Annotated in this window: 50 protein-coding genes and 1 riboswitch (1 of these 51 cut by a window edge); of the genes, 14 read left to right on the top strand and 36 right to left on the bottom strand. The window is 38.3% G+C overall.

The window, feature by feature from the left end; genetic code table 11:
* From V7122_RS10905 to V7122_RS10855, 11 genes are all read right to left on the bottom strand, one after another.
* On the bottom strand, positions 1-782 hold the 5' portion of the coding sequence (locus V7122_RS10905) for a biotin-dependent carboxyltransferase family protein (RefSeq protein ID WP_335526729.1). Its footprint begins 79 nt before the window's first position; only the first 782 of its 861 coding nucleotides appear in the window; its start codon is at positions 780-782; the stop codon falls past the left edge of the window.
* Complete coding sequence (locus V7122_RS10900; RefSeq protein ID WP_335526727.1) at positions 779-1543, bottom strand: LamB/YcsF family protein; 765 nt, start codon at positions 1541-1543, stop codon at positions 779-781. The genes V7122_RS10905 and V7122_RS10900 overlap by 4 nt, the downstream gene beginning before the upstream one ends.
* 146 nt (positions 1544-1689) lie before the next feature.
* The gene (gene pxpB, locus V7122_RS10895) at positions 1690-2433 is read right to left on the bottom strand and encodes a 5-oxoprolinase subunit PxpB (RefSeq protein ID WP_335526725.1); all 744 of its coding nucleotides are present in this window, start codon (positions 2431-2433) and stop codon (positions 1690-1692) included.
* Complete coding sequence (locus tag V7122_RS10890) at positions 2426-3037, bottom strand: pyroglutamyl-peptidase I (RefSeq protein ID WP_335345176.1); 612 nt, start codon at positions 3035-3037, stop codon at positions 2426-2428. The genes pxpB and V7122_RS10890 overlap by 8 nt, the downstream gene beginning before the upstream one ends.
* Before the next feature lie 17 nt (positions 3038-3054).
* Positions 3055-6027 (bottom strand): M14 family metallopeptidase, encoded by a 2973-nt coding sequence (locus V7122_RS10885; protein WP_335526723.1) that lies wholly within the window; start codon positions 6025-6027, stop codon positions 3055-3057.
* Between the two features lie 10 nt (positions 6028-6037).
* Positions 6038-6949, bottom strand: coding sequence for an ABC transporter permease (locus V7122_RS10880; protein ID WP_335353244.1), 912 nt, complete (start codon positions 6947-6949; stop codon positions 6038-6040).
* A complete protein-coding gene (nikB, locus tag V7122_RS10875; protein ID WP_335345179.1) occupies positions 6946-7881 on the bottom strand; it encodes a nickel ABC transporter permease in 936 nt (311 codons plus the stop codon). The genes V7122_RS10880 and nikB overlap by 4 nt, the downstream gene beginning before the upstream one ends.
* Positions 7882-8013: 132 nt before the next feature.
* On the bottom strand, positions 8014-9594 hold the full coding sequence (locus V7122_RS10870; RefSeq protein WP_335526721.1) for an ABC transporter substrate-binding protein: 1581 nt from the start codon (positions 9592-9594) through the stop codon (positions 8014-8016).
* Between the two features lie 17 nt (positions 9595-9611).
* On the bottom strand, positions 9612-10421 hold the full coding sequence (locus V7122_RS10865; RefSeq protein ID WP_335526719.1) for an IclR family transcriptional regulator: 810 nt from the start codon (positions 10419-10421) through the stop codon (positions 9612-9614).
* Positions 10414-11439 (bottom strand): ABC transporter ATP-binding protein, encoded by a 1026-nt coding sequence (locus V7122_RS10860; RefSeq protein ID WP_335353240.1) that lies wholly within the window; start codon positions 11437-11439, stop codon positions 10414-10416. The genes V7122_RS10865 and V7122_RS10860 overlap by 8 nt, the downstream gene beginning before the upstream one ends.
* The gene (locus V7122_RS10855) at positions 11436-12428 is read right to left on the bottom strand and encodes an ABC transporter ATP-binding protein (RefSeq protein ID WP_335526717.1); all 993 of its coding nucleotides are present in this window, start codon (positions 12426-12428) and stop codon (positions 11436-11438) included. The genes V7122_RS10860 and V7122_RS10855 overlap by 4 nt, the downstream gene beginning before the upstream one ends.
* Positions 12429-12920: 492 nt before the next feature.
* A riboswitch (SAM riboswitch) is annotated at positions 12921-13027 on the top strand.
* A 137-nt stretch (positions 13028-13164) separates the two neighbouring features.
* On the opposite strand from V7122_RS10855, the gene V7122_RS10850 reads away from it, so the two are divergent.
* Complete coding sequence (locus V7122_RS10850) at positions 13165-14370, top strand: homoserine dehydrogenase (protein WP_335526715.1); 1206 nt, start codon at positions 13165-13167, stop codon at positions 14368-14370.
* Between the two features lie 200 nt (positions 14371-14570).
* Here the strand turns inward: V7122_RS10850 and V7122_RS10845 are convergent, their stop codons facing one another.
* A complete protein-coding gene (locus V7122_RS10845; RefSeq protein WP_335526713.1) occupies positions 14571-16421 on the bottom strand; it encodes a helix-turn-helix domain-containing protein in 1851 nt (616 codons plus the stop codon).
* 263 nt (positions 16422-16684) lie between these two features.
* Here V7122_RS10845 and V7122_RS10840 point away from each other — a divergent pair, with 263 nt between their 5' ends.
* The 3 genes from V7122_RS10840 to V7122_RS10830 all read left to right on the top strand — a co-directional run bounded on the left by V7122_RS10840 (position 16685) and on the right by V7122_RS10830 (position 19626).
* Entirely contained in the window at positions 16685-17869 is a 1185-nt protein-coding gene (locus V7122_RS10840) for a M20 family metallopeptidase (protein WP_335526711.1), read from the top strand.
* A gap of 78 nt (positions 17870-17947) precedes the next feature.
* Complete coding sequence (locus V7122_RS10835; protein ID WP_335345187.1) at positions 17948-18148, top strand: DUF3311 domain-containing protein; 201 nt, start codon at positions 17948-17950, stop codon at positions 18146-18148.
* Positions 18145-19626, top strand: coding sequence for a sodium:solute symporter family protein (locus tag V7122_RS10830; protein ID WP_335526710.1), 1482 nt, complete (start codon positions 18145-18147; stop codon positions 19624-19626). Before V7122_RS10835 ends, V7122_RS10830 begins: the two co-directional genes overlap by 4 nt.
* A gap of 543 nt (positions 19627-20169) precedes the next feature.
* Here the strand turns inward: V7122_RS10830 and V7122_RS10825 are convergent.
* The 8 genes from V7122_RS10825 to V7122_RS10790 form a co-directional block, all read right to left on the bottom strand.
* Entirely contained in the window at positions 20170-22164 is a 1995-nt protein-coding gene (locus V7122_RS10825) for a methyl-accepting chemotaxis protein (RefSeq protein WP_335526709.1), read from the bottom strand.
* Between the two features lie 248 nt (positions 22165-22412).
* Positions 22413-22559, bottom strand: a complete 147-nt coding sequence (locus V7122_RS10820) for a hypothetical protein (RefSeq protein WP_335526707.1) — start codon at positions 22557-22559, stop codon at positions 22413-22415.
* A gap of 90 nt (positions 22560-22649) precedes the next feature.
* Positions 22650-23918: a hypothetical protein gene (locus tag V7122_RS10815; RefSeq protein ID WP_335526705.1), complete on the bottom strand. Its 1269-nt coding sequence runs from the start codon at positions 23916-23918 to the stop codon at positions 22650-22652.
* Positions 23919-24427: 509 nt separating this feature from the next.
* Positions 24428-25213: an SDR family oxidoreductase gene (locus tag V7122_RS10810; protein ID WP_335526703.1), complete on the bottom strand. Its 786-nt coding sequence runs from the start codon at positions 25211-25213 to the stop codon at positions 24428-24430.
* A 108-nt stretch (positions 25214-25321) separates the two neighbouring features.
* The gene (locus tag V7122_RS10805; RefSeq protein ID WP_335526702.1) at positions 25322-25606 is read right to left on the bottom strand and encodes a hypothetical protein; all 285 of its coding nucleotides are present in this window, start codon (positions 25604-25606) and stop codon (positions 25322-25324) included.
* 32 nt (positions 25607-25638) lie between these two features.
* Positions 25639-26058 (bottom strand): hypothetical protein, encoded by a 420-nt coding sequence (locus V7122_RS10800; RefSeq protein WP_335526701.1) that lies wholly within the window; start codon positions 26056-26058, stop codon positions 25639-25641.
* 460 nt (positions 26059-26518) lie between these two features.
* Entirely contained in the window at positions 26519-27646 is a 1128-nt protein-coding gene (locus V7122_RS10795) for a S1C family serine protease (protein WP_335526699.1), read from the bottom strand.
* Positions 27647-27659: 13 nt separating this feature from the next.
* Positions 27660-28931, bottom strand: a complete 1272-nt coding sequence (locus V7122_RS10790) for an FxLYD domain-containing protein (RefSeq protein WP_335526698.1) — start codon at positions 28929-28931, stop codon at positions 27660-27662.
* Between the two features lie 586 nt (positions 28932-29517).
* Between V7122_RS10790 and V7122_RS10785 the strand changes: the two genes are divergently transcribed.
* Complete coding sequence (locus V7122_RS10785) at positions 29518-30579, top strand: NUDIX hydrolase (RefSeq protein ID WP_335526696.1); 1062 nt, start codon at positions 29518-29520, stop codon at positions 30577-30579.
* A gap of 697 nt (positions 30580-31276) precedes the next feature.
* The gene (locus tag V7122_RS10780; protein ID WP_335526694.1) at positions 31277-32026 is read left to right on the top strand and encodes a CBS domain-containing protein; all 750 of its coding nucleotides are present in this window, start codon (positions 31277-31279) and stop codon (positions 32024-32026) included.
* A gap of 115 nt (positions 32027-32141) precedes the next feature.
* Here the strand turns inward: V7122_RS10780 and V7122_RS10775 are convergent, their stop codons facing one another.
* The gene (locus tag V7122_RS10775; protein WP_335526692.1) at positions 32142-32834 is read right to left on the bottom strand and encodes an SDR family oxidoreductase; all 693 of its coding nucleotides are present in this window, start codon (positions 32832-32834) and stop codon (positions 32142-32144) included.
* A 374-nt stretch (positions 32835-33208) separates the two neighbouring features.
* Between V7122_RS10775 and V7122_RS10770 the strand changes: the two genes are divergently transcribed.
* From V7122_RS10770 to V7122_RS10755, 4 genes are all read left to right on the top strand, one after another.
* The gene (locus tag V7122_RS10770; protein WP_335526690.1) at positions 33209-33670 is read left to right on the top strand and encodes a hypothetical protein; all 462 of its coding nucleotides are present in this window, start codon (positions 33209-33211) and stop codon (positions 33668-33670) included.
* Positions 33671-33924: 254 nt separating this feature from the next.
* Entirely contained in the window at positions 33925-34587 is a 663-nt protein-coding gene (gene pgmB, locus V7122_RS10765) for a beta-phosphoglucomutase (protein ID WP_335526688.1), read from the top strand.
* Between the two features lie 4 nt (positions 34588-34591).
* Positions 34592-35335, top strand: coding sequence for a hypothetical protein (locus V7122_RS10760; RefSeq protein WP_335526687.1), 744 nt, complete (start codon positions 34592-34594; stop codon positions 35333-35335).
* Positions 35336-35362: 27 nt separating this feature from the next.
* Complete coding sequence (locus V7122_RS10755; RefSeq protein ID WP_335526686.1) at positions 35363-36346, top strand: BadF/BadG/BcrA/BcrD ATPase family protein; 984 nt, start codon at positions 35363-35365, stop codon at positions 36344-36346.
* A gap of 92 nt (positions 36347-36438) precedes the next feature.
* On the opposite strand, the gene V7122_RS10750 is transcribed toward V7122_RS10755, so the two are convergent.
* The 13 genes from V7122_RS10750 to V7122_RS10695 form a co-directional block, all read right to left on the bottom strand.
* Complete coding sequence (locus tag V7122_RS10750) at positions 36439-36579, bottom strand: VanZ family protein (RefSeq protein ID WP_335526740.1); 141 nt, start codon at positions 36577-36579, stop codon at positions 36439-36441.
* A 65-nt stretch (positions 36580-36644) separates the two neighbouring features.
* Complete coding sequence (locus V7122_RS10745; protein ID WP_335526685.1) at positions 36645-37571, bottom strand: acetamidase/formamidase family protein; 927 nt, start codon at positions 37569-37571, stop codon at positions 36645-36647.
* A gap of 24 nt (positions 37572-37595) precedes the next feature.
* Positions 37596-38294, bottom strand: coding sequence for an ABC transporter ATP-binding protein (locus tag V7122_RS10740; protein ID WP_335526739.1), 699 nt, complete (start codon positions 38292-38294; stop codon positions 37596-37598).
* A 33-nt stretch (positions 38295-38327) separates the two neighbouring features.
* Positions 38328-39071, bottom strand: a complete 744-nt coding sequence (locus tag V7122_RS10735; RefSeq protein ID WP_335526683.1) for an ABC transporter ATP-binding protein — start codon at positions 39069-39071, stop codon at positions 38328-38330.
* Positions 39052-40104 carry an ABC transporter permease subunit gene (locus tag V7122_RS10730; RefSeq protein WP_335526681.1) on the bottom strand — a complete coding sequence of 351 codons (1053 nt, stop codon included), beginning with the start codon at positions 40102-40104 and terminating at the stop codon, positions 39052-39054. Before V7122_RS10730 ends, V7122_RS10735 begins: the two co-directional genes overlap by 20 nt.
* Position 40105: 1 nt before the next feature.
* Positions 40106-40975, bottom strand: a complete 870-nt coding sequence (locus V7122_RS10725; protein WP_335526679.1) for an ABC transporter permease subunit — start codon at positions 40973-40975, stop codon at positions 40106-40108.
* Between the two features lie 126 nt (positions 40976-41101).
* Positions 41102-42364 carry an urea ABC transporter substrate-binding protein gene (locus tag V7122_RS10720; protein WP_335526677.1) on the bottom strand — a complete coding sequence of 421 codons (1263 nt, stop codon included), beginning with the start codon at positions 42362-42364 and terminating at the stop codon, positions 41102-41104.
* A 265-nt stretch (positions 42365-42629) separates the two neighbouring features.
* The gene (locus V7122_RS10715; protein WP_335526675.1) at positions 42630-43355 is read right to left on the bottom strand and encodes a FadR/GntR family transcriptional regulator; all 726 of its coding nucleotides are present in this window, start codon (positions 43353-43355) and stop codon (positions 42630-42632) included.
* Positions 43355-43531: a hypothetical protein gene (locus V7122_RS25745; protein ID WP_438824781.1), complete on the bottom strand. Its 177-nt coding sequence runs from the start codon at positions 43529-43531 to the stop codon at positions 43355-43357. The genes V7122_RS10715 and V7122_RS25745 overlap by 1 nt, the downstream gene beginning before the upstream one ends.
* 28 nt (positions 43532-43559) lie before the next feature.
* The gene (locus tag V7122_RS10710; protein WP_335526738.1) at positions 43560-45041 is read right to left on the bottom strand and encodes a purine-cytosine permease family protein; all 1482 of its coding nucleotides are present in this window, start codon (positions 45039-45041) and stop codon (positions 43560-43562) included.
* A 257-nt stretch (positions 45042-45298) separates the two neighbouring features.
* A complete protein-coding gene (locus V7122_RS10705; protein ID WP_438824780.1) occupies positions 45299-45898 on the bottom strand; it encodes an ankyrin repeat domain-containing protein in 600 nt (199 codons plus the stop codon).
* 196 nt (positions 45899-46094) lie between these two features.
* Positions 46095-46967 carry a D-amino-acid transaminase gene (gene dat, locus V7122_RS10700; RefSeq protein ID WP_335526670.1) on the bottom strand — a complete coding sequence of 291 codons (873 nt, stop codon included), beginning with the start codon at positions 46965-46967 and terminating at the stop codon, positions 46095-46097.
* A 72-nt stretch (positions 46968-47039) separates the two neighbouring features.
* A complete protein-coding gene (locus V7122_RS10695; protein WP_335526669.1) occupies positions 47040-47873 on the bottom strand; it encodes a M55 family metallopeptidase in 834 nt (277 codons plus the stop codon).
* Between the two features lie 688 nt (positions 47874-48561).
* On the opposite strand from V7122_RS10695, the gene V7122_RS10690 reads away from it, so the two are divergent.
* The 4 genes from V7122_RS10690 to V7122_RS10675 all read left to right on the top strand — a co-directional run bounded on the left by V7122_RS10690 (position 48562) and on the right by V7122_RS10675 (position 54156).
* On the top strand, positions 48562-50112 hold the full coding sequence (locus tag V7122_RS10690) for a PucR family transcriptional regulator (protein WP_335526668.1): 1551 nt from the start codon (positions 48562-48564) through the stop codon (positions 50110-50112).
* A 181-nt stretch (positions 50113-50293) separates the two neighbouring features.
* Complete coding sequence (locus V7122_RS10685; RefSeq protein WP_335526666.1) at positions 50294-51520, top strand: metal-dependent hydrolase family protein; 1227 nt, start codon at positions 50294-50296, stop codon at positions 51518-51520.
* A gap of 151 nt (positions 51521-51671) precedes the next feature.
* Positions 51672-52991, top strand: a complete 1320-nt coding sequence (locus V7122_RS10680) for an MFS transporter (protein ID WP_335526665.1) — start codon at positions 51672-51674, stop codon at positions 52989-52991.
* A 28-nt stretch (positions 52992-53019) separates the two neighbouring features.
* Complete coding sequence (locus V7122_RS10675) at positions 53020-54156, top strand: M24 family metallopeptidase (RefSeq protein ID WP_335526663.1); 1137 nt, start codon at positions 53020-53022, stop codon at positions 54154-54156.
* A gap of 836 nt (positions 54157-54992) precedes the next feature.
* Here V7122_RS10675 and V7122_RS10670 read toward each other — a convergent pair.
* Together V7122_RS10670 and V7122_RS25740 are read right to left on the bottom strand one after the other, a co-directional pair.
* Positions 54993-55505, bottom strand: coding sequence for a DUF2269 family protein (locus tag V7122_RS10670; RefSeq protein WP_335526661.1), 513 nt, complete (start codon positions 55503-55505; stop codon positions 54993-54995).
* A 623-nt stretch (positions 55506-56128) separates the two neighbouring features.
* Complete coding sequence (locus tag V7122_RS25740; RefSeq protein WP_438824779.1) at positions 56129-57190, bottom strand: SGNH/GDSL hydrolase family protein; 1062 nt, start codon at positions 57188-57190, stop codon at positions 56129-56131.
* Between the last annotated feature and the right edge of the window lie 481 nt (positions 57191-57671).

Below are 57671 nucleotides of genomic sequence, written 5' to 3'. Positions count from 1 at the left end.
CCAATGGTTGAATAGCCGCCAATAGTTTGGGCGTCTGCCATTAATATGATCGGCTGACCGTTATTAGGGACTTGAATGGTGCCAAATTGTGTAGCTTCAGAAAGAATGTCACTTCCATTAATAAATGTAAGTGAAGGACCTTCAAGGAGATACCCCATCCTATCCCCGCTCTTCATTTGGTATGCTGACTGTAAAAATTCATTTAAGCTTTCCAGACTGAATCGATCTAGATGCGGGCTCGGCCAAACTTTTACAGTCAGTTCTTCAGAATAAGCGGGAATATATCTTGGCCGGAGACCTCTATTGAACTTTCTGCTTTTTACCACCTTGGCATATACAATCATTTCCTTTTTTAGCTGTGAGCCCAGCTGACCTTTTGGATATGCCGATGTACTGCCCAATAGTTCTTCAGCATAAAGTCCGTCTTCTGGAATGAGATAAGCGATCGTTCCGCTGATCGGTTTTGTCAGCTTCAGAATCTGCCCTTTATATACATTAAAGGATTTCCAGAGAGGTGCTGACATACCGTCAAGCATGGCCCCTAAATCTGCACCGGTAATCACCACTCTATGATCAGACAATACCTCCAATTCCATTCCGCCTAAAAAAACCTCGAGTGCTGGGGCATTTTCATGATTACCCAGAATATAGTTTCCCATATGATAAGCATGGAAATCCATCGCCCCAGAAACAGGCACACCGAAACGCTGGTAACCAGTTCGGCCCTTATCTTGAATGGAACCATAAACCCCTGCTTTCTTCACTTTAAATAGTGGAATCATATCTCTTTCCCTATCGCTTCAACAAGGACTCCAGCTTTTTCTAAGGCTTTTCGAATAAGCATGGTATGATGGGCAACATGATCACCATCGCCATGAAGGCAAATCGTATTCGCTTTCATAGGCAGCCATTGGCCTGATTGGGTTTTTACCCGCTCGTTAAATATGATTTCCTTTACTTGCTCGAAGATGTCATCGAACGATTTCAGAACTGCATTTGGCAGAAGCCTTGAACACAAACGCCCATCATCCGAGTATAGCCGATCTGCGAATGCTTCTGAAGCCGTTTTCAAGCCAACCTTTTGACCTGCTTTTATTAATTCACTATTAGTTAATCCGAACAAGTACACATCAGCCGAAGAATCGTAAACAGCTTCAGCGACAGCCTCTGCAACTGCAGGATTGTCCGCTGCTGCATTATAAAGGGCACCATGAGGCTTCACATGCTGAAGAGGAACACCATAAATATCACAAAAAATACGAAGTGCGCCAATTTGGTAAACTACACAATTGTAGATTTCACGCGCAGTCATCTGCAATGCTCTGCGCCCAAACCCTTGAAGATCTGGATATCCTGGATGAGCACCAATCCCAACTCCATGCTCCTTCGCTCTTTTCACAGTCTCTTCCATGACATTAAAATCACCAGCGTGAAAACCACAGGCAATATTTGCAGATGTTATATGACGGAAGAGCTCTTGGTCTTCACCAATCTTAAAAGTTCCAAAACTTTCTCCGACATCAGCATTTAAATCTATGTGCATAACGGCACCTCCTTATTGTTAAAAAATTTTATCTGTCAGCCGTTAATGAATAAATGATGAAACAAATTTAAGTCATTTCCTGATAATTAACCAATATTTCGGCATGAAACTTTACCCATGCTAAATCTTTTCCATGAACTGTTCCGTTAATCTGCGACAAAACTTTTTATCTCTTCTGGATCCTCTTCCAATCGCTTCTTGATCTTGTCATACTCCGCCATTGAAATGGGCAAAAATTCAAGCTGATCGCCAGCCTGAATAAAAAACGGCTCCGAACGGTCAGGTAAATACAGATCAAGCGGTGTTCTCCCGATTATATTCCACCCACCAGGAGATTCTAACGGATAGATCCCCGTCTGATTATTTCCTATGCCTACTGTCCCTTTTGAAACCTTCGCACGGGGAGTATCCAGCCTTGGCGTTGCTAATTTTTCATTCAATCCGCCTAAATAGGGAAAACCGGGTAAAAAACCAATCATATAAACGGTATATGTTTGATGAGCATGCAGGTAGATAATTTCTTCCTTACTTAATTGCGTGTGTTTCATTACTCTTTCTATATCTAAACTAAACTCGTCATCATAGCATACCGGAATATGCAGATTTCTTATTTTATTCTCCGTTTCCTCTACACTGCAAAGCTCCCATTTCGTTAGCAGACGTTTTATATCATTGTTGGGATTTTTCATTTCCTTTTTATAATAAACGGTAACCGCGTGATAGCTTGGGACTACCTCTTCGATCAATGACCCTGAATCTCGTTCAACAGTCATACAAAATTTTCGTACCTTCTGAAAGGTCTCACTATCAATATTTTGGCCGAAGCAAAACCGAATGCTGTTCTCTCCAGTTACCATTGCTTCGGGAATATATTTTTGCAGATTACTCATTTTCAGATAACACTTGAATACAAGTGAGAATGGCCTTTTTTAAATCTTCGTGGGACCAGCTTGGAATCTTTCCGTGCTGGATTGCCAGCTCATGGGATGCAGGTATATGAATAAAACCGGAAGGCATTTGACGTTTATTCAAGCTCGCAAAGTGCAGGCTTTGATACATTACATGATTACAAAGATATGTCCCAGCCGTATTAGAGACTTCTGCTGGAAGCCCTTCCTCTATCAGGCGATTCACCATCTTCCGTATAGGAAGGGTTGTCATGTAGCCGTCTGCTCCTTCCTCCTGTATGACTTCATCTACTGGGATATTGCCGCTATTATCTGGCTCGCCGTCATTCACATTAATGGCAATACGTTCGGGTGTTATTTTATAGCGCCCTCCTGCTAATCCTAAAGAAATGACTGCGTCCGGCTGAATTTTCTCTAAATGGGCTAAAAGCTGCTTTCCGGAGTTTTTGAAGTCAACTGTCAAAACCTCGCTATGAATCTTGTAATTTCCAACCTCTTTTTCATGCAATTCTTCAACAATACGCATTGTTGGGTTAATAGAAAATTTTAAAAACGGTTCAAATCCAGTGAGTAATAATGTTTTCATAGAAAAACTCCCTCTCATTATGAAAGTCGAAGTGGGCGTCTCCGTGCTAATCCAAGCCCGTTCTTGTTATGGCGTTCCACATCAATCTCTGCCTTTTGAAGAGCCTCCAAAATGGCTAAGTCAAATAAAATATGTGCTTCAATACAGCTTTCGAGAACCTCACCATACACAGTTTCATCCGCAGCTTCAGAGATAACCTCAGCTGCAATCCACTCAGGGTATCTTGTAATTCCGATTGTTGAATAGCTTGGGGCAACATCCGACTGCCGATAAAAATGAATACCAGGAACCTCTTCGATTGGAAAAACTTTTGGCAGCCATTGGTTGCCGTACTTTTTAAAGCGTTCCTTCCAGTACTGATTTTCCTCTTCAATCTTTGTACCTTTGATCCAATGGCTAATTCGATTAGCAATCACATCTAAATTTACTTCATGCGTTGGCCGGAATTCTCCTTTTGATAATCTTCCAATTCCGTATATTTTCGCACTTGGCAGAAAATATGAGACAGGAAAGCGCGGCGGGCTATTATAACCCGCAAAAGGCTGGACCCATTCATGTGAAGGGATGCCATGATCATCAATGATGATATCCGGGGCCCATCTTCGCAAAATCTCTGGATATATATTTGCCTCTCCAAATACAGTTTCATGGAAACGAACGAGAGAATATTCCAAGCCCACTGCATTATATCTTGCTGCATGGTGCTTCCATTCCGGGTGCTCTTCCGTAAGTTTTAGCATTAATTCGTGCCCATCAGGATTTGCAAGAGGAAGAATAACAATGTTCATATCCTTTAATAAATGATCAAAATGCCCGTCGGCCCGTTCTAATAATTTTAATACAGCAGGCGTACTCGAAACCTCGTTGGCATGGTGACCAGCCTCAATAAAAATGGTTTTCTTAAATAGAGACATTTTCAAAGGAGAATAAAACTCTTCACCTGCATCAAGGAAACATTCAAAAACAGGAATTGGATGACCACGGTAAGAATGGTCGGGATACAAAATCCGATACTGACGCTGATGGCTGATCCAATCTTGCACATCCTTATGAATATGCTGTGAAGGAAATTCAAAAGCTTCTACTGGACGTGTTATTTCCTCATGCCCATTTGTCATGATAGCCTTAAAAAGATGTCCTTCACGATTAAACTGAATAGATGTCGTTGTCCATTGCTCTATTTGTTTATCTTCCCAGCTATAGACTCGAATTAGCGCCTTAGGCTTCTCTCTATACGTTACATGCATGAACGGGTGAACTCCGCCGGGAGCGTCAAATGACTTCCCTTCAAGCTCTAGTCCCATATGGGCAAAGTAGTCCAGTGTATTAAAATAAAGATCCTCATGCAATGCTTCAAGGGAGGATACACGTTCTTCATCAATGGATAATTTTCTTTCTTCCTCACTCATCCATACGTCTATTTCTATACGGTCAAATAGTGGGCGGTTATGCCCTTGGCCTGGACGATAACTAGAAACCTCACGCCTAAGACTAGGCAGCACTTCGAGCATATAGAAACGATAAAAGCGTTCCCTGTCGGATTGAACAATATGTTCAATTGGTTCTTCCCCAGATTTCAGTATTCGTACAGCGCTTGAACTTGGATAAACACTATGCTTTTCGTCTACATATGGGAGCTTTGAAACAGGTACGTCCAAATACCCCATTAAATATTTTTCACCTGACTTGCCAATTCGATAGACTTCATAGGTGTGTTCAAGGCCATCCTCTAACGCATATTGAACCAACTCGGCTTTCAGGCCGATTTCCTTTTCTATATATTTGTCAAGGGGATACAATTCCTGAATCCAGCGAATAGGCAATTCAAGTGCATTTTTACCTGCTTGTTTTTGAACTTTTATTTCAATGCCTTGAATTCCTTCATCTTGTATCTCTGAGTCTATAAATTCCGGCAAAACTTCCTCAATAAACCAATGAAATCCCGTTTTGAAAGCAGAGCGAATAGTTATGGATTTTATTTGGGGAAAATGAAGCTGCCACTCTTTCTCTAAGGCTTTTCGAACTTCCAGTGGTTCTGATAAATAGATTTCGATATTTGCACCTTCAAGGTCTTTTTCATTTGCTAAAACCTCAAAAGCTCTGTCCGCTTCCCATTCATCTGTCCAATTCATTTCAAACAAAAGCGAGGGCTCTGTTTTTTGAGATAATTTATGCTCCTGCTCCCAGTATCCAAATTCCCCTCCCTCACTCCAATGTTTTGCCCGTGCAAGATGATAAATGGCAGCCGGAAGGTTAGTTTTATTCCCTGCTAAACGTAAAGTATTCGGATACGGCAGTTCTAACATCATATTGGAACCTTCCGTCACTTGAAACTGTAAAGCGGCATCTGCATTTCCTGTAATAGGAAACTCGATTTCGGTAGAATACATAGCTCCCCTAGCAGCTAAATGACTAAGCTCACGCAAAAGTTCAGGTGTCCACAATAAGTCTTCAACGTCAATATTCATGCTGAATGCTTTAGAAGGGGACGCCTCACTAATCTTTCCTATACCAGAGAAGCTCCAAAAGTCTGCTAAACTATTAATTTTAGGATAAGTATTATGACAATCTTTTCTAACAGCTAAAGTCGGAATAATTGTCTGCCCGCTATAAAGTCTGCCATCTTTCAATTCAATTCTAGAACTTTTCTCAGTTATTAATTCAGGTTCCATGGAGGCTAGAAGCTTAAGCAAGGTCGAAAGCTCTATTTCATCTTTATAGCTGACAACAAGATGCTGATTCACTACCCTTATTGCTGTGAATAATTCCGAGTGTTCAAAATCCATTTGAATAGCTTTATCACTTTTTTCAAAGAAATGGAAGGAGAGGGATGTTGTTTCAAACCCCAACCGGCCACAGAAGTCTATTAAACCTTCTGGGACAAGATGATCAGGCAAGTTAATATAAATCGATGTACTATCAACAACTCCATCGCCGTTTTTATCACGCAATAGACCTTCTTTCGACCAAAGCGCAAGAATATTCTTCACTTGTCCTCACCTACAATTTCATATTTGGATCGAATTTATCTCTGAGCCAATCTCCTAATAAGTTAAAACCCAATACGGTCAGCATAATGGCAATACCAGGGAAAGTAGCTGTCCACCAAGCAGTCGTGACATAGTTTCGGCTATCTGCAAGCATTCCGCCCCAAGATGGAATGGTTGGGTCCACTCCCAAACCTAAGAATGTTAGTGAAGCTTCCAATAAAATAAATTCTGCAATATACATCGTTCCTAGTACGAGAATCGAGGATAACACATTTGGCAAAATATGCTTCCAGATAATAGTAAAGTGAGTTCCACCAATCGCCTTAGCTGCATGAATATATTCTTGTTCTTTCAAGGAAATTACTTCTCCCCTGATTAACCGGGCGAAACCTACCCAGTATGTTAACCCGAGAATGATGATAATCTTCCAAATTCCTGTACCGAGCACACTCATAACGACAATGGCGAACAGAATAAATGGAAAGGCCAGTTGGATATCTGCCACACGCATTATAAAATCATCTAGCCATTTTCCAAAGTAGCCTGAAATAAGCCCAAGGACAGTACCAATAACCAATGAGATTAAAACACCGAAAAATCCAACCATTAATGAAATTTTCGCCCCGTAAATGATGCGGCTAAACAAGTCCCGGCCAACTTGGTCTGCGCCAAGAAAATAAACAGACTTACCTGTTTCATCTGCCCAAGATGGCGGAGCAAGACGGGATGTCAAGCTTGCCTTTGATGGATCAAATGGAACAATCCATTGGGCAAAGAGTGCTGCCGATAAGCTTAGAACGACAAGGATGATTCCAGCAAACCCGGCAGGATTTTTTTTAATAAAGCGCCAAAACCGTTTTAATAATGATTTTTTGGGGCTTACTTGCTGCTCTGGTGTTTGTTCGAGCTGTAAGGATGTCATGAACGGCCACTCCCCCCGATTTTTATTCTCGGATCAATAAACGTGTAGCTTAAATCAATAATCAGATTGACTACTACCATAACAATTGCTAGAAAAATAACTCCGCCTTGAATAACCGGATAATCCCTTTGATTGATGGCATCAATAATTAACCGGCCAATTCCTGGCCAAGAAAAAATCTGTTCAACAATAACTGTTCCTCCTAGTAGTGCACCAAATTGAAGGCCAATAAATGTAACAGTAGGCAATAATGCATTGCGGAAGGCATGTTTTATGATTACAGCCAGATCACTTATTCCTTTCGATTTTGCGGTTGACACATATTGCTTATTTAATACCTCGAGCATAGAGGATCGGACTAGTCTGGCCAAAATCCCCGATAATATCATACCCAATGTAATAGAAGGAAGAATGAGATGCTTGAAGCCCTCAAAGCCAGAGGACGGCAGCCATTTCAGGTTTACGGCAAAAATAAGGATGAGCATAATACCTAACCAGAAATTCGGAAAGGAAATACCAATTAAGGAGAAAATACGCCCAAAGAAATCAACACCCGTTCCCCGTTTAACTGCTGATAAAATACCTATTGGGAACGCAATAATAATTGCAACAGCCATTCCGCCAAAAGCAAGAGCTAACGTAGCACCAATCCGTTCCTTGATCAAATCCATTACAGGCATTCCGCTCCTGAACGATTCCCCAAGGTCAAACGTAATTAGCCCCTTCAAAAATATCCCATATTGTACATACAGCGGTTTGTCTAGTCCAAGATTGGCTCTCACCTCGGCTATCGCCTCTTTTGTAGGCTCCCCTGCCTGGAACATGACAGAAACAGGGTCCCCAGTCAGCCGAATGGAGAAGAAGATAATTAACGATATAGCGAAAATAACTAAAATGGTGTGAAACAATCTTCGAATAACATAAGCTATCATTTTTGTCCCCCCTTGAAGGCGTGTTTATTGTTCAATTAAAACAGTTTGGATGATATAGATTAAAAGAAAGAGATAGCATGAGATTCATACTATCTCTTTCTGTCAAAGACTTGCATACACAGAATCTGTTTTTTATTTAACAGAAACCTCTTCTAGTCGCATACGATCCTCATGTGGAGGCTGGAAGTTTTGAACTCTTTTGTTAACAGCATATAAATCAACAGCCGAATATAAATTCAGTTCAGTTGCTTCATCATAAAGTAATTCTGTTAGCTCCTTGAAGATTGCTTCACGTTCTTCCTTGTTGATAGACGTACGCTGTTTGCGAAGAAGCTCTTCAACCGTTTCATTTTTGTAAGACGGATTCCATTGTTCACCTTCGTAATACATTAAATAAGCTGTGTTATCGAAATCAAGTGTCCATCCGCCCCAGCCTTGACGATACATATGACCAGCTTTAGCATTTGGAATTAAATCTGAAATTAATGTTGTATTATCAACACTATTAATATTTACCTTTAAGCCTACTTCCTCTAAGAAGAATGAAACAGCTTGAGATATCTCTTTAAAGTTTCCATCATTACCAGGGATGAATAGGTCAATGGCAGTTCCTTCTTGTACTCCAGCTTCTTTTAATAACTCTTTCGCTTTTTCAGGATCATAAGGGTATGGCTTTAAGTCAGGATTGTTTCCGAAAGAAAGCTCACTTTGGAACGTACTGATTGGTTTTCCGTACCCGCCAAGAATTTCGTCGATGATCGCCTGCTTGTCCACTGCATAGTTGATTGCCTGTCTAACAAGTTTGTTATCAAACGGTTTTTTTGACACATCAAATCGTAAAGAGAAGGCAGTTGGTGTACCGACATCTTTTAGCTCTAAGAAATCAGTGCCTTTTACTGTTTCAGCCTGCGCTACTTCGACACGCTTCATAATATCAATTTTGCCTGTTTGCAATTCTGCTAATCTTGTAGATGCTTCAGGAATTACTTTATAGACAACTTTGTCTAGCTTCGGTAATCCTTCTTTCCAGTAATCAGCGTTCTTTTCTAGAACAATTTCTTGGTCACGTTTGTAGCTAGTCATTTTAAAAGAGCCAGTTCCTACTGGATTGTTATTGAAGTTCTCGTCCCCTTTTTCCTGTATATACTGAGGCGGTACAATGACTGCCCCGTATCCAGCCAGCTTCGTTAATAGAACAGGATCTGCATTTTTTAAATTAAAGTTCACTGTGAATTCATCAACAACTTCAACCTTGTCAATAGAAGTATAGTTCGAATATTGCGGTCCTTTTTGACCTTCTTCACCTAGCAAACGATCAAAAGTAAATTTGACAGCTTCAGCATTGAACGGTTCTCCATTATGAAACTTAACACCTTGACGAAGCTTGAATTGCAATGTTTTGTCATCTAAATACTCCCAGCTCTCAGCAAGACCTGGCTGCAGTTCTAAATCCAAATTACGGTCTACAAGTCCTTCAAATACGGAAGTGGCAATTGTACTCCAATCTAAAAGGAATGTATCAATTGGATCCCAGTTTTGCGGATCGCCAGAAACACCAATAACGATTTCATTGCCGCGGTCTTTTGCCGGATTTTCTCCACTGCTCTTACTTGGGCTTGTGCTAGCCTCATCTTTCCCGCCGCCTGAACATGCAGTAAGAACGAGTGTAAAGGCCAAAAATAGTGCAAATAATGCTGAAAATTTCTTTTTCATTCCCTGTTTCCCTCCTGTTATTGTTCTATTTTTATTTTTTCTCCATATGGATATGGATGGTTACAACCAATTTCTTTTGATATTCCAGCAGCTGCCTCCCAAAGCGGTCCTAAAATAGGCTGGACTTTATCCCTTGGCAATGAAGTGGAAAATCCTGCAATACTAATTGAATACGGAACCGAACCAGACCGGTCAAATATAGGGACGGCAATCGATACTGTACCTTCTTCTAACTCAGAATCGCTGTATGAAAACCCATCTAGCTTTGTCTGTGCAATTAACTTAAGCACTTCCTCTTTTGTTTTCGGCGTTTGACTGGCATAGTTAGTTAGGGGTTTCTCCAATACCTTTTCTATCATTTCCTCCGGCAAATAAGTGAGAAGCATGCGCGTACACGCACCCGCATAAAGTGGGGCATGCCGCCCAACCTTTGTGTACAGGCGAACAGGCCGCGTACTTTCCACTTTTTCAATATAGACACCTTCATATTGGTCACGGATGACTAGCTGAACAGCCTCATTAAATGTTTCCTGAAGTTTCTTCATATAAGGGATAGCTACCCGGCGAATTTCAAATCTTTCTGCCACTCTTTCTCCCATTTCAAGAAATTTCAGGCCTAATCCGTAGCTTTCGCCATCAACCACTAAACCATCTTGCTGAAACGTTATTCGCTGCAAATATCCAAGTTCAGTAAACGTTCTTAATAAGCGAAAGGCTGTTGCTTTTGGAATTCCTGAATGGTTGGATATTTCGTCAAGCCGCCAATAAGGCTTCTCTTCTGTAAAATAATCTAGTAAATTCAAAGCTTTTTCTAATGTTTTACTCATGCGAAGTCACCAGCTGTTTCTGATTTTTTTCGGCCCCTTCGTACAAATGGCAAGAAACTGCGTGGTTATTACGGATGGCCTGTAATGATGGCCGTTCTGTTTTACAGATATCCATACAAGAAGAACATCGTGGATGGAATGTACAGCCATTAGGCGGATTGGACGGGCTTGGGACATCCCCGGTTAAAATGATCCTCTTTTTCTTATGCAAAGGATGCGGACTAGGCAGTGCTGATAGGAGCGCCTCTGAATAAGGATGCAACGGTTCATTATATAAACTGTTTTTCTCAGCAATTTCTACCATCTTACCGAGATACATGACTCCAATCCGATCACAGAAATGTTTCACAACACTTAAATCATGTGAGATAAAGATATAGGTGAGCCCGAATTCTTTTTGTAAGTCCTTCATTAAATTTAAAACCTGTGACTGAATCGAAACATCCAATGCTGAAACAGGCTCATCAGCAATAATTAGTTTTGGCTTTGAGATTAGTGCCCTTGCAATGCCAATTCGCTGACGCTGCCCACCTGAGAATTCATGTGGAAAACGAGTAAGCTGGGCTGCCGTCAAACCAACTTGATCAGCTACTTCAAGGAGTCTTTTTTCCCGCTCATCGCGATCAGTCACACCGAAATTAATAAGCGGTTCTTCAATAATATTTTTGACCTTCATTCGGGGATTAAGGGAAGCAAAAGGATCTTGAAACACAATTTGGATATCTTTCCTTAACAGTCTCATTTCACTTTTATTAAGCTCAGCGATATTTCTCCCTTGAAAAAAGATATTTCCCTCGGTTGGTTCAAGAAGTCTGAGAATGGTTCTGCCCGTGGTGCTTTTTCCGCAGCCTGACTCTCCGACAATCCCAAAGGTTTCACCTTGCTTTACTTCAAAAGAGACTCCATCTACTGCCTTCACATGTTTCATAGTTTTATTTCCGAACACTCCTCCTTTAATAGGAAAGTGTTTTTTCAGATTTTCAACCTTTAATAATACGTTACTGTCCAGTGCTGTCATGTTGCGGTCACCTCCGATTCACCATGTTCATAAATCCAGCATTTCACCTTTGAACCATTATCCATTTCAAATAACGGAGGAACTTCTTTGCATCTGTCATGCGCAAATGAGCATCTTGGTGCAAACCTGCAACCAGCAGGCATTTTACCCGGAGCTGGAACAATTCCAGGAATGGAAGATAGATATTCTTTCTGTTCATTAATATCCGGCAATGAGGCTAGAAGCCCTTTCGTGTAAGGGTGCCGAGGATGATCGAAAAGATCAACAACTTGCGACTCTTCTACAACCTCTCCCGCATACATGACAATCACTCTGTCACACATCTCCGCTACAACCCCAAGATCATGAGTGATAAGAACAATGGACATGTGCAGCTGTTCTTGCAATTTCTTCATTAATTCTAAGATTTGCGCCTGAATTGTTACATCGAGAGCCGTTGTAGGCTCGTCTGCTATAAGGACTTCCGGATTACAGGAAAGAGCCATTGCAATCATCACTCTTTGACGCATCCCTCCAGAAAGCTGGTGAGGATATTCATTCAGTACTTGTTCCGGTCTTGGGATACCGACAAGTTTAAGCATTTCCAAAGCGCGGCCTCTCGCCTCTTTTTTCGAGATGCTTTCGTGGTTTAAAACCATTTCATTTATTTGATCCCCAATCCTGTGGACCGGGTTCAATGAGCTCATTGGCTCCTGGAAAATCATCGAAATCTTTTTCCCGCGGATTTTCCTCCAATCCTTCTTGGCGAAATCCTTGAAATTTAGGCTGCCGAGGCGAATATTTCCTTCAAGCCTCTCAACGCCTGGAGGTAAAAGACCCATTAATGAAAGAGACGTCATACTTTTTCCGCAGCCCGATTCTCCAACAATTCCAAGTGTTTCACCTTTATGGAGGTGGAAGCTTATTCCATTCACAATGGCTATCTTCCGATTATCTTCATCTTTAATCCCAACTTTTAGCTCGTCTACTTCTAAAACTTTTTGAACCATTATGACACTCCTAACGGTTTCATTTTTTGAAATGCAATTTCATTTTTTGATAATTTAAATATTACATAAGAATCTATGAATTTTCAATAGTTTTTAATTAATAAATATTAATTGATTGATATAATAAGGGGAACCCTCTTGTTTTTTTATTCATGCATAAAAGTTGTACGAAGATGGTGAAATTGCAGAGGAGTTGCTTTAATATCCTCATTAATCATAGTGGTTGTCTGAAAAGTAGTAATCCCCTAAAAAGTAAAAATGTATTATGTTGATATATCAAAACTTTAAAAAATATAAGGGGCATTCAAAAGTCCGAAATACGATTTTCTGGATTCTCCCTTTGGTTTCTCTGCTTGGTTTTGCAGGAATAGCGGTCGTAAGTGTGGATGGATTGACCGTACATCAGCAAGAGCGTAATTGCCAAAGCAACCTTTATATTGACGTAACCCCTTTAAATCGATATGATAATAAATAATTTCATAATTGCTAATCTTCTTATCAAGAGAGGTGGAGGGACTGACCCTGCGAAGCCTCGGCAACCAGCATATGTATGCACGGTGCCAATTTCAGAGGAATGATCACAATTCCGAAGATGAGAAGGTGGAACGGATTTTGTTATTTCATTCTTGCTCCCCCTTCTGTCTTTATATGCAGAGGGGGTTTTTTATTTTTCCATCTATGGCAATTTGCCTTATTCATAGCAAATTGACTACAAATTAACAGGAGGAATGCATACATGTCAGCCATTCATATTGCATTATTAGGATACGGTACCGTTGGGAAGGGTGTCTATCAGACTGTCCAATCACATCAGAAGAAGCTCCAAGCCCTATTTGGGAAAGAAGTGAAAATCGCTGGAATTCTTGTGAAAAATGTATATAAGCATAAGAAACCAGATGAAGATGTTCTTTTAACCGATGATTTCGAAAAAATCATTACACTTGAACAGCTTGATGTTGTGATTGATGCCATTGTTGGAAAAGAGCCAAGCTTTTCCTATTTGCAGCAGGCGATTAAACGGGGCTGCCGAGTTATTACGGCTAACAAGGAAATGTTTGCCCATCATGGGGAGCAATTAAAACAGTTAGCAAGTGAAAATGGTGTTTCGCTCGGCTTTGAAGCAACGGTCGCTGGCGGAATTCCTGTGATCCAAACACTTAAGCAATTGTTGAATGTCAATAACATCGAAAAAGTTCAAGGTATTCTTAACGGAACCTCTAATTTTATTTTGACAAAAATGAGAGAAGAAAACTTACCATTTGCTTCAGCATTGAAGCTAGCCCAGGAAAAAGGCTATGCTGAAGCCGATCCGACAAATGATGTAGACGGCTATGATGCCTTCTACAAAGCGGTGATCTTATGTGAGCTTGCATTTGGGGAAGCACCGAACTGGGATGATTCGATCAGAGAGGGAATTCGAGGAATCACTCCTGAACAAATTGAAATCTTTTCTTCATTAGGGTTTCGATTTAAGCATGTCGCCTCGATTGAACGGACTGCTAATGGAGTTTTATGCACCGTAAAACCTGTACTTGTAAATGAACAGCATCCCTTTTACCATGTGGAAGGTGTCCAAAATGCTGTTTCCATTGACGGGGATATTGTTGGGAATATTAGCCTTCAAGGTCCAGGGGCGGGAATGCTTCCAACAGCAAGCGCGATAATCGAGGACTTGGCACATATCAATAAAGAAAGCTCACCTCGGGCATATACCAAACAAAAGATAGAAGGAAATGAGGCTCCTACTCTTTCTTTTTGGGCAATCGGCGGTGATGTAAATGCCTCGATTCTGCCCACTCCTATTGAAGTAATTGAAAGAATTCATCCAAATGTATTAATCGTTCGAGCACCTGAAGAGGCCATATACGCGATTCATTTGCCAAATGTGCATGTCTATCAAATTCTTGGGGATGTGGCGTTTAGGGGTGTGGTTGTGAGTTAGGAATAGTTGATTTTTGAATTAAAAACAGGAGGGACACTTTAAGCTGTTGCTCCTGGTTTTTAATTTTGAGTGATGAATGAATTTCATAATTTCAATCCCTTGTCTCCCAAGCAATTCAAGGCATGAAAAAAGGAGCACCTCCCCAAATTCTTGTATAATGTAAGTGATTAATTAAGAACATTTTTATCTTTACCCCCGCACTAACTTTCACTTATTTGATGAAGCTTATCCTTTAAGAATGGATAAAGATCGACAGCCAAATGAATGTTTAGAAATTGGTGACTATCCGAAAGGTTTGTTGAAAGTATTTCTTCGATTCTTTTTAATCGATAGGTGAGCGTATTCGTATGGACATGGATGGATTCCGCTGCTTCTTTTGCATTTTGGTTATGTTCAAAATAGGCGAAAAGCGACGGGAGTAACTCACCTTTTCGGGCTTGGTCATAAGCTATAAGCGGGCCGAGCACTTCGTTGAGGAAATCAATGAGATCCTCCTCTGAATTTTGGAAAAGAAGCCTGTGAACACCGAGGTCTTTATAACTGATGACTTCCCCTTTTTTCCCATAGCTATGAAGAATTTGAAGACATTTTGCTGCTTCCTGCATGGATTTGGATGCCTTCAATAAACTCGAATGAATTCTTCCAATCCCAATAGAAATGGTCGTTCCCCAATTTTTCAAATGAATTTCCTGCTGAAAGTTCGATATGAGCTGCTTAACCTGGTGAAGCGCATAGGTGCTCGGCACCTTTGACTGAAAGGTTAAAAGAAGAACAATTTGATCTTGACTGCCTACGGCAATCCCATTCAAATTATTATTTGAAAGCGCACGATTTGCCATTTGAACGAGATGGCGAGTAATGCTGTTTCGCTTTTGCTTGTTATCTAATTCGTCAATTCGTATAATGAGCGTCATGTAGTCAGCCATTGGGTCAAAATTCATCTGTTTTGCCTTTTGTAAAATAGAATGATTCATTTTACCAGAAAACAAAACATCAATAAATTCTTCGTTTAATCTTTCCTGTGCATCAAAAATAGCCTGTTCCTTCACCATTTCAAGAGAAATGACGGTACACGCATGCTCTAATGCGGCAACTTCCACATCGCGAATTTCTTCCAGGGATGCAATAATAAGTATGCCAAAAAGTGTGGGCTTTGCCCCAATTGGCAAGATTGTTAAAAATGGATTCTCCCTCAAATCCGTTTCTAATAAAGTGTGAACCGTTTTGAGTGAATGTATGGATTCCTGAGCCTTTTTTCTAATCAATAACAGATCATTGTTGTCAACATACTGTTCGTAAGCATAGGAAATCATTTCTCCGAGATCATCAAATAACAAAACGGGATGGCCAATCATTTCATGCAAATAGGCAATAATGGAATCTAGACCTTCTCCGTTCATTACAAGATTCGCAAGCCTTTTATGGATATCAACCGAACGGGAGAGCATTTGATTTTGTTTAGAGATCGTATCATTCAAATATTCAAGCTGCTTTACGGCTTGTTCCTGTTCACTGTAAAGATTCGCCTTCTCGATCGCAACGGCAGCTTGATGAGTAATTGCCGTTAAAAGATGAATATCTTCTGTAATAAATTCTAGCGTAGGTTCAAATGAATCCAGCGTAATGACACCGATGCATTTTTCTTTTAAAAAGATAGGAGCAGAAATAGAAGAATAGGGCAAATTTGGAATGGAATCGAGCATAAATTGAAGATTTTTTTCTGATAGATTTGCTGTTGCATTTTCCACCTCTGCTCTATTGCGAAAAATTAAACATTTCCCCGCTGAAAAAGCTAGGCCAGACATTGACTCACCAGGCTTTAGCCGTACTTTACTAATCATTTCCCCATTGACATTGCTCTCCGTTTTAGGAATTAAACGCCCTTGTGTTTCGTCATAAAGCAATAAGACTCCGCCATTAGCCGCATCAATAACGGAAACGGCTTGGACCATGATGGAATGAATAATCGTATCTATATGAAGGGATGAGTTTAAAACATTCGAAACATGAATTAATGATTGAAGCTGCCGATGAGTTAATGTTTCCTTCATAGTGCACTCTTCCCTTTTGTCGTAGTTTTTGTTATTTTACCAAATTCCATTGAAAAAATGTGTTTTTTAATAAGGATTTGGAGAGAAACGGGACTTTTTTTGTGGTTTTTCATAAATTGTTTATTAAAAATTTTGTCGAAAAGGACATACTATATTTTTTGATAAATTTTATAATTACAAATACAAGAAAGTTTATTTATACGTTTTTTTGAATTTGAGGAAGAGGAAACGTCCCTCTGCATTCAGAACAGGAGTTGAAATCCATGATTTTAAATACAGATACAAATATAAATCAATTAGCAAGTGACCTAAAACAAGAAGTCATTACGTGGAGAAGATATTTGCATCATAATCCGGAACTGTCATTCCACGAAGAACAAACGGCTCAATATGTATTTGAAACGTTAGAGTCATTTGGCAATTTGGAACTATCTCGTCCAACGAAAACAAGTGTGATGGCTCGCCTGATTGGTACTCAACCAGGCAAAACATTGGCGATTCGTGCAGACATGGACGCTCTTCCGATTCAAGAAGAAAATACATTTGAATTTGCTTCAAAAAATCCAGGTGTAATGCATGCTTGCGGCCATGATGGACATACGGCGATGCTGCTTGGAACAGCCAAAATTCTTTCTGGATTGCAAGACCAAATTAAAGGTGAAGTCCGCTTTTTATTCCAGCATGCAGAGGAGCTTTTCCCAGGCGGTGCTGATGAAATGGTTGAGGCTGGAGTAATGGACGGGGTTGATCTTGTTATCGGCACTCATCTTTGGTCACCGCTCGAATTCGGGAAAGTCGGCATTGTGTACGGCCCAATGATGGCTGCACCTGACACATTCTGGATTACAGTGAACGGCAGAGGCGGACATGCAGCATTGCCGCATCAGACGATTGACTCGATCGCGATCGCTGCCCAAGTAGTAACCAATCTTCAGCATATTGTCTCCCGTAATACTGACCCACTTGATAATTTAGTTATTTCGGTCACGCAGTTTATCGGCGGCACAACACATAACGTCATTCCAGGATCCGTTCAAATTTGCGGAACAGTCCGCAGTTTTGACCCAAGCCTTCGTGAATCCATTCCTGGAAAAATGGAACGCGTTGTGAAAGGAATCACAGAAGCCCATGAAGCTTCTTATGATTTCAAATATCAATTTGGCTATCGTCCAGTCATTAATCATGAAGAAGTGACAAGTGTTGTCGAAGAAACCGTTCGTGAAGTATTCGGTGAAGAGGCGATTGATATGATGAAGCCAAATATGGGAGGAGAAGATTTCTCTGCCTTCATGAAAAAAGCACCTGGCTGCTATTTCTATGTTGGGGCTGGCAACGAGGAGAAAGGCATTACGTATCCTCACCATCACGCCCGCTTTACGATCGATGAAGATGCATTGGAAATCGGCGTCAAAACATTCCTGCATGCTACATTTAAATTTTTAGGTTAAGAGTGACTGGTTATTGGACAGGTTTTGGCGGTTTACCAATAACTTGTCCAAATCATTTTAAGAATTGGAGGTCTAACTATGAAACTTTATCACCTGATCGCTTTTATCCCATTTATTGGGATTTTAGGCGGAATTGCTTTTGCTAATAAAGTAACACCTTATGTATTAGGGATGCCCTTCATTCTCTTTTATCTTGTTCTGTGGGTCTTTCTGACATCAGGAACGATGGCTGTCGTTTACAAGCTTGACCCTGCGAATAAAGGAGGAAAAGAATCATGAATATCGCATTAATTATTATATTCGGCTTTTTAATATTATCCATATTTCTTGGCATTCAAGCACAAAAGGGGAAAGACATGACGCTCGAACAGTGGTCTGTCGGAGGACGCGGCTTCGGAACGCTACTCGTATTCCTGTTAATGGCTGGGGAAATTTACACAACCTTTACATTTCTAGGCGGCAGCGGCTGGGCTTACGGTAAAGGCGGCCCTGCATTTTATATCCTATCTTACGGGTGTTTAGCATATGTTATGTCTTACTTTTTACTCCCTAAAGTTTGGAAATATGCAAAAGATCATAACTTAATGTCACAATCAGACTTTTTTGTTAGCAAATATAAGAGCCCATACCTCGGTGTGTTTGTTTCCATCGTTGGCGTTGTGGCCCTCATTCCATACCTCGTTCTGCAAATTAAAGGACTTGGCATTATCGTTTCCGAAGCATCTTACGGGACCATTTCTTCGACGGCAGCCATCTGGATCGGGGTTTTATCTGTAACGGTTTACGTTATGATTTCAGGGATTCACGGATCAGCGTGGACAGCGATAATAAAAGATATTTTGGTTCTTGGTGTCGTCGTATTTCTAGGACTTTATTTACCATTCCATTATTATGGCGGGCTTCAGCCAATGTTCGAAGCAGTCGAACTTGCAAAACCGGGACATTCAATCCTTCCGGAAAGTGGATTAAGTGTTTCTTGGTTCATCTCTACTGTACTATTAACGGCACTTGGCTACTATATGTGGCCGCATAACTTCGGTGCGGTGTATTCTGCGGAAAACCAAAAAGTATTCCGCAAAAACGCCATTGTCATGCCTCTTTACCAGCTCATTTTATTATTTGTTTTCTTTGTTGGATTTGCTGCTATTTTACAAGTGAAAGGTTTAGAGGGAGCAGAAGGTGACCTTGCACTTTTAAGACTTTCTATCCAAACGTTTGATCCATGGGTAGTCGGCTTAATTGGCGCTGCTGGATTATTAACGGCCATCGTTCCGGGATCGATGATCTTAATGGCATCTGCTACGCTAATTTCCAAAAACATATACAAGGTTTTCGTTCCGAATGCAACCGACCAGCAGGTTGCCAAATTAGCAAAGAGCTTAGTTCCTGTCGTCGCCATGATCGCTCTATTTTTCACATTCCAAGGCGGAGATACACTCGTTACTATACTTTTGATGGGATACAGCTTAGTGACACAATTATTCATTCCATTAGTCTTTAGTTTAGGCAAAAAGAACTTTGTAACAAAGCAAGGAGCATTCGCAGGTATCGCAGTTGGTGTAGCTACTGTTGCCTACGTTGCCATCAGCCAAACAACCATCGGAAGCCTATTTCCTGCCTTGCCACAATTTATCCAAGACTTAAATGTAGGGGTAATTGCCTTGATTATGAACCTGATCGTTATGATTGCGGTTAGTCTTTTAACAGGATCGTCGAAGCAAGAAGTGAAACATGAGAACAGTTCTATTGCTTCCTAAGGACTAGGGGCTCTGTCCCAGTTAATCCGGGACAATCCGCTTACAAAATTTAATGAATTGAAGTGTTCGAAAAATTTATCCGAATGTATTAATCGTTCGAGCACTAGAAGAAATCTTCTATGCAATTCAATTACCGAATGTTGTCTATCAAATTCTGAGAGATTTAGCGTTTAAAATCGTTATTTTCAATAAAAACCAGGAGGACGAATTTAGCAGATCCTCCTGGTTTTTAATTTTGAGTAATACCTAAATGGATACTAAAATATGAGTACATATATTAATCAAGCGTTTATTTAAACTCCTCTAGCCGTTGTGCGGCATGCGTTTGTGTCTGTTCAATCAATCGTTTGATTAACGCTATTCTTTAAGAATGGGAGACCAGTACGAACATACATATCAATCAAACGTTTATTTAAACCCCTCTAGCCCTTGTGCGGCATGCGTTTGCGTCTTCTCAATCAATCGTTTAATTAAACTACATTCCAATCCTTATCATCCCATAAAAAAGAGAGACCACTCAAAGGTGATCTCCCTGTACCATATTTACACTAGCTTAAATTTAGCAACTGCTTTTTGAAGTTCATCGCTTAGTTCAGTCAACTGCTCTGCGGAATCGGCTACGGACTGAATAGCTGTGACCTGTTCATCCGTTGAGGCACTGACTTCCTCACAGGCGGCCGCTGATTGTTCAGCCATCGCAGCCATTGAATGAATGCTGTTTATAACGTCCGCCTTCCCATTGGCCATATGGTCTATTTCATGATGGACACGGAAAATGGACTGTCTTAATTGCTCAACAATATCCGAAATAGAACGGAAGCTTGACTCTGTTGTCTGAACGGCATCCGCCTGCTGGGTGAAGTTTTCCTTTGTCTTGTTCATGGATTCAACAGCAAGAAGTGCTCCGCTTTGGATGGTTGTAATCGTCTTTTTCACTTCATTCGTTGCCACAACAGATTGTTCCGCTAGCTTTCTAACTTCCTCAGCAACAACAGCAAATCCCTTCCCATGTTCACCCGCTCGAGCAGCTTCAATACTAGCATTTAAAGCAAGCAGGTTTGTTTGAGAGCTAATGTCGGTAATCGTTGTGATCACTAGCTCAATTTGTTGAATTTTTCCTTCAAGATCATGAATGACTTCTTCCATTGACTCAAGGTATTGACTAGATTCTGTAAAGGAACTCTTTAAATTATTTACTTCGTGAATACCCTCTCGATTCATCTCATCTGCCTTTTCTGCTAGACCCGTCATGTCTACAGCATGTGCACTAATTTCATTAATTTTATTGCCTAATTGGTCGGATAATTGATTAGCCGCCTCTGCCTCTTGTGCCGCAGTTGAAGCCCCCTTAGCTACTTCAGTAATGGCCGCCGCAATTTCCTCACTGGATGCATTCGTTTCCTCAGATACTGCGCTTAAGTTTTCGGCCGATGTTTTCACGTTATTCACTGAAGTGTTCACGAACATTAGGACGGATTTCATATTGCCTACCATCTGATTGAATTGCGAGCTTAACTCACCAATCTCATCTTTTGTCGTAACTGCTGCTGACACGGTTAAATCTCCGCTAGCCATACGATTAACAGCTTGTTTTAAAGAAATAATGGGCTTCGTAATCCTTGATGCCACAAAGTAAGTAATAGCACTAGCAACCCACAAAGCAAGTAAGGAGATAATAAAAATATTCATTCTAATGTGTTTAGCGCTTACTAATAGATCATCGGATGTATAGGCTGCTCCAATTTTCCAAGATGTACTTGGAATAGTGTTAAAAACAAGCAGCTTGTCTTCACCTTCATCCATATATGAAGAAACACCAGCTTCTTCTTTGTATATTTTTTTAATGTAAGGCAAATCCATTAAGTTTTCACCTTGTTTTTCCGGATGGACAATGGCTGTGCCTTCCTTAGAAAAAACAAAAGAATACCCGTTATAGCCAATTTTAGCTTCTTCAACCATTTTTGTAATATCAGTCAATTTCATATCCAGGCCAATAACGCCAACAATATCGCTGCCCTTTTTAATAGCATATGATGAAGTCACTACGAGTTCATTCGTGGCTGAATCAATATATGGCTCACTCCAAATGGCTTGACCAGCATTTTCTACCGCGAGTTTATACCAATCTCTTGAGGTTGGATCATAATCAGCCCCTAAATCAGCCTTAGGCATAATCTGCAAATCTTTCATTGGAGTAGCTACATAAATAGAAGTTACATCCTTATATTTATCTAAAAAGTTATGTAAAGCCCTGTCTAGTTCATTTTCTGCATCTACTTTTGTCTCTGTTCCAGACATCTCAAGATAATCTTCCACTTCCCTCGAATCAGCCACATATTTCATGCTCAATTCATGTTGGCTCATTGCCAGTTGAAGGGAGTGTGCCATTTCGGCAACAATACTATTGGTTTGCTCAACAACATTTTTTTCTATTTGATTTTTTGTTTGATGGTCAACCAAAACACTAACAGCCAATACGGTCAAAACTAAAAGAATGACAAAAAGACCAATCAGCTTCCCCTTTATAGATTTAAACATAACCCTTTCTCCCCCTGATGTAATATACATTTTCACTGTAACACATAAAAATTGCTTTACTTATAATTAAGATAGTTAAAATTTTTCAAAAAATGGGATAGGGGAAAAAGGGACTTTAGTTCCAACTCTGCGGTTAAAAACTGAGGCTATTTTAGGGGGATTTGCTTCCCAATTTCCGATGAAAGCTTGAAAAGTAGGCTTTGTTTCCTAATTCTTGATACAATCTCGAAAATGGGGAACATTTACTATTAAACTACTACATTTGAATAAAAATTAGGCTTTATTAAATCAAATTGAGCACTTTTTTGGATGCCTTCATGTTTATCAGCCAATTTAAGTGGTTTGTCAGCCAATTCAACCTGTTTGTCAGCCAATTTTGGTAGTTTATCAGCCAATTTCACCTGTTTATCAGCCAACTAAGAAATTAATGCCATTTATACCTAAAAAAAGTGTACACCCTGCAAGGCGTACACAAGTAAATAGCATTATTTATTCAAAAGGGTAATGGTTACTTCTTTATGAGCTTCCTCTACTGTAGCAGTAAAGACGACATCCGCAGAACCCACTGCATTCGCGACATCCCATCCTGCTAAACCACTAAATTCAGCGGCGATTTTCGCAGCGATCGTTGCAGGAGTGTCAGCTTTTACTAGGTTAATAGTCTTCGTTACATCAGTAGTTCCATCAGAGAAAGAAACATCAAGTGCTCCATCCTTTTGGGCAGTTCCTTGGACTGTTAATGTGCTGACTTGTTTAATCCCAGCATGTGCAACAGAACCAGCTTGTTTCACAAGAAATTCACCTTTGATTTCAGCGCGATTATCCTTTTCAGGAACAACGATCTTAAAGCCATCGTAAGCTCTTTTTGCTTTAGAAGTAAAAACTACTTCACTGCCTACATTTGTAACATCCCATTTATTAGTTAATGTGGTAAAAGAGCCTTTCAAAGTTACATAAAAATCTCTAACAATTGCCTCTGCTACTTCAGCACCCGTTCTAGGATGAACGACTCCATTAATCACTTTTTGGGAGCTGCTCAGATACCATTCATTAACGTACCCATCACCATCATAAATATTAAATTTAAAGTTACTCATTTTCGGAGCAAAGCCTTCATCAAATTTATAACTGAAAACAGCGCTTCCTCCTTCTAAAGCAGCCTCTCCGATAACCGTTTCAACTAAAGACCCTTGAATCTCATTAGGATTCTCAGGATCTGTTGGTCCACCAGTCTCTTCTCCATCCACTTGTGTTGCCACAACCTCCAATTTGATATTTCCTGTTTTCCCTTGGAAGTCAATGTCGTTATCACCGTGTGGCCAGTCAATATAGATTTTGAAACTTTCTGTGTCATAATCAGGTTTAAAAGCTGATGAGTAATCCATTTCAACCCATCGACCATCCATATCTCTTTGCATAGAAATGGCAATCGGGGAACCCCCGCCTTCAGGGAATAAGTCACCACTTGGAGTTAAATTCACCTTGTATTCAACCGGAACTTCCGTATTGTTCTTATTGATTTTGAAGCTGTAGGCCTCAATCGTTTTCATCCCTGGGTAAAGCTTGCCGTCTAAATTAAACTCGGCATTTCCAATGCTTGTCCCTTCTGCATTTACAGCATCTACCTCAAAACTAGCTGCCGTAGCGGTATTATTGTCGCTAGTAAAGCTTTTGGAAAAATAGGCCACTGTCCCCATAATGGCAATAGCCACAAACAATACAGCAAATAGACTGAGACTAATCTTCTTTTTCAAAGTACCTTCCCCCTATTAATTAAGTTCAATCCTACTAAATTAGCCCCCTTCTCCCTCCTCTCGAATGATCTCTTTATGTTCTTTCTGAAGCAAATCAAATGTAGTTTAGTTTTCTTATTAAGAACATTATCATTAATTATAGTTCTATATAACGAATTATACAAGTGGTTTAAGACAATTTGTTCTTAATAAGAAACAAAATGGAAGTACTTTTTCTAGCCATTTACTTAATGTTAAAAAATTTTAGAGATACCCGATTAATTTTCTCTTTTTTAGGATTGCACACATTCGTTAGAACAAACGTTTCAGTAAAACCTGTCCAGTAAACAGGTTTTTTTGGATAGGTTTAGATAAATTGAATACCTGTCGAGGGCGAATGACACGTGATAGGATGCTTTTGGTAAAGTTAAGAATAATAGATGAAGAAGGATTTTTTCGGAATAACAAAAAGCACAGGGGTTTCCTGTGCTTTTGCACCGAACTTTGGAGCGACCTTATCCCATTAAAATTTATATCGATTTAATCATTCCACCATCAACTAAAATGGAACTGCCAGTTACATAACTGCTTGCATCGGAAACTAAAAATACAACGACATTAGCAAATTCCTCTGGAGTTCCATATCGTTTTAAGGGAATGGTATTTTGGGCGTTTTCTTTAATTTGCTCTTGAGAAACGCCCAATCGATCAGCATTCATTTTGTCGAGATGTGCGACACGATCTGTTGCAATTCTACCAGGGCTTACTGTATTAACTAAAATGTTATAGGGAGCTAATTCTTCTGCCAATGTTTTAGCCAGTCCTACGATTCCTGTTCGAAAGGTATTCGAAAGAATAAGTCCAGGTATAGGTTGTTTTACAGAGGAAGAAGCAATATTAACAATTCGTCCACCCGTTTCTTTTAAATCAGGAAGAACTTCACGAATTATTCTAATATAACTCAACAAATTTAGCTCAAATGCATTTTGCCAGTCTTTATCGGAGAGCATTTCAAATGTTCCTCCAGGAGGGCCACCGGCATTATTAATTAAGATATCGATTTTACCAAAGACTTCCCTCGTTTTACGAACGAGTCGTGTAATGTCTTCAACCTTTGTAATATCAGCTGGAAAATATGAAACTTTCCCCTTTCCTAGGGCCTCTAATTCATTATTAACTGTCGCTAACTTTTCAGCATCTCTACTCGTTAGCATGACATGTGCCCCTTCTTTTACAAGTTTCTCCGCAATTGCTTTTCCTAACCCTTGACTAGAAGCGATAACTAGTGCCACCTTATTGTTTAAATTAAGTTCCAAATCTACCACCTTCTCTTTCTATAAGAATTCCCCTATTTATGGGGTTTTGTCCATTACGTGGCCAATTGTGGCTACGCTGCCCTCACTGTATCATGTGGGACTTTTTCATTAATGCAAATCTTTTCCCACCTGTATCTGTGAATTCTTCTTTTGAAATACCTTCTGAAAACACGGCCAAATCCCAACTAGAAAAAAGATCACTCCTGCAATAAATGAGATAAATATCCAGAATTTCATCCCAAAGCCTATTAATTGATGAGCCCCTTCGAAATAGGTGACCTTCGGGGTATTGATATAGGAAGACATGATAGCGGCAGTAATATGTTTAGAAGCATATAAAAAAGCGGAAATGGCTATGAAAAAGCAGCCGACAGCGGTAAATCCCTTATTCATCTCATCACCTCTTTATCTTTTTCCGCCAGACGTTATTTATATAACTCCTTATAGGCGATTACTTTCAATGCCATGATTTCTTCTTCCGTTAATTTCCCCTGGATTTCCTGTAGGACTTCTTCTTTTGAAACTGACCCATTCTGCACTTGCACCCTAATATCATTAAGTTCAGAAATACCAACCTTTTGAATCAAAACTTTTGTGGCCTCTTCCTTTGTTTTAAAAGGCAATTTGCTGGTATCAGCTGTTTTAGCCTCTTCTATAAATGACTTTAACTCAGGATCACTTTCAATCGTTTTCTTTATTTCCTCCATTTCCCCACTGCTCTCAAGTTCAGAGGAAATAGTCTCTACTAACTTATCAGAGGCAATCTTAGTACCAAAATGATAAACACCAAACCCAATGCCACCCAGCAAAATAACCGATACTATTAAAAATTTAATTATTCTCATCTTTTCACACTCCTTGGGTTAAATGATACTACAAATTAGCTTGGAAGGTACGATTGATTATCAAGGAATGATCGCAACTTTCACAAATTATAACAAAATTCCCCTTCTATTTTAGTGCTTTATCCTATTGGGCGTCTGTCACACGTTAGTAAGCGCTTAGCTTTGCAAATTGAGGTATAGTCACTTTTAATCATATATAAAATAAAGAATGACCGAGCACAAAACGCTCAGTCAATGCAACTACATGCCGTATGAAAAGCAGCTGGCCAAAAGTAAATAAGTGGAATTAAAGAAAGTAACAATCCTTCATCCTTTGGTCGGGCTTGACGGTTACTTTATTTCTCTGTTAAACGACTGTCAAAACAACTGTAATAACCCCTATCAAAACTAAATTTGAAGTGAGACATACTTATTAATCAAACGTTTGGTTAAATTTCACCCTATATATTTAGTCCCTTCATCAATTAATCTTCTCCGCTCTCCCCGATATCAGCTTCAACTGATCATTCTCATAGCGAATCTCGTAAGTGGCTTTATATTTACTCAAGGTGGTGGAGCTGTTATTTCGCTCTTTTGCTGAAATGATTACAACAACAGAGGCTTTGTCATCTTCACTCGTAGCTGATAAGTCATCAATAGTGACTGACAAAGTATTTAAATAACCACTTCGAAACTTCTCATAAGACAGATCCGACTGCCATGAACTGCCTAATAGCGAGTAGGCCGTTACATAATCTCCGTAGTTTAAACCTTCGTAGAAATAATTTACAAGATAACTAGAATAGTCTTCTAATGTAAGTTCATCCTCATACGTGTATCCTTCAACTCCCATTGCAACTTCGGGGATGTTTGTCATTGGTGATTCTGACCAGCCTTCTATAATATGAAGAATACTGACAATAGGGATACTGAAACCAATCGCTCCTTTTTCTATACCTGCTGAATTAATACCAAGAACTTCACCAGTTTGGCTATCCACTAAAGGTCCCCCACTATTGCCATTTGTGATAGGAGCAGAAATTTGATAAACGTCTTCATAATGATAGGGTTCAATATCTAAGTCACGGTCAATTCCACTAATAATACCTGTTGTTACAGTGTTTTGCAGACCTAAGGGACTTCCTAATGCAAGGACCGCATCCCCAACTTCCCCTTTTCGATCTCTAGCAATTTTTAACGGAGATGTTCCTTCTAAGCCAGGTACACGAACAACAGCAACATCCGTTTCTTGACTAATACCAATGACAGTTCCCGAAAATTCCCTCGAATCAGAAGTCATCACGGTAACATCTTTTTCATTTGCCACGACATGGGCATTTGTCACGATATCGCCTCGGTTATTATATAGAAAACCAGACCCTAATGAGCCGTCTGCTAATTTGACTTTTACTACTAGTTTTTGTGTGTTATGGATAATTTCTTTAAGGTCAGTAGAAGTCTTTTCTTCCTCTGCCGTCTTAGCATTAACTATTAAAGCGGATGAGGCTGTTAGTTTTTTTGGAAAAGACTCCTTTATGTAAAAAAAGCCGAATATTCCCGCTCCCCACACGAGTATTGTCGAAATCAAGCTGATTACCCACTTTTTCATTTCATCACCTTCTTTAATTGAGATACCACGTAATATTATCAATATCAACAGTTACATTCCGATGAACTCCATAATAAATATCTTCAAAAGAACCTGATTCTCCCGGCCCTAAATAGTATGGATAAACAGATGTTGACCCGCTTGTAAGATAACCTCCATTTTCATCGTAAATTGTATAATAGATAGTAATGGAACTAATATTCGTTGTTGCCACATTATTAACATTCCCAGCTATATATAAATCCCCGAATTCATCTGTTTCTACAGTAAAATCGGTAACCTTTACTGCAGCAGTCCGATTTTGCAAATCTTCTTTTGCCGCAGCCTCCATAGCCTGTTCAATTCTCAGTTGTTCTGCCTGTTCAAAGGCATTTTTATCTTGTTCCACTCGGTTTTTCAATGCTAATAGTTTTTCATCATTAACGGCAAATTGCAGTCCTTTGTCAATAGAGGCGTAGGCATTAGAGAATTGTTTATTGGCTAATTCGCTTTCTGCTTGATTGCTGCTAATTTGGACAATCTTCTTTAATATTTCTTGTTTTACAACACTAGCTTTATCTTCAGGTAATGTAGCCAAAATCGAAAGTTTTCCACCCAATTCATTAACCGTTGTTAGCGCGTTGATTTCTTTCTTGATCATACCAACAGTGATTTTCGTTTCGCTATCCTTTATCTCTTGATGAAAGTGTTCAAATAAAGGAGCTTTTTCTCCATTAAGCATTTCTTTTAAGCTAGCTAGCTCTTTAGATGCAGCATCGTATTGCATTTTCGTAATTCTTTCACTAATTTCCCCAAGTTCTTGATCATAGTCTATTGCTTTTTCAATCATTTCTTTAGAATCCTGTAATGCCGAGTAATTCGGACGTTTTGCTTGAGCCTTTTCCAATAATTTCATTGCCTTTTCAAAGTCTTTATTTAAAGCCAGTTCCTCAGCCGATCCTTTCAAACCTAAAACTTCTCTATTAATCTCCTGTTCTTGAACATAGTAATATCCCAGTCCAGCAACAACCATAATAACGCTTACTATCGGGACTACAATTGGCAAAATTCGAACCAAGAAACATTGATTTGACTCTTCTTGGCTTACACGCCTAGTTAATTCTATTTCTTCTGTTTGTACGGATGTATCAGTTACTGTTGATTCCTGACTAATCTCATCTATACGTGTTTCAGTTTCAGTTGGTTCATCTGTAATCTCATCTACAAGAGTTTGAATTTCCGAACCACAATGAGAACAAAATCGGGAATCTTCCAATAGTTTTTCTCCACATTGCCGGCAGTACATTTGACCCACACCCTTAATAATTTATATATGTAAATATTACCATAGATTTCAAAGGATATATCAATTTCCATTATAGGTAATTCCATTTTTATAACGAAATGGACTAGTCCCTTTTCTAATAAAACTTTTTCCGCTATATGGTCATTTTATTTAATTAAAATCAATCCCTATTTAAGGATACCGGCAATTCCTTTTTTAGCTGTATCACTGGAAGCTATTTCTACAATTCCACATTCTAATATTCAAAACAGATGTCTTTCCTTCATTTTGTGCGGTATGTGTCCTTAAAATTAACCTATAAACTCGGATAAATTATGATTTATACACTTTGTCAGCGAGATTGATAAATTTATCAGCCAATCCAGATGCGTTATCAGCCAAATCCGGTAGTTTATCAGCCAATCCCGCTACTGGTAGGTAAAATATCAAATCGAGCATCAACAAAAAAATACGAACAAACAAATTAATTAAACGTTTAATTAAATTTTACCCATACAAATACTCCTATTGTTCTCCCAACACTATTTACACAATTATCCACTTTGATTAAACTTTATCTTATATTGTGAAGGGAGACATAGGACGAATGACTGATGCGTTAATTGGTGGGATTGTCGGTTTATTGCTGGGCGTTATATTCGAGGATCCACTTAAAACTATGTGGAGAGCCATAACTAGATTTTTCAGAAGGCTTTTTGTTAAAGAAAAGGATGTACAGGATCCCTATTATTTTTCGCTGGGAAATGAAATGACCTCTTTTGTGGTATGCGATGGTGATGGGGAAATGACCTTTGCTCCGGAGAATATTGAGACAAGACTGACCTCAAGCAGACCTATTTTCGAGGAGGATTTACTAGAATTAAAGAATGAAATTGAAAGAATACAAGAACAGAATTTACAAAATGGAGAAAACCACAGCTGGAACGGACCTCTTTATGCTCTAGAAAAGCATATGATTTTACGGACTAATATTAATGAGGATATGAAGGCTGTTTTTACTTTTACTCCAAGTGATTACTATACGTTTAAAGCAATAAATACAAATTTGGACAAAGTTTTGCCCAATGGCCAAACAATCAAGGAAAAGTACATAGCAAATGCGAATCATAAAAGACCAGTTGTGCAAATCGCTAATGGATTTGGCGTTGCATTGGTTGTCGTGACGGCAGATGGGCAAACCATTTTAACGAAACGTTCACCAGATAGCGGGGTACGCCCTGATGAATTGGATATTGGGATTGTGGAGGCTGTACACCCTTCTCAGGATCGTCATGCTAGCGGTCAAGGGCCCGATTTTTATAAAACAGCGATTCGAGGTGCGAAAGAGGAACTGGGGCTAACTGTTTCTGAACAGGACATTAAGCTGCTTGGATACGGAGTGGATGAGGAATATTATCAATGGAATATCATTGGGGTTCTATACTGTAACGAAACTTCAGAAGAAATCGTTCAAAATCGAAGCAGAGGAATCTCTGGAAAATGGGAGCTTGAGGACCTTCGTTTTGTTCCTTTCAAGATCAATACCATCCTCAATGTGTTGAAAGAAGAAAAAATGTGGTCTACAGCGAAAATTGCTCTTTACTGGGGACTTATTCATGACCATACAAAGTCGAGTGTTGATGCAAAGGTTAGGAAAGTGTTTGGGTAAGGTCCTCTACCATGTAAGCATTTTGTGAGATGGTGTAGTTTTATTAGAAAAATCAAAGCAACTACATACCGATGAAGAACTGCTAACCTAATAGCTATATTTAGAAAAAGGAAACTGCCTTACTCTTTAGTCGGAGGCTAGGCGGTTACCTTTTTCTTTGTTTAACCACCGTCACAATAGCTGTTATGATCCCGATCAAAAATCAGTAATCCCCCTATTATTCATCCAATTACAAACTTATGCTTAAGATTGGATTCATTACAAATTATCCGCCAGTTGTCCATTTATCCTAAAGAAAATACAAAATCACACGGAAAAGGTGCTTTAATTTGGCTGTTTTGTAAATTAAGTTGTACTGAACGGGTATTTAGGCCTCTCTACTCCCATATGCTGAGGCAAAAATTCCACTTTTCGAAGGGGGAAGGTTTATCAGCCAGATTTGGTACTTTGTCAGCCAATTTGACTGGTTTGTCAGCCAGATTTGGCACGTTGTCAGCCAATTTTGATAGTTTATCAGCCAATTCCACAGGTGGCGCCCAAAACGGGCGGATACCAGTTAATTTTTAAGATGGATAAATGATCTTGCTCTAATCTATTATTAATCGCCTCTATCTACAATTCTGGAGAAAATTAATTAAAAATTCTGCCACCCTTTATGGTAAATTAGTAGTAAATATTACATAGGGAGGATGTTCTAGTGGTGAGTTTTGTGGGAGTTAGGGACCGAGTGGTTCGGTTTGAGGCCGCGTTTAATAGAATTCATTTGAAATTGAAAGAACTGGCAACGGGGGCGTCTGATCATGTTTCTTATAGTGAGGCGCTGTATATATGCCGGAAGCTTCATAATGTGGTGCGTTATCATTACGACCTTCTTAAACAATTTGGGCATTTACGAAATGCACTGGTTCATCAGAAATTTGAGGAGGATCAGTATATCGCGGACCCTCATGAAGATACCGTTCGAAACATTGAAAGGATAGCAGATTTGCTGATGGAGCCGCCATTAGCCCTCTCCATTGCTTCACAACCGGTTTCTTGCTTTAGACCGGAATCACCTATAAAAGATATATTAAAAGAAGTGGAACTGAAAGGCTTTTCTCAGTTTCCTATATATGATGATAGGCAATTTATCGGCCTTCTAACGGAAGGCGGTATTGCCAAATGGATGTCTATGAATCTAGTTGGCCACACACTTTCAATGGAAGGTATTTGCGCTAGGGATATTTTAGCCTGCGAAAAGAAGCATAACGTGGCATTTTTGGATAGAGATAGCACCATTTATGATCTTGAGGATGTTTTTGAAAGAGCATTTGAACGTAGCCAAAAGCTTGAAGGAGTCCTAGTGACCCAAACGGGCAGCCACACACAGAAACCCATTGGGATTGTCACCTCATGGGATCTGGTCCAGATTGATTTCACCACTTTTTCATTAGCAAGCCAGGTTTAAATTTTAAACAAATCAACACTCTTTTCTAAACAAGTCTATAAAATGAAAAAGGGCTCCAGAAGGTCAGTTACCCTAACCTTTTGGAGTCCATTTATTCCATATACCCTTTTAGTTCTTAAATTTTATTTTTAATAATAACTTCCGTGACAATAAGGTTTTTTCGAACTTTTGCATTTTCAATGATAACATCCGCTACATCGCCTGGGTCCATCATGTTTTTCATTCTCTCTTCTGTTAAAATACCTTCCCAGAACGGGGACTTCATTCCGCCCATATAGGCACCGAATACCCGAATACCAGTGTCGTTAAGTTCCTTGACAAGGCTCTCTGTGAATCCCCGCACACCAAATTTACTCGCACAATAAACGGACTCAGTAACTTTCCCTTCAACTCCCGCTGTCGACACAATATTAATAATAAGGCCTTGGTTTCGCTCTTTCATGCTTGGCAGGACCTCTTGTGTGCAGAAGATCGTTCCCTTTAAATTAATATCAATCATATCATGCACATTTTCTTCCGTTAGATTTTCTGCCAAATCAAATACACCGAGTCCAGCATTATTGATTAATAAATCAATAGGGCCCACTTCCTCCTTAATAGACGCCATCGTTTTTTCTACTTCCCTCTTTGAAGAAACGTCTGCCTCGTAGATCGAATAGCTGCCCGTTAATTGCTCAGCCATTCGTTTCAGTTTCAAAGCGTTTCTCCCAAGCAAACAAACATGGCAGCCCATTTCAGAATATTTCTTGGCGAGAGAAGCACCAAGCCCGCTTCCTGCACCTGTGATAGCAACAACTTTTATATCCATGTTTTAATCATCCCTTCTTTTACCGTCACGAATACTATACCATTATTATTTTTATGAACCTATATCCCCTGTAGACTTCACTTGAACCTGTTTTTTGTTAACCAGAAAAACAAACATATTGTTGTGATGACGACAGCTGGGAAAGTGGTAAGGTCTTCTTGCAGGTGTAGCGGTTGATCATATCCAATTAAATATCAGCGAGATGAAGGCAATCCATTTCCGCATTGACCAAATTGTATTTTTTGAGGGTATCATTCTTAAACAAATTGGGATTTACGGAATGCACTGGTTCATCAGAAATTTGAGGAGGATCAGTATATCGCGGACCCTCATGAAGAACGGTTCGGAACATTGATAGGATAGCAGATTTGTTGATGGAACCGCCATTAGCCCTGTCTTTTGCTTCACAAACGGTTTCTTGCTTTAGACCAGAATCAGAATCACCTATAAAAGATATATTAAAAGAGGTGGAGCTAATAGGCTTTTCTCAGTTTCCTATATATGATGATAAGCAGTTTATCGGCATGTTAACAGAAGGCGGTATTGCCAAATGGGTGTATATGAATCTAATTGTCCACACACTTTCAATGGAAGGTATTTGCACTAGGGATATTTTAGCCTACGAAAAGAAGCATAACGTAGTATTTTTGGACAGAGACAGCACAATTTATGATCTTGAGGATGTTTTTGAAAGAGCATTTGAGCGTAATCAAAAGCTTGAAGGAGTCCTAGTGACACAAACGAGTAGCCAAACACAGAAACCCATCAGGATTGTCACCTCATGGGATCTGGTCCAAATTGATTTCACCACTTTTTCATTAGCAAGCCAGGTGTAAATTAAGAAGAGTAAAAATAGAAACCGTTTATTTTAATAGTCGGGAATCGATGGTTACTTTTTTTTCGAATATGGCTTCGTCCCTTCTAAGGGAGATGCCCAACCTCCCATTTACTAGTTTCATTTTCCTAGCGAAGGTCCAGCACCCGATTCTGGTGTCCCGCAATTGAATTTATTGTATAATATTGTATTAGCTAGATAGAATTAGATTAGCAAAATATTGGTCTACCATAAAAAATGGGAGGTTCGAAATAGATGAAGAGAACCCTTCAGGCAGTTATTTTTGATATGGATGGAGTCATTGTCGATACATTTGAATTATATTATCTTGCAAATAAAAAAATTGCCGAGCAGCTATCTGTCCCTTTTTCCAGAACAGATAATGAAGAGTTTAGGGGAATTAGACGGATGGATATCATCGAAAGTCTAGCTAAAAGGGCTAAAAGCAACCTTTCTATGCAGGAAAAAATAAATCTTGCAAAAGAAAAAAACAAATACTATCAAGAACTCATTGAATCATTAGATGAGAGGTCCATTTTGCCTGGTATGAAGGATTTTATCACTCAGCTAAAAAAAAGAAATATTAAATTAGCAATCGCATCTTCTAGTACAAATTGCATAACTGTCCTAAAAAAAATTGGGCTGATTCATTTCTTTGATTGTATTGTCGATCCATCAACGATCATAAAAGGAAAACCCAATCCAGAGATTTTCATTAAGGCTGCAGAAACATTAGAGATTCCCCATCAGAATTGCGTTGCTATTGAAGATGGAGAAGCAGGTATGAAGGCCATAAAATCAACAAAAATGTTTTCAATTGGTATAGGGAATGCTGTAATAGAACAAGAGCCTGATTGGTATATTGACAATTCAACGGAATTATCTGTTCAAGAACTAATTAGTCGATTTGAAGGGTGAAAATATGGAAAGCCAAGACGAAAAAATGAAAGATTTCCAGTTAAAGTGGTTTGACATCATTATGGAAGAATACAATACTCTTCGTAATGAATCAGGGGACTCCTTGAGGCATCAGCAATCCATAATTAATTATGGTTTAACCGCGATAGGAGTGTTAATTGCCTTTAGTGCAAACTTATGGGGCAAGGACCATATTGTTGAGAGTATATACGTATTTTTTATCCCATTCATGTGCAACTTAATTATTCTTATCTGGAATGGCGAAGTTCGACGTATGTCACGTGCGGGATTATATATTAAAAGAATTGAAGACAAAATTAATAAAGAATTATCAAGTAAATCAAACATTTCTATTCCTGCATTAGAATGGGAAACATATTTAAGGAAACCTAAAGAATCAGAAAATATCGACCAGCAACAAATGAATTGGCTGCAAAAATTACTCAAGTGGATTGGAAGTATTTTTTCCTTTTTATTTCATAAGAATAAAGAAAAAAACAATAAAATTAAAAGCAATTATATTGCCATTATTCTCATGTTCGGTGGCCTAAGCTTATTTTCAATCATATTAGGATTTAGTCATAACTTTGGTATGTATGGAAAAGAAACACTACTTTCTAGTCAAGCGTTGTTTCCATATTGGCTATCCAGTGAATATTTGCGAATTTCTCTATATATGGGAGTTTTTATCATCGATTTTCTGTTTTTTATTTATCATTACCGTTACTTCCAAAAGGTGAAGCAATAGCAAAAGTGAGACAAAAGGAGAATACCTTTGAATCAACAAATCGTGTTAGGCATAGATGGTGGCGGTACATACACGAGAGTGGTTGTCGCTAATCTAAAGGGAAACATATTGGGATTCTCAAGAAAAGCCGGATCCCATCCAGGTAAAAATAAAGACCCTCTGAAAAATGTGAATATGGCAATAAAAGGGGCATTGGAAGAAGCGAAACAACCTGAGCAAGCAATCCAATATATCGTTGCCGGTTTTGCAGGGCTTAATGAAGAAAAAGATAAACAATGGGCAACAGACCTACTATTGAATCGCGAACTACTAGTTCCAACCGCGGTCATGAATGATGCAGAAATTGCTCAATACGGGGCATTTTTAGGTGAATCGGGCATATTAGCTATTGCAGGAACAGGCTCCATTGTTTTTGGAAAAACAGAGAAAAATAAAAAAATTAGAAATTACAATTTTCATCATGATTCCAAGGCAGCTGCAAGATATTTAGCCTATTCTGTTATCTATGAGATCATTTCTAAAAATCCGCCTCCCAACGAGCAAGCATTCGTCAGTTCCGTTCTTCACTACTGGGGAGTTGAATCCATACAGCAGTTACGTTTGCTTGCATCAATAGGATTTGATCATAATCAAATTGATTCAGTGCAGAAATTAAGTAATATGGGAAGAATAGTGACTAGCGGCGCTGCTAACGGAAGTGGAATTGCCCAAAGAGCATGTCATCATGTGGCCAATTCTTTAATAACAGGAATTGAACTCGTAGCTTCCATGTTTTCCTCCAATCCCGTTCCTCTTTCATTAATTGGAGGAGTAGCCAACCATCCATTTGTCAAATCATTAATTCTGAAACAGCTTGAATCAAATAATTTCAAACAATTTACTTATAGCTCTCCAAAATTAGCACCAGCATTAGGTGCTATCTTATACGCATATCATATGATGGGGATACAAGTAAATGAAGAAGTATTAAATAATCTTATTTATACAAATAAACACAATAATTTTTTCTAGGAATGATTAATTGAAAAAAGGGGGCTGTTTTTGTCCCCCCTCTCACTTTCAGCAACTGATATTCATTTTTCTACAATACTATTTAATTTTATTTATCTTCCAATTATGACGTACATCCCTATCCCCATAATAGCCCCTGCACTATCAATGATTACATCCATAAGATGGGCTCCTCTGCCAGGAACAAATATTTGATGTGCCTCATCAAATACACATTTTAAGCTTTTCTTAATAATAAAAAAGGCAGAAGAAGAATCCGCTTATCTTCTTCCACCTCTTTAGTTTTCAATAACTATACTTATACGTATTTTTTGTCGACCTTCGCAACTAACGAATAGTTTGTATCAACCATATTCCCGACATGGAGTTTACCTATTTGAGTAAGTGCTTGGTAAGCTTCAAGTTTGTCCCATCCCATTTCAACTAACCAATCAATCAGTTCAGCATACGCAATCCTAGCTGCGTCTTCCATCGGTCTTGCACTTCCAACTGCCATATATTCCTCTGGACTTTCAATACGAGGCCATCTTATAGTTTTTCCCTTTATTAATTCAAACTTAATAGTTGCTTTTGCTGAAATTTCTAAAGCAACTCCACACAGTTCTCCGTCTCCTTGTCCTGCATGACAGTCCCCTGTGAAAAAGTATGCTCCCTCTGTTCTTACTGGAAGATATACGGTATTTCCCGGTTTTACATCAGGAACATCCATGTTTCCTCCGTGATCAAATGGAGTCAAAGCAGATATCGCCTCAATCTCGGGAGCTGTTCCGATTGTCCCTAGGAAAGGTCTCCATGGGAAATTTAAACGCTCATTATTTTTTAACATGCCGTTTTCAAGTTTATAAATCCAAACCTTTTCAGGAAGTGGGTCGTTCAAAGTTCTTGTAATATCAGTTGATGTTAATCCTCCAAAGTTTTGCTTCAGAATACTAACTGCCCAATCTCTTGTAGGTTCTATATCGATAATATGGGCGACTAACGTGTCCCCTGGCTCTGCTCCTTCAATATATATTGGCCCTGTTTGAGGATTAAGATAATTACCTAGGATTTTGCTTGGAACATCACTTTCACTAGTGATACGATTTTCAAAGGCGTCTTTCATATGAATAACAACCGTTTCCCCTGGTTTAACACGAGCGATTGGATCAATATATTTACTGAAAACATAGCTATGTGTACCTTCTTCTTGTTTAATCTCTCTAAATATTAGATCAGTTTTTTCCATTATAACCATCTCCCTTTTTATCATTTACACTGCTAAATATTGTTTTAAAATATTATAATTCTGAATCTCCTGCTCCTGTATTTCCCCAACGATTGTTCCTTTGTCCATTGCATAACAGCGGTGTGACATATCCTGAATTAGCCCTATATGCTGCTCTACGAATAAAACTGTCAATCCAATATCTTTATTGATTTGTGTAATAATCTGACTTATATGCTCCACAATATTTGGCTGTATACCTTCCGACGGCTCATCTAGAACTAGTAAATCGGGATTTCCAATTAATGCCCTGCTAATTGCTAATGCAGCTTGTTCTCCTCCACTTAATGTTCCAGCCTTTTGTTTACGCCGTTCGCTTAATTTTGGAAAATAATTATAAACAAGTTCTAAGCTGTTTTTAGCTTTTTTAATATTTATTAATCCGCCCATAGCTAAATTTTCTTCTATTGTTAATCCCGGAAACACCCCATGGCCTTGTGGAACATAACCAATTCCTTTCCATGCCCTCTCATAGGATTTGGTCTTGGTTATATCTTGGTCGTTAAAGAGAATTTCACCTTGCTTTGAAGGGATTAAGCCCATGATTGTTTTTACAAGTGTACTCTTGCCTACGCCATTCCTTCCAATTATTGAAACAATTTCTCCACTTTTAATGTTAACGTTTACATCTCTTACAACCGTAACTTTTCCATAACCCGAAACTAGTCCATTGACTTTAAGTATAATGTTTCCCTCCCAATCAAATGGAATAATAAATTAAGACTTTCCTAGATAGATCTGAATAACTTCTTCGTTTGTTTCAATTTCAGATATTGTCCCCTCTGCAAAGACTTTCCCGAAATGAAGAACGGTAATTTTTTGAGCAATGCGTCGTACAAAATCCATATCGTGGTCAATAAATAAAATAGTAATACCATCCTTATTTAAATCCCTTACTAATTGGGCCGTAAATTCGGTTTCCTCTGGCCCCATTCCAGCGGCAGGTTCATCAAGAAGTAATAGATCTGGTTTGCAGGCCAACGCCATTCCAATCTCTAGCCACTGCTGTTGGCCATGAGAAAGATTATTTACAACTTCGCTTTGCAAATGACCTATTCCCACTATATTTAGTAATCTTTCAATTTCAGATTGTAAATTCCTGTTACTATAATAGTTTTGAGCTGCAATTCTCATATTGTCATATACTGATAACTCACCAAAAACACCTGGCACCTGCATCTTAATACTTAATCCTAATTTTGCTCTGTTCCAGTTTTTCATATGAGTAATATTTTGCCCTTTAAAATGGACTTGGCCAACAGTTGGTTCATAAACACCCATTATCATTTTGAAAATTGTACTTTTGCCAGCACCATTCGGACCAATTAAACAATGTAATTCTCCTTTTTGAATGGATAAGTCAACTTTATCAACAGCTTTTAAACCACCAAAGTGTTTTCCAACCCCGATGAGTTGCAAAATTTTATTATTTGGCTCTACTTCAGCTATTACTTGACTCATGTAAACTCTCCTTTTTCCTTTTTGTTGCGGTTAACTTTTTATTTTCCAATAAAAATTTATCTAACCAATTAAACAAGGCCACTACAATCCCATCCGGAACAAATAAGATTACGAGAATTAATACAACTCCTAAAATAATTAGCGCATACTCGTTTCCGCTTGCTGAAAGAATTTGAGAGAACCAGTAATAAAATAGTGTGAAAACAACTGCAGCGGTTAAATTTTTTCTTCCTCCTGCTGCAACTAAAACAACAGGAAGGGTTGCAGCAGTTAATCCCATTGCTGAGGGTGTAATATAGCTGCCCCAAGTAGCATAAAGAATTCCACTTAGTGCTGCTAATGATCCACCGAGTGCAAATATAAGCGTCTGTATTTTTGGAACATTGTAACCGAATAACTTTGTTCTATCTCTATTTTCCCTTATAGCAATAAGTGTATAGCCATAACGAGAAACCGATAATAAACGTAAACCTATATAAGTAGCGGTAAACAAAACAAGAACGAGATAATAGAACCGATTATCAAAAAAACTAAATGAGCCTAATGATATAGATGGGATCCCTGTAATTCCGTTGTATCCCCCAAGCAGAACACTTCCTATTTTCCATTCAGATCCGGCAGTTTGGGCCATAAATGTCTCAATAACAACAGTCACACATAGCGTAATTAGTCCCACAAATACATCATTTATTCCACCATAAAACATAAAATATCCGAGTATCCCAGCTATCAGTCCTCCAGCAAGAACTCCAATCAATAAGGCAACAGGTGTTATTACTGCGTTCTCTAAATTCATGGCAACAATCGCATAAATATAGCCGCCTATTCCGAAGAATGCTGCTTGACCAAAGCTAAATACTCCACATAATCCCCAAACCAGTACAAGACTAAGTGACAAAAAAGTCATGGAGAGGAAGTATGATAGACTAATAACCTTATAACTTGATACGAAAAGTGGATACAAAAATAATCCTACAAAAAGGACAATTCCAACAACATTCTCTGAATTAAGTTTCATTTTTTTTGTAATCATATTAAAGCCCACGCATTATTTTTTTTTCTATTAATCCAGAAATACCTAAAGGAATTAACCTTATGACAATAATCGCGACAAATAGCAAACCTAACTTTCCATAAAAAGTACCCCAAGCCGCACTTAACAAGCTGTTGACTATCCCCAATATTCCACCAGATACGGATGTGCCAATTAGTGGATTCGCGCCTCCAACAATTACAGTTACAAAACTTGGTATGAGGAAGCCTGCACCAAAGTTAGGGGATACGGCCATTGTTGAGGCGTAAAGACCTCCTGCTAATCCTGCAAAGGCTGAACCTATCATAAAGGTCAGTGAATACATTTTATTAGTATTAACACCTAAACTTTGAGCAATATCTTGTTTTTGCATAGTCGCCCTTGATCTTAGCCCAAAATTAGTATGCATGAAAATCCAATACATTAAACCTAAGAGGAAAATCGCGATCAAGAATAACAAAATTCTATACGTTGAATACGTTTCTCCTCCAATTACAATCGATCCCAGCGGAGTTGACACTCCCTGAAGCGAGGGACCAAATATAACAAGCATGCCCTGCCCCATTATCATGCTAATTCCCCATGTAGCAACAACAGAGTCAAGCTTTCTTCCGTACAGTCGACAAATGATTAATCTATCTACAATGAAACCAAATATCCCCACTCCAATTGAGCCCAATAATATTGCTATTGGTAATGGAATACCAGCGATTGCGGTTATTGTTGTAATGTAGGCTCCTAACATGATAAATTCTCCATGTGCTAGGTTAATAATGCCCATCATTCCAAAGATAATTGCCAAACCTATTGCCGAGAGGATCAGAAAAGCAAAACTATCCATAAATTGATAAATGATATCAAATATCTGCATAAAACCCCTCCCCATCAATATTTTCCCTTAATTTGGGCCCGAGAGACTAATAGGAAAAGAGGGACACGATTTAATCCCTCTATACTTTTTAAGATTATCAGGCTAAAAAATCCCATTAATTAAAGCTTAATCAATCGGAGTGTATTGCGAGAAGTCGTCATTTTTTGTTAGGTCAACGCCTTTTTCTTTTAAAAGCCAATCTGGTACGACAGCATCCCATTTTCGCGGGAAAGTAATCTTATGATCTTTATCAGAATGAACAAGGTAAACATCTTTTATTGCGTGATGTGTTTCTGGATGAATGGATACTTTTCCTGATGGTGCATCGACACTAATTCCACTTTCAAGGGCCTTTATAACCGCTTCCGTTTCAGTAGTTCCCGCTTGTTCAACTGCCTTTGCCCATAGCTGAACACCAGTATATTGAGCCTCTGCTTCCATACCAACATACTTATCATTCGGGAACTTCGCATAGAACTTATCAACAAATTCCTTTGCAGTTGGATCAATTTCTGCTAACTCCTCCATAAATGGAGCTGTTACATACATATTTGCTAATGCTGGAGCTTCAAACCGTTTATGCTCATAAGCTTGAGCCATATTTACTGTGGTAGCCATTGGAATATCCTGGTTACCTCCTTTGGCCCATTGACTATAAAAAGAGGATTGCTCCTGACCTACCATTAATGTAACTAACACATCCGGTTTTGCTGCTTTTATTCGACTAATCGTACTACTAAATTGAGATACTCCTAATGGAATGAATTCCTCACCAATAATCTCACCACCATTTGCTTCTGCAGTAGTTCTTACCCAGTCAGCGGTTATTTGTCCAAAGTTATAATCTGCAGCTATAGTGTAAATTCTTGGCCCATATTCCTCAATCATACCTTTAATAAGAGTTGTAACTTGATGCTCTGGAACTGCTCCTGTTGGGAAAACATATTTACTTGCTACTCCACCTTCATATTGGTTGTTATAAAAGTAAAGCATCTTATATTGTTCCATAATAGGACGAATTGCCTCACGTGAAGCACTAGAGAATCCTCCCATAATCACGTCTACTTTGTCCTCCAAAATTAACTTCTTAGCCATTTCTTGATATCTTTTATTATCAGATTGTGTGTCCGGTGCAATAATTTCAATCTGCTTTCCAAGCAGTCCTCCAGCCTCATTAATTTCATCAACTGCTAGTTGAGCTGCGTGTAGTTTTTGGATTCCAACAAGAGAAAAATCCCCAGATTGGTCTTCTAAAATTCCTAGCTTAATTTTTTCGGAATCACTAGATGATCCAGTAGACGATGAGGAACAGGCTGAAATAATAAGTGTACTTAAAAGTAATAAGACAAGAGCTATGTAACTCTTAGATTTCCTTTTAATCAAACTCATCTTTGAAAACCCTCCTTTTTTCTAAAAAAATTTCTAATTAAAATAAAAAAAGTTTGAATTCCCCCTTATAATTTTTTTATTTCTTGGTCCACTGGTATGTTGGTATGTTGGTCTGACCAGTATTTCGATTTAACAGTATATTAACACCTTTCTAATTACGAGTCTATATCGTATTTTGATATTTCTAAAAATTCTTTCTAATAGTTATTTATTTTGGCAAAAAAAAATAATGGTAGACCATTAGTCAAACAACCATTATTCTTGTTTATTCATTCCATTCCTCAATGATTTTTTCTTCAAAAGTTAAGTGGTTTTCCATCTCTTGTGAAGCCAATTCGGGACTTTTATCTTTTATCGCATTTAAAATACGTTGATGCTGTTCGATAATTTTGGAATTAACCTCATCATTGGAGTGAATCTGAAATCCGATTGCATAAAGATTTTGGCTAACAACATCTGCAACAACAATTAGGATATCTGAAAGTGTATTATTATATGCCGCTTTAGCTAAGTACAGATGAAAATCTAGATCAGCATTTATTCTTTCCTCTAATCCTTTAGAGCCCATCATTCGTGAAATAGACTCCTCTAAATTTTTCAGATCCCTTTCTTTTCTTCGTTTAGCTGCTAGTTTAACAATTCCTCCCTCGAGAACTCTTCTAGACTCAAATAATTCTAGATTAGCGTCTTTTGAGATAGTCATAAACGGCAAAATTTTCGTTATAATCTTAGGGACATCAGGCTTTTTTAATATAGTTCCTTCCCCAGGCTTCGATTGAATAACATCAAAAATTTCGAGTATCCTTAGAGCCTCTCTCACTGATGAACGACTAACTTGAAGTGTACTTGCCATTTCTCTTTCTGTCATAAGTTTATCGCCAGGTGAAAGATCTCCTGAAGTAATACTATACTTTAAACGATCAAGTACTTGTTCAAACATTCGATTATTTTTATTTATAGGTTCAAAATTCATTTGATCACCTGTTTTCATTATTTTTCCACTTTTCCCTTTATTATACCATAGTCTAATTCATCATCTTCCATTCTTAAAAAGTAAGTAAGACACTGTTCCGAACAGAAATTGTGCTCCCTTTCCGGAAAACCAGCAATATGTTTTATGCTGAATGTTTTAATTTCGATTTTACAAATTTCACAGTAGTTTTCCATAAAGTCTGCCTGCCTTCATTTTTCTTAATTAAATATCCTTACTAATATTATCATTTGAATTTAATATTATTTCCACCTTTTTATTAGCATCTGGCATCCAATTCGTGTCCCGGTCAACAGGGAAATGTGTAAAATAAAAACGGCCTTTTGATTTTATTGTTAGCAAAACATGTAAAATGGGACCAATGATCATTGAAATAAAGGAAGCATAATAAATCGGGTAAAAATTAAAGATACCTAAAGCTCCTATTCCGACTGCAAATAATAGTGAAAATAATCCAGTCGGATTCCACTTGAATAAAAATGGTCTACGGTACTCAATAAAATCGCTTGGTCCAAATTTCAATAACTTTTTACAAATATAGTGGTCAGCCAATAAAATGAAAATCCATGTATTAGTTAATATTCCTGAAACAGCAAGCCAAGTATCAAAGAATTGTAATATATCAAAAGCATAAATAACACAGCTAAAAAGAAAAACAAAAACCATCCACCACTGTCTACCGGGTCTAAAATTAAAAAATAAAGAAAATGAGTTTGACAATGCCAGAGAACACGAATATAGATTCATTACATTTATCCGAATTTGAGTAACAATAACAAATAATACTCCCCATCCACCCATTAGTATTGGAAAAACATATCCGGGATTTGCTGCAAGTGATGTACTGCCCTCTGTATTAAAGGTCTTTAGCAATGTGAATGCAAAGAGTGGTCCCGCTATCATGTTTAGTATCATTGGGATTAACATGCCAATCATACAAAGGAACCCCCCTTTGTATCCAGCGCTTTTTTTAGCAAACCGGCCATAGTCTGTTGCCATTAATCCTTGAAAAACAACCTGTCCATTTACTAGCATAAATGCAGTCCATAATGCTTCTGATGTTACTGGTTTAAGAGCTGTCCAGCCTATAGGCCCTACTGCTTCAAAATTCGTTACTAGTATATAAATAGCAAAGCCAAATAGAATACCATAAATCAGGATAGCCCTTGATTGCAAAAATTGAAGTTCCTTCATTCCAAACCAAACCAAAAATAATTTAATCAGCCCAATGATGGCAAATATTATAGTTCCTTCTAAAGAACTAAAATGAATTCCAAAAAATATTGCAATGGCATGAGTAACAATGGTCCCCTCGAAGATAAAGTAAAAGACAAAATTTATACCATAAATTAAAGAGGTTACAGCAGACCCAAGATAACCAAACCCCATTCCCCTGGTCATTAAATCGATTGTCAGCCCTTCTTTACTTGCGAGATTAATCATAACCATCCCTATTAAACTTGATCCTAAGAAAAAGTATAGAATTGGGAGTAACATCCATGGCCATCCTACTGTATATGCTAAATTTACACCAAACATATAAAAATATAAGGCAGTCGAATTACCAATTAAGACCATAATAATTGCTGGGATTGGCCAGCGATAATGTGATGGGATTTTTCGTATTGCATAATCTTCTATATTTTCTGCTTTTGAGGTATTAGTAGGTCCTTCAAACCATCTCATCCATCTCAAAATAAGTAATCCCCCTATTGAATTTGCTGATTTAATTATATCAAATTATTAGTAAATTCTTAATTTTTATAAAATTAATCGTTATCTTGAAAGTAAATTGTTCATATCCTTAAATTTTTCATAAAAACTGCAGCATTTCCAGCCTAAGTAGCATATTCAAACACCAAAAAGGAGCTTGTAATTATTACAAAGCCCCTGTTACTCCAAAATTATCTGAATTCAAATGATTTCTTCAAAAACTAAAGTCATTACTCTGCCCCAGCTTCTAATAGTATTTTCTCGATTTCCGAGTATCCTTTTCCTCTTGCTAGTTCAAGAGGGGTAACCCCATATTTATCAACCATTTGAGTGTCTGCACCATGTTCAATTAATAATTTGATAATGTCCTGCTGTTTTGGACCGCCGTCATTAAGGATGATCGCCTCGATCAGTGGTGTCCAGCCGACAAAATTGGTGTGGTTTACATTAATGTCCGTTGTCGTTAATAGGAAGCGAACGACATCAATATGCCCCTTTTCACATGCCGGAGTAAGGCCAACACCTCCAAATCGAGTCAAACACTCTAAATTCGCACCATTATTAACTATTAATGTTACTAGAGCTAAGTCCCCTTTAATACAGCCATATAAAAATGGATTAAGACATGTTTGATCTTGCAGGTTAATATCTGCGCCTTCATTAGCCAAAAATTCAACTGTATCAAGCTTGTTATGTATGGCAGCAAGCAATATAGCTGTTTGCTTTTTCTTATTTCTTACATTAATATCAATGCCTTTTTCTAAAAGGCTTTTTAAACTTTCGATATCTCCTTCAATGGCTGCTTTAAAAAAATCTTCTGTTAATTCCATTGTAGTCACCTCGTTTTTTTATTTTGTATCTTTAAATAGATTTTAGGCGAGTTCCCTCCCAACTACAAATCGGAAGATCATCGTCTCCTTTTATGCTTAAAAATAGCAATTTTAATAAATAAAAGCAGCCACGTATAGTAAAAGTGGCTGCTTCTCTAGTAATTTTCCCAAACTATTAAAAAACAAGAAGCATTGTTTACACTTTCACCCTGCCCTCTTGTTCCAGTGCTAAGGAATCGCTACCGAAAATTCTCTCACCAAATGCCTTTTGCAGTGTCTGTGTCACATTGCCGGGACTTCCATTTCCTATTTTTGTATCATTAATCTCAATGACCGGCGTTATTTCAAAGGTAGTACTAGTTATAAAGATTTCATCGGAACTGAGCATTTGATTGATCGTAAATGGTTCTTCCCTAACTTCTATATGATTCTCTTTCGCTAATTGGAATACCACTTTTCTCGTAATTCCATTTAATATCAGATTGTTAGCTGGGTGTGTGCTGATTACGTTCCCGTTAACAATATATACGTTGCTTGAGCTTCCCTCAGATACGATTTCTCCGCGGTGTAATAGAGCCTCGTCACATTTAAGTTGTTTTGCTTTTTGCTTGGCAAGAACATTGGGAAGCAAGTTGAGACTTTTTATGTCACAGCAGAGCCAGCGCACATCCTCAGTTAGAATAGCAGAAATACCATTCGTTGTTTTATTTATTGGCCGCTCGCTTTCCTGCGTATAAGCCATCAGGACAGCCTTAGATTCGTCCGGAAAATGGTGGGTTCTCGGTGCTGTTCCGCGTGTAACTTGAATATATACAGTCCCGTTTATGATATGGTTTGTCTTAATAAGCTCGATTAACCTGTTTTTAATATCTATGAGACTATAAGGGATGGCTAAATCAATTTTTTCAGCGCTCTGCTTTAAGCGCTCCAGATGTGAATCCATTTCAAAGAATTTGCCGCTGTACACTCGAATTACTTCATAGACTCCATCACCAAATTGGTATCCGCGGTCTTCAAAATCAATCTTCACTTCATCTCGCTGCACAATACGTTCATTCCATAAAATCATGATGATTCCTCCCTAAAAATGCTTTACCCATAACGCCTGCTAAGAGTAAAAGCCCCTATCCGTCAAACGATTTTACCCGTAAATTTTATCAAACGCCGTGCTGCCGATATGTAAGCACGCAAATATTCCCTTCCAAGCTTCTAAAAAAGTGTCTCCTTTATACGCAATAATTCTCGGCGACTTCATATAGGAGCCGGGAACAAGGCTTGCTTTTTTACATTCTGCAGTCGAAGTCCATTCGATTTCCATTTCGACTGGCCCTGTTACCTCATATGGTTTAAAATCATTTATTCGCTTAACAGCCGTAAAAGCTTTGGAACGAATTTCTTCATGTGCTTTAACCATTGGCAAACATCTGGCTGCCCATCGGTCAATCGACTTTTTAACAATAGCCGTCTCTACATCGCCCAAGCTTTCTTTTGCCTCTTTCGCTAGGCAATCGTCCCCCGAAACCATAATAACAGGAACTCCAAAATGGCCTGCAACCGCTGCGTTAATCTCTAACTCTCCAACTGGAACCCCATTCATTCTCGTTTCATACATTTCCGGGCCAACCATCGTTTCGTTGGCTACACCGTGGGAATGACCAACTTTTGCATGTAAGCCGATAAAAAGAGCCGCATCAAATCCCTCTACCTGCTCCATCATACATAAATTTTTATTCGATCCTCTAATTAGTTCCGCTCTCGGGTCTAACTCCTCATATAGAATATTTAGCATGGACCAGTGAGCATCATTAACAACAACCTCTGTAGCACCGGCTTCAAAAGCACCTTCAATGGCAGCATTAACATCCATCGTCATTAATTTTCTAAATTGGTCATAATACTTTCCCGAATGGTGCATCTCCTCCGAATTCACTACCCCGGATATGCCCTCACCATCCGCCACTATATAGATTTTCATTAGTTTCCTCCAAATCAAGATTTATCACTATTTGAAAATAGGCAGAAAAAATCCCCATATCTTTATGGATAAGAGGACAGTATTGGTTTCAATGAACCTAGTATACTTAAATAGTTTCTCCGTTTTTTATATGTATTCCCCCCTAATTTTTCAATTTAGCCGTAAAACCACAGGATGATCTGTACCCAGTACATTCTCAGAACCACAGCCATGATGTGCGCTGGCTTAACTCTTTACTGAATATTCTATATAAACATTTATAATTATATATTAATTTACAATATTACAATAAAGAAATCCAATTAAAGGTATTCATAACTTTAATACAGGTGGTATTTATGAATCTCGAACAGCTTGAGGCATTTCTATATGGAATCAAACTTTTGTTTAAATGACTTTATCCAAGTTTAATCAAACGTTTGTTTAACACTCTAACCCTACAGCCTCAAGCGATTGGCGATTCAATCAAACGTTTGATTAAATAGCTTTTTAATAATTTAATCAAACGTTTGTTTAGCTATATATTCTAGGTTTAAAAAGCAAACACAAGAACCCCCTCCCCTTGCTTCCCTCTGGCACTTTTTCCTTTCATGCTTCTATTAAGGACCGAAAAACAAAATTTAGTCTATAATTGAAAAATAAGGATAATAGACTTATCAATTCCACTTTTGATATAGAGGTGATGATGATGATCACAGTAAGTGATTTTCAAAAGGTTTTGGAACAGGAACAAATCAAGCTTATTGCTGGAGATGAAGGGTTAGATAAAGTAATAGAGTATCTTGATGTTCAGGAGTTTCCATTTAAGAGCACCAGGGTTCATAAAAACTCGGTTATCTTAACAACCTTTTATGGATTTAAAAGTATAGCTGAAATTATTGAACACTTTGAATGGTATATAAAAGTAGGCGTTAGCGGCATTTGTGTTCATAATGTTGTATATTCTGAGGTTCCGAATGAATTACTAGATTTAGCGAACGAAGCCAAAATCCCATTATTCTATATTCCCGCCAATATTCCATATCATTTGTTATATGAAAAGTATCTAGAATTAATATATGAAGAAAGGTCAAAGATTAAAGGTGAGATTGATCAATTAAATCAAAATATGCTAGACGCACTTGTTATTGAAAAAGAAAATCATTATATTATTCAATCATTAGGGAAGTATCTTGATGAATACATTATTTACTTAAATAAGGAAATGAAAGTAGTTTCATTATGGAATTCCCCTCATTTTTCCCGTTTGTTTTTGAGGCATTGCATAGACGAAGTCACAAATGATTTTCAGCAAATTTTTAATCAGGTCCGTTTGACATTAAAGCCAATTGAAGTGCCAAATCAGCATTCACAGCTAGGCGACTTCCAGGTATTCCCCTTAAACAGCAAAATGGACTTTTATGGTTATTTAATCATTGGCCAGCTCAATAAGGAGGCCCCTTTTCGTCATGTTGTCATCAAAAATGCATTAACAGCCTTGATTTTAGATGCGATGAAAAAAAATCAGACGAAAGAATACCATAAAAATAAAGATATCATCCTATTAGAAGAAATCTTTTCTGATAAAAGAATTACTGAAATAACCAGTGAGGATTTTTATTTTGACATCAACAATATTAAGTATTTATTAATGGCCGAGCTAGAGGATAAATCCAAATTAAGAGAATATTATTCCTTTATCGAATCAAAAGTAGATAAAGAGCCAAATGGTTTAGTTTGGATTATGGATAATCGGATTATGGCTTTGGTGCAAAATCAATTCAATACTAATGCACTAGGAAAAGATATAAAGGTCGGCTTAAGCGGAAAATTAAAAGGACTGACAAGGATAGACCTGAAAACAATATACGAGCAGGCTACGATCGCACTTCACTATTCATCCATTCATGATCAAGCTTTCTGCAGCTGGGATGAATTAGGGTATGAAAAAGTGATGTATTTTATGAGAATGACAAATTTATTAGAGGATTATCATCTCGATTTCTTACAGCCTCTCATTATTCACGATAAAAGTAATGACACAAACCTGATGAAAACATTGTATGTTTACTTACAAACATTTTTTAGCCTAAAAGAAAGTGGAGAACAACTGCATTTACACCCAAACACGGTTAAATATCGTATAAAAAAGATCGAGGATCTTTTGGATAATAAAATTGATGATTCAAACCGATATATCGACCTGATGTTAGGGCTTAAATATTATTTTTACAAAACCGAAGTAGAATCCAAAGGTTAGAACTTCTCATAATGAATTGTTATCTGATTACAATGTAATCAGATTTTTTTGTTTCTCGGGAACAATGCGTTTTGCTAGGAGACTCATTTATAATCTTTTTAAAGTATTCTAAAATATCAAAATAGTTTTACTCCCCCTCTCCGGGGAACATTTTAAAAAAATTGAAAGAGGTGCTTTTACGATGAGAACCATTTTAACGAATTGTACAGTGATTGATGGAATTATTAATGAGGCAATTAGTAATACGTATATTGTTATTCAAGATGATGTGATTACAGAGATTGGAATTGGAAAGGCGAATGTGACCCCAGGTGACCATGTTGTTAATTGTACAGGAAAATATGTACTACCAGGGTTGATTGATTCTCATGTTCATCTTGTTTGGGACGGAAGCTTTGACCCTCAATCTGTTATAAACCCGTTAAACAAAGAAATGCTGGCACTTCACGCCTATAAGCATGCCACAGAATATTTGGAATTAGGAATTACAACTGTCCGTGATGTTGCTTCTCCTAATCAGTCAGTTCTGAGTGTTCGAGATGCAATTAATCAGAAACTCTTAACAGGGCCGACTATTATGGCTTCAGGTCCTGCTATTACAATGACTGGCGGGCACGTTCATTATATCGGAGTGGAGGCAGATGGTCCGGATGAAGTTCGAAAAGCTGCTAGACAACTCCTTAAAAATGGAGCGGACTTTATTAAATTAATGGCAACCGGCGGAATTTATACATTTGGAGAAGAACCTGGATCCCCACAATTAACAGTAGAAGAAATGCAGGCGGCTGTTGAAGAAGCACATAAAAAGAATAAAAAGGTCGCTGCACATGCAGAAGGCTATCTAGGAATCAAAAATTGTATTGAAGTTGGTGTCGATACGATTGAACACGGAATTTATGCAGACGAGGAATCATTATTGCTTATGAAGGAAAAAGGAATCTATCTAGTTCCGACCATGGTAGTCATGAAGCGTCTGGCATCAGATGAAAGAATTGCACCGTGGGCTTTAGAAAAAGCGAAGAAAGTAACCGCTCCACATCAAAATATGTTAGAAATGGCTATAAAAATTGGGGTCAAAATTGCGACAGGTACCGATTGCGGTTCACCAGTGACACCGCCAGAGTATTATTTTGATGAGTTATTAATTATGAATGATGCTGGGATGAAGCCGATGGATGTTATTCATTCATCAACGAAGATTGCAGCAGAAGCTCTTGGAATTGAAGATAGAGGGGTCATTTCAGAAGGCAAAAAGGCAGATCTTCTCATTGTAGAAGAAAACCCGCTAGAAGATTTATCGATTCTAAAAAATAAAAAAGTGGTCATAAAAGATGGCGTGATTGTTAGTAATCAACTAAATCTAGATTCAGTGCGAGCAGATAGCCGTAGTGTCGGAATTACTCTTTAAGTTTCCAAATGAAGCTATTTATTATAATAGTAGATAAATACATCAAGTTTTCCCAACACAGGGTCATTTTAATAGATACAAAATGATGATGCAAAAAGAAATGAATTAGCAAAGGGTCTATAAATATCTTAATGGTGGGGGGAAATGGAATATGGAACTAAAAGCACAAACTCCTAATAATCCAGTCGGGCCTGTTAAAGGCACAAAAAAGAATAAGTATTTAATGGCTGGAATCATCGGTAACGTTATGGAGTGGTTCGATTATGGGATTTACGGTTATTTTGCCGTAGCCATCTCCGTGAACTTTTTTCCAACTAATGATCCGATGGTAAGTTTAATTCTATCATTTATGGTTTTCGGTTTGGGCTTTGTCGCACGTCCGATCGGAGGCTTTCTCTTCGGGCACTTTGGAGATAAAATTGGACGCAAAAACACCCTGTCCTTAACTGTCATTCTAATGGGTGTAAGTACGTTTATCATGGGTGCCCTACCAACTTATGCGCAAATAGGGATTGCTGCACCTATCATTTTAGCCATTGCTAGGATGTTACAAGGGATTTCCGCTGGTGGAGAATGGGGCAGTGCAGTATCCTTCTTAGGAGAATATTCGAAGCCGAATAACCGGGCGTTCATTGTTAGTTTTTCACAAGTAGGATCTGCACTCGGTTTACTATTGGGTTCATTAACGGGATTGTTATTTAGCAATATTTTTTCTACAGAGGTTTTGAATGATTGGGGTTGGAGAATTGCCTTCCTATTCGGTATTGTTATTGCTTTCTTCGGCTACTTTATGCGTAAGGGTGTGGAAGAAACACCGGTTTTCCAGGAGGCAAAGGAATCTAAGTCATTTAGTGAAAAGCCTTTGCGTGATGCGTTTAAACATCATCGGACAGGGATGGTTACATGCTTTTTGCTGATGAGTGGCGCGTTTGTAACGTATTGGCTGATTTTAAGCTTTATGCCAACGTATATTTCTCAGTTTTTAAAGTTGCCAATGAATGTAGGCTTCTCCCTCACAGCTATTACTCTAGTTGCTTATATGATTGCCCTGCCAATTGCGGGATTCTTAGCAGATAGGTTTGGCAGAAAACCGCTTATGATTGCGGGATCCGGAGGAATCTTGTTATTCAGTTACCCTCTGTTTAGCCTTTTAGCTAATGCAGAAAGCTATGGAACTATGGTAGTGGTTGTTTGTCTGTTGGCGATCATCTTCGCACTGTTTCAAGGTCCAAATACGGTGGCTATGTCTGAAATCTTCCCCGCCAAAGTTCGGGTTAGTGGTTTTTCGGTTCCTTATCAATTAGCAAGTGCTGTATTTGCCGGCACAGCGATGATGGCGGCAACCTGGCTTATCAATAAAACAGGTAATGTGATGGCGGTCCCAATCTACATGTGTATCACCATGGTGATCACCTTACTTGCAACGATCTTTCTCTATAAGGAAACAAAAAATGTTCAATTTGATAAATAGAAAGACTTATGGATTCTAGGAGGGAAAAATGAATTATCAAGAACGAAGAGATAAACTAATTCATTCTCTAAAAGCAGTTGAAATTGAAGATATTTTGATCCAAGACTTAGATCATATTTACTATTACACTGGCTTTTATGCTGCCGTTCTCTCTCGCCCATTCGCGTTAGTGATGAGCGGCCAAAAAGCTGTGTTAATCGTCCCAGCTACAGCCGCCGACAGTGCCAAGTTGGAGGCTCAAGGAGTCGATATTGAGATCTATTATGAGCATCCTGTGGAAGGTCATAGTAGCTTAAACTTCCATGCAAGTCTAGATCAAGTAATTTCGAACCTAGCACAAGGGAAACTCATAGGTGTGGAGGCCAATAAAATATCCTTGTCTGAATTAAACATCTTAAGCAGCAGAAGACTCGAGGTTAAGGATATTAGTACTCAGCTTTCGCAATTACGTTCGGTTAAGGAAATAGATGAGATTGAAGCAATCCGTTTATCTGGTAAATATGTTGATTATATTAATAAAAGAACGTTAGGCTTTGTTCGTCCCGAAATTTCAGAAATAGAATTGGAACAAATGGGGGCTAATGCTCTCAGACAAGAGGTTGCCAAAAACTTACCACAAGCTAGTGTGACGACTTTCATAATGACGACCTCAGGTACTGAAAGAACGGTGCTGCCGCACACCAATTCTAGCATTCGTCCATTGCAGCCTGGAGATTCATTAATCCTTTGCAGGCAAGTGGCGATTAATGGTTATCGTGCACAATGTGACCGGATGGGATTTGTTGGCGAGCCTAGCAAGGAACAGAAAGATTATTATTCCATAGTCCTTCGCGCCCACGCTGCCGCATTGGAGGCTATCCGTCCAGGTATTAATGCCTCTGAAGTAGACAAAGCCATTCGTAATGTTTTTCAACAAGAAGGCGTTGACCAATACTTCGTTCATCGCTCAGGCTCAGGGATAGGAATTAGCATGGGAGAATCTCCTTTTCTGCGCTTCGATAGTCAGGAGATCCTTGCCGAAAACATGACTCTAATTATTCAGCCTGCCTTGTATATCCCCGGTGTCGGCGGGTTCCGATGCAGTGATACCGTGCTTGTTCAGAAAGATGGATGCGAGCTGATTACCCATTATCCAAGGGATATTGAATCATTGACCATAGGATAAGTTGGAATGAAAAGAGGTAACGGACCTTCAGCTTTATGAAGGGAGTTATCTCTTTTTTTAACGCTGTATAGTTATATACTGCGGGGGTCTGGTAATGAAATCATTTATGATATTGCACATTATCCGCAAAATGGTCATTTATTCAACGGAAAAATGTACTTTAATTCGGCTGTTTTGTAAATTTAGTTGTACTTAACCCTATTCTGGCCTCTCAACCCACATATGTGAGATAAAATTTCACTTTTTGATAGGGGTTGGAAGGTTTATCAGCCAATTTGAGTAGTTTATCAGCCAGATTTGGCAGGTTATCAGCCAATTCGACCGGTTTGTCAGCCAATTCCACAGGTGGCTCCCAAATCGAGCGGTTACCAGCTAATTTTTAGAACGGGATGTCAACCAAATCATGAAAGCATATTAGTCAAACGTTTGTTTAAATGTTGTGATCCCATCCTACTGCACATTTTCCTCAAACTTTGTACTTTGTTTAAACTTTTCCACCCCACCCTGTTCAAAACAGCTGAACAGCTAGAAGATATGACAAAGGTTTCAGCTTACCCCAGCACGAGTAGGCATAATTACTCGCTAGTAAGTGAAGAGAAAGGTGATTATACATAGCAGCTTCGGTTATTGTGGGGACTTCTTTTTGGATAAGAAAGTGGCCCCCTTCTCCTCTAAAATAAAAAAGTTAGCATGAAAATAAGCCGTTCCGTTTTGAGGTGCAAAAAGGTAAATCGCATAAGAAAAAAACAATAAAATATCATTACAATTGGTAGATAAAACACTAAAAGCGTGGTTAAATTAACCACGCTTTTTCGCATCACAATTAGCAATAAAAGTTAACTTTGTTTTGAATGAAGTTTTTTCTTCTTCCAAGGTTTTAAAAACGAAATAATAAATATGAAAATTGTAACAAGAACTTGAAAGTAGACCGCATATTGTCTTATCTCGTGATTTTGAATAAAGATTGGATTACTTAATGCCATTTCTTTTTGAGTTTCTAACAATTCCATATTTGCTACCATTAACTTGTCTACAACAAAAATTCCAACGATTGTTTGAATAATGTAAAGAACAAATTTAACACCAACCCATCTATGCTTGAAAAACCCCCAGTTAGTAAAAAATCCGTATGTGAATCCCACTAGTAAAGTTCCAATCGCACCCCATCTGACAATATTATCGCTAATTATAATAATGTTTTTATAGCCAAGGTAAGATTCATCATACTTTGTGAAATCAATATGAAGATTTAAAGCCACAGAACTCAAAATTCCTCCGAAAAATAATACTACAAGAAAAACGTGGATAATCTTCAGCCACTTCATACCTTTTGGTCCAATTTTTTTCATTCTCCAAACCCCCAAGTTGCTCTATTGTTTATTATTTCAATAAGTTATTTGTACACCCTTTTATAAACATTTTCCTTTATCAAAAAGTGCCTTACCGATTCTTGCACTATTCATTATAATAGGGGGGGAAATAATCTTATAATGAGCCACAGTCTTAATTCTCTCTACTTCTGTGGTCTTATTTTGAAAAACTTCATTTGTTTTTATGCCAAATAAAAAGTGCAACTAACTCAAAGTTTGTTGCACTTATCTCATATAGATGATTATATCTTTCAAGGTAAAAACTTTATCCGTTAATCTCAGCCGTTGAGCTGGTGTTCCAAATTCAGATTAAAATCAAAAAGCGAAATCTTTGCGACTTCGCCTTAAAATTGTATTGCTAATTGTATTGTTTGCACCTCAAAACGGAATGGCTTAGCATGAAAAGCACTTTTTTATTTAGTAACCCTACTGATCAATCGTTTGATTAGCCTAGGGCTAAATACACATCCTCGCCATAAAAAAAATGGGGAGCACAGCTGCTCCCCTCCTCGGAAAAAGATTACTTTATTTACCTCATATTATTTATGACGGTTCTCATGTTTCTCCCACCTGAAAGGAAACACTAAAACCTTCCACATTTTTTATTTCAGCAGCTCCAATTTATGTTTAGATGGAGTTTGATATGATACATACCCTTCCATTTTCGTCACATAGTGTCCATCGCCAACTGAATATTGGCCGCCGAATTCGTTGTCATAGCGGTATACGCGGTATTTTTCACCGGGATTTAGGACTCTTACAAACTGGAGACCCTCATCTGTTCGTTTCCATAGATTGATAGGTTTTTCGATGGAAAGTCTCCCAATCTGACCCTTTTTCAAAATAACGCCATCCCAATAAACAAGCGGTGTTTCCTTGGCAGGCACTTCGACTTCCACTTCCGTTACTGCCGGTTTCATCACATTCCAGAAAAGCTCGGAAATCGCTTTATAGCCGTCTTCGCTCAAATGAATATCTTTCGGGTTTGGTAAAAAAGCAATATTTTTTGCGATGACATCTGCAGTTGGAACGAAGACAGAGGTGGATTGGATCGCAATTTGTTCAATCATTGAATTTAGTGCAGTTAATAATTGGTTGAGAGCGGGCTGGTGCTCAGCCGGCAAATGCGGATATGGGTTGTAGTAGCCCATGATATAAAGCTTTACATCTGGATTTAGCGATTTTACAGCGGTGATGATTTGAACAAGATTTTGTTGAATGTCCGAAAATGTTTGCTTAACCTCTTCCTGATCAAAAGAAACAGTTTGATTTACTGGATCAATCTTAATCTTCTTTAAGATATCATTGGCGCCGACATCAAGTGTCACATGCGTGGCTTGGCTCAAAACAGCCTGGATTCCATCATTTTCTCCTTTTACCACGTTATTGGCAATGTCATCTAGTACATTGGTTGTCGTATAGCCCGGTACAGCGTAATCCCTGACAAACATTTGGAGAACCTCATTGCTCTTGAAGTTTTCCGCAATAAAGTCAGGATAGCCCTTGCCAATCTCACCAAACGGCGATAGGCCGGCAGCCAGTGAATCTCCAAGACTAACATAATATACATTCTTTTCTGCAGTAGCTGAGCTAGCAATTGGCTGCGCCACCATCCCAAATAAAAGCGCAAACACGAATAAAGCCTTAACAAAATACCTAGACAAATAGATCCCCTGCCTTCATAATAATTTTGAATATTCACAAAATACTCTATCATTCTATCTTAATTACATAGGTAAAAACAACCAGAAAGATTGCAGTGTGGGCAATATTTATGGACATTTTTCACTATTTTATGGAAAATCGGGAACGATTCTTTTGTAGTTAGGTGGGCTTGCCCTTTTACTTTTAAAGTTGTTAACAATTTAAATTTTTATAGTAAAAATATCGTTAATTAAACGTTTGATTAAATCCCCTCAAAGTCAGGCAGGGCAAGGGATTGAAACTGTTCAATCAAACGTTTGTTTAATAATCTCTTGCACGGACAGGACAGGCTATCACCAAGTTTGTATCATATTAATTATTAAAATTAGTATTTGATATAAATTGATATAAAAAATACGAACATACATATTAATTAAACATTTGATTAGATTCCCTCAAAGCCATGCTGGACAAGGGATTGAGACTGTTTAATCAAACGTT

Origin of the sequence: Bacillus sp. JJ1532, from assembly GCF_036965085.1 — a bacterium.
In the GTDB taxonomy this organism is placed as follows: Bacteria; Bacillota; Bacilli; order Bacillales; family Cytobacillaceae; genus Cytobacillus.
The sequence above is the reverse complement of the archived record's forward strand: the minus strand, read 5'-3'. Positions and strand labels throughout refer to the sequence as shown.

Excerpts from the sequence above, each read along its gene's own strand:
- V7122_RS10680 (WP_335526665.1), top strand. The coding sequence starts at position 51,672 with ATGGAACTAAAAGCACAAACTCCTAATAATCCAGTCGGGCCTGTTAAA.
- V7122_RS10670 (WP_335526661.1), bottom strand. The coding sequence starts at position 55,505 with ATGAAAAAAATTGGACCAAAAGGTATGAAGTGGCTGAAGATTATCCAC.
- V7122_RS10715 (WP_335526675.1), bottom strand. The coding sequence starts at position 43,355 with ATGAAAACAGGTGATCAAATGAATTTTGAACCTATAAATAAAAATAAT.
- V7122_RS10710 (WP_335526738.1), bottom strand. The coding sequence starts at position 45,041 with ATGAGATGGTTTGAAGGACCTACTAATACCTCAAAAGCAGAAAATATA.
- V7122_RS25745 (WP_438824781.1), bottom strand. The coding sequence starts at position 43,531 with ATGGAAAACTACTGTGAAATTTGTAAAATCGAAATTAAAACATTCAGC.
- V7122_RS10890 (WP_335345176.1), bottom strand. The coding sequence starts at position 3,037 with ATGAAAACATTATTACTCACTGGATTTGAACCGTTTTTAAAATTTTCT.
- V7122_RS10790 (WP_335526698.1), bottom strand. The coding sequence starts at position 28,931 with ATGTACTGCCGGCAATGTGGAGAAAAACTATTGGAAGATTCCCGATTT.
- V7122_RS10760 (WP_335526687.1), top strand. The coding sequence starts at position 34,592 with ATGGAAAGCCAAGACGAAAAAATGAAAGATTTCCAGTTAAAGTGGTTT.
- V7122_RS10720 (WP_335526677.1), bottom strand. The coding sequence starts at position 42,364 with ATGAGTTTGATTAAAAGGAAATCTAAGAGTTACATAGCTCTTGTCTTA.
- V7122_RS10730 (WP_335526681.1), bottom strand. The coding sequence starts at position 40,104 with ATGATTACAAAAAAAATGAAACTTAATTCAGAGAATGTTGTTGGAATT.
- V7122_RS10880 (WP_335353244.1), bottom strand. The coding sequence starts at position 6,949 with ATGACATCCTTACAGCTCGAACAAACACCAGAGCAGCAAGTAAGCCCC.
- V7122_RS10775 (WP_335526692.1), bottom strand. The coding sequence starts at position 32,834 with ATGGATATAAAAGTTGTTGCTATCACAGGTGCAGGAAGCGGGCTTGGT.
- V7122_RS10805 (WP_335526702.1), bottom strand. The coding sequence starts at position 25,606 with ATGAATAAGGGATTTACCGCTGTCGGCTGCTTTTTCATAGCCATTTCC.
- nikB (WP_335345179.1), bottom strand. The coding sequence starts at position 7,881 with ATGATAGCTTATGTTATTCGAAGATTGTTTCACACCATTTTAGTTATT.
- V7122_RS10735 (WP_335526683.1), bottom strand. The coding sequence starts at position 39,071 with ATGAGTCAAGTAATAGCTGAAGTAGAGCCAAATAATAAAATTTTGCAA.
- V7122_RS10840 (WP_335526711.1), top strand. The coding sequence starts at position 16,685 with ATGATTTTAAATACAGATACAAATATAAATCAATTAGCAAGTGACCTA.
- V7122_RS10785 (WP_335526696.1), top strand. The coding sequence starts at position 29,518 with ATGACTGATGCGTTAATTGGTGGGATTGTCGGTTTATTGCTGGGCGTT.
- V7122_RS10675 (WP_335526663.1), top strand. The coding sequence starts at position 53,020 with ATGAATTATCAAGAACGAAGAGATAAACTAATTCATTCTCTAAAAGCA.
- V7122_RS10725 (WP_335526679.1), bottom strand. The coding sequence starts at position 40,975 with ATGCAGATATTTGATATCATTTATCAATTTATGGATAGTTTTGCTTTT.
- V7122_RS10870 (WP_335526721.1), bottom strand. The coding sequence starts at position 9,594 with ATGAAAAAGAAATTTTCAGCATTATTTGCACTATTTTTGGCCTTTACA.
- V7122_RS10845 (WP_335526713.1), bottom strand. The coding sequence starts at position 16,421 with ATGAAGGAAACATTAACTCATCGGCAGCTTCAATCATTAATTCATGTT.
- V7122_RS10745 (WP_335526685.1), bottom strand. The coding sequence starts at position 37,571 with ATGGAAAAAACTGATCTAATATTTAGAGAGATTAAACAAGAAGAAGGT.
- V7122_RS10695 (WP_335526669.1), bottom strand. The coding sequence starts at position 47,873 with ATGAAAATCTATATAGTGGCGGATGGTGAGGGCATATCCGGGGTAGTG.
- V7122_RS10850 (WP_335526715.1), top strand. The coding sequence starts at position 13,165 with ATGTCAGCCATTCATATTGCATTATTAGGATACGGTACCGTTGGGAAG.
- V7122_RS10855 (WP_335526717.1), bottom strand. The coding sequence starts at position 12,428 with ATGGTTCAAAAAGTTTTAGAAGTAGACGAGCTAAAAGTTGGGATTAAA.
- V7122_RS10865 (WP_335526719.1), bottom strand. The coding sequence starts at position 10,421 with ATGAGTAAAACATTAGAAAAAGCTTTGAATTTACTAGATTATTTTACA.
- V7122_RS10900 (WP_335526727.1), bottom strand. The coding sequence starts at position 1,543 with ATGCACATAGATTTAAATGCTGATGTCGGAGAAAGTTTTGGAACTTTT.
- dat (WP_335526670.1), bottom strand. The coding sequence starts at position 46,967 with ATGATTTTATGGAATGAACGTATTGTGCAGCGAGATGAAGTGAAGATT.
- pxpB (WP_335526725.1), bottom strand. The coding sequence starts at position 2,433 with ATGAGTAATCTGCAAAAATATATTCCCGAAGCAATGGTAACTGGAGAG.
- V7122_RS10835 (WP_335345187.1), top strand. The coding sequence starts at position 17,948 with ATGAAACTTTATCACCTGATCGCTTTTATCCCATTTATTGGGATTTTA.
- V7122_RS10860 (WP_335353240.1), bottom strand. The coding sequence starts at position 11,439 with ATGACAGCACTGGACAGTAACGTATTATTAAAGGTTGAAAATCTGAAA.
- V7122_RS10830 (WP_335526710.1), top strand. The coding sequence starts at position 18,145 with ATGAATATCGCATTAATTATTATATTCGGCTTTTTAATATTATCCATA.
- V7122_RS10685 (WP_335526666.1), top strand. The coding sequence starts at position 50,294 with ATGAGAACCATTTTAACGAATTGTACAGTGATTGATGGAATTATTAAT.
- pgmB (WP_335526688.1), top strand. The coding sequence starts at position 33,925 with ATGAAGAGAACCCTTCAGGCAGTTATTTTTGATATGGATGGAGTCATT.
- V7122_RS10770 (WP_335526690.1), top strand. The coding sequence starts at position 33,209 with ATGGAACCGCCATTAGCCCTGTCTTTTGCTTCACAAACGGTTTCTTGC.
- V7122_RS10800 (WP_335526701.1), bottom strand. The coding sequence starts at position 26,058 with ATGAGAATAATTAAATTTTTAATAGTATCGGTTATTTTGCTGGGTGGC.
- V7122_RS10705 (WP_438824780.1), bottom strand. The coding sequence starts at position 45,898 with ATGGAATTAACAGAAGATTTTTTTAAAGCAGCCATTGAAGGAGATATC.
- V7122_RS10795 (WP_335526699.1), bottom strand. The coding sequence starts at position 27,646 with ATGAAAAAGTGGGTAATCAGCTTGATTTCGACAATACTCGTGTGGGGA.
- V7122_RS10690 (WP_335526668.1), top strand. The coding sequence starts at position 48,562 with ATGATCACAGTAAGTGATTTTCAAAAGGTTTTGGAACAGGAACAAATC.
- V7122_RS10825 (WP_335526709.1), bottom strand. The coding sequence starts at position 22,164 with ATGTTTAAATCTATAAAGGGGAAGCTGATTGGTCTTTTTGTCATTCTT.